The organism is Vibrio sp. S12_S33 (assembly GCF_963889785.1).
GTDB classification, from domain to species: domain Bacteria; phylum Pseudomonadota; class Gammaproteobacteria; order Enterobacterales; family Vibrionaceae; genus Vibrio; species Vibrio aestuarianus.
The window spans coordinates 115,343-168,814 of sequence record NZ_CAWPQZ010000004.1; the positions used below are offsets into that span (position 1 = coordinate 115,343).

The following is a 53,472-nucleotide window of genomic DNA, read 5'->3' on the forward strand; positions in this document are numbered from 1 at the left end:
AACAAGGCAAGATTTTTCGATAAGTAGTTATTCTACAATCAAAAATTCTAACGCAGTCATCGAGCATTTTAACCAGCTAGAATGAACAGTTATTTACTACGATTGGTATAATTTTTACCTCTAATTTGAATCACAAAAAAGCCGACGTTTATTGCGTCGGCTTTTTTACAACTTCCATTAATAAACAAAGTCATAGGACTGGGTATGCCTGTCAGAAGCTAACGGTTAGTGAGAGAATCCCCATGAGCATAGATAAACGATGTGATTGGGGTAAGCAAACGTAGCCAACACCGCTGTAACTTCAAGTAGAAAGGGTATATATAATATAAAACGATATTAACTAATTGGTATCGATTGAACTAAAATAACAACTATCGAATTAGGCAGTTTCTCTACTACTGATCTATCTATTGACAGGTGCGCCGTAAACGTAGCGCGTAGACATAGCCTAGCATACCGCCTGAAATATTCCCTAGCGCAATGCCGATAAATAACCCTTCAACATCATACCAATAAGAACCTAACCAAGCTGCGGGTAAAGTAAACACAAATAACCGCATAAAGCTCCATTGGAAGGCTCGTATCGGTTTATGCAGTGCGTTTAAAGCAGCAATCAGCATCATTACAATGCCTTGGAAGCCGTAGCTAAAGGGGACAACAAGTAAGTAATGCCATAGAAGATCGCGTACTGACTGTTCTTGTGAAAATAGTGCCGCTAAAGGGATGCTCAGTGGCACCATCATTGCGAAAATCATCAATTGGAAAACAACCGAGAAACGCATACTCACAAATAAACCTGCAAAGCTGCGTTGTGTATTTTTGGCTCCAATATTTTGTGCCATAAAAGGCGTAAGTGAAGACGTTAAAGACATCAACACCAAAATTAAAATCGACTCGATACGTTGCGCAGCACCATAGGCTGCCACGGCGGCTGTTCCATGGCTGGCAAGCATTATCATCAATAGTGCTCCCAACAACGGGTTCATCGCATTGGAAAGGGCTGCGGGGGTACCTACTTTTAATATCTGTTTCCAATCATGCCATAAAATTGGCAAATAAGGCCAAGCTAAGAGTCGATCTCTTGTGACTAATACGTAAAGTGAACCACATAAGGCACCTAGCCAGCTAAAGGCGCTTGCAATTGCCGCACCTTGAATACCTAACTCAGGAAATGGCCCGTAACCAAAAATCAGTAGTGGGTCGAGCACACCATTAATTAAGCCTGATAACATCATTATTTTAGCCGGTGTTTTGGTATCGCCTGTTGCGCGAATCGCACTGTTACCAGCCATTGGGATCACCAATAGAGGAATGGTCAGATACCATACTTGCATGTACTGCTTAATGAGAGGAATGAGCTCGTGCGTTGCTCCGAGTAGTAAAAATAGTGGTTCAATGGTAAGCAAACCGATCACGGAGGCGATCGTCACTAATATGACGGCCAGTAAGACCCCATGGCTAGAAAAACGTGCGGCATTTTGTGCATCGCCTTGTCCAAGTAAGCGTCCAATGCTGGTGGATAAACCAATACCAATGCCCATAGTGATGCAATTAATGGCAAAGGTGACCGGAAAGGTAAAGCTAATGGCGGCAAGAGATTGAGTACCAAGTAGTGAGATAAAAAAAGTATCGACCAAGTTAAACATCAAAATAGCAACTAAACCGAAAATCATCGGAATCGTCATTTGACGCAACACATCGGAAATGGGGGCTGTAAGTAGGCCGTGTTTATCGTTGCTTGCGGGTTGGTGCATAACTGACAGGCTTGGTAGGCAAAACGCTAGGATACAAGATTATGATCTTAGCGGCTAGGTTGGGAATGTTAGCCAATAAAAAAGGCCAGCAGAGCTGACCTTTCTCAATTAAAGAAATACGATAATCGTAATAATTATGCGTTTTTCGCTTCAGCTGCCGCTTTTGCGATAGCTGCAAAGCTTTTCGCGTCAAGCGCTGCGCCGCCAACTAGAGCACCATCGATGTCTGGTTGTGCAAAGTAAGCTGCTGCGTTTTCAGGTTTAACAGAACCGCCGTATTGGATAACAACGTTTTTCGCAACTTCTTCAGATTTCTCAGCAATGTGAGCACGGATTTGAGCGTGAATGCGTTGTGCATCGTCAGCTGTAGCCGCTTTACCAGTACCGATAGCCCAGATTGGTTCGTAAGCGATGATAGCGCCTTCAAGAGCTTCAACGCCTTGAGTGTTGATAACTGCGTCAAGTTGACGTGCACATACTGCCACTGTCTCGCCAGCTTCGTTTTGCGCTTCAGACTCACCAATACAAAGAACAGGCGTTAGGCCATTTTCTTTTAGGAATGCGAATTTTTTAGCAACAAACTCGTCTGATTCATTGTGGTATTCACGACGTTCAGAGTGACCGATGATGATGTGAGTTGCACCAAACTCTTTAAGCATAGCTGGAGACATGTCGCCAGTGAATGCACCGCTGTTGTGTAGGTCAGTGTTTTGAGCACCTAGGATGATCGCGCTACCAGCTTCAGTAAGCGTACGCTCAGCAAGGTCTACAAATAGTGCTGGTGGAGCAACTGCTACGTCTACGCCTGTAACGCCTTCAAGTTCAGCGTTAAGACCGTTTAGTAGTTCAACAACCATTTCTTTGCTGCCGTTTAGTTTCCAGTTACCCATAACTACAGGATGACGCATAGGAATATCTCCATTAATTATCAAATATTAAAGCCAATGAATGTAAAAAATAAACGTGATTGCGAAAGAATATAACAGATAAAACTCAGCAGATCATGATGCGAGTCATGACTTTATTGGATCTTCATCAATGGCCTGTGCAGCTTGTCAGTGATCCCATCGGCAGAATAGTAACCTATCACTCGGATTTTGCTCGATTAGTTGCTATACCCATAATCCGAAAGAATACTTATCATGCTAAACGGTTAACTCCGTATGACAGATCAGATAACCGATAAAAGGAATGCAAATGCCAAATCTTGTTATGGAATACTCAAACTCGGTAGATGAACGTGTTAATGTTCAAGGTTTGTTGGAAGATCTGCACCATGTGGCTCTGAAGTGCGGGTTATTTGATGCTGATTCGGTTAAATCTCGTGCGTTGCGCTGCCACCATTGGTTTATTGGTGAAGAGGGTGACAGTGTTGATTTTATTCATATTAGTTTTGAATTACTGTCAGGTAGAACGTCAGAACAAAAGCGTAGCTTATCTCGTCAGTTGATGGAAGTTTTGCAGCAGCAAGCTAGTCAAGTAAGAAGCTTGACCATCAATGTACGAGATATGGATAAAGACAGTTTCCAGAAGGTCGTAAATTAACCTCATCTCTAATCTGAGTTAAGGTTAAATAAATCATTGTTAGGTAATAAAATGTCGATTAAAGAACTGCTATTTTCATTTCAAGGCCGTATTGGTCGAAAAACTTTTTGGCTATGGAACGTCACTTATTATGCGTTGATTATCGGTTTCGCTACCGTCGCTAATAAGATATTTCCCAATATTGCTTACCTTATCTTGCCGGTATTTTTGTTGATTGTGCTCATTCCTGACTTGGCGATCACAGCAAAGCGTTGGCATGATCGAAACAAGTCAGTGTGGTGGTTAGTGCTCAATGTTCCGTTGGTTTTGGGACGTATGACGATGCCAATTGGCAATGCTGATGTGGCGGCTCAAGCCGGTATGATGGAAGCCTTGGTTTCTCTAGTGGCACTAGTGTGCGGAGTATGGATACTGGTTGAGTGTGGCTTTATGAAAGGTTCTGTAGGCAACAATGATTATGGGCCTGAAGCAGAATAAGCTTAAACTTGAATAAATTTAAGCTGGTACGGTGAGCCTGCTTAAGTTTATCGCCAGCCATTATCACGAGGAGTGAAAGGTATGATCTTGGCGCTAACCTTCTCTTTTTCAAATTCACCATCTAAGGCATTTTGGAATTTTATCATCTGCTGACTAAGCTCGCGCATTAAAGTCACGTTAGCGTGAACGGGGTTTTTGCACTGGCTTACGACTAAATCAATGTGGCTTTGTTGAGCCCAAAGCCTATCTTGCATATTGAACGAAGCAGAGAGAATCAACTCCTCACAAATGTCTTTTTTTAGTTGTGTAAAGGCTTCTGGGTTGTGCTGTGCAAGTTCAACCAGTTCATCAAAAGAGGGTAAAGCCTGTTTTTGAGGGGGCACCATATGTCACTCCTTTACATTTAGTTATGTTGATTATTTTATCAACATAACTAAAGCATAACTGAGGAACGAGCGCTGCGTTGGAACGAAATGCGCAATTCTTAAATATGAGACAATGCTAGCGAGTGGTAATTTTATAGGTGCAACGACGTTCACCTTGAATAATATGCTCACTCCGCTCAATGCAATGTTCGCTACCGAGCAGTGTTTGGAAGATATTCAGTTCGGATCTACAAAGGTTAGGGCAGCGGGTTGCGGCTTTGCAGATAGGACAATGGTTCTCGATTAACATGAAACCATCTTCCGTTGATTCCAATTCCGCCATATAGCCTTCTTGCTCACGTAGGATAACCAAGGTATTCAATTTATCTTCTAAATTTTTGCAGTTGATTAACGCTTGTTGATATTGCGCGAATGTTTGAGCCTCGCGTTCAGCGGCCACCTTGGCAAGCCCCTCTTTACCGAACAAATGTTCAACCGCATCAATCACTTGGATGGTGAGTTCTCCGTGACGATCTGCGAATTGATCATGGCCTTTTTGAGTCAATGACCAATGACGAGTAGGACGCCCGACTTTTACTTTCACATCGTGAAAAGTAAGAATGCCATCATCTTCCAAACTTTGTAGGTGCTGACGGGCTCCCATGGTGGTGATACCTAAGTCATCGGCTAATTGCTTTGCGGTTACTGCGCCATCACGTTTTAAGGTTTGGAGTATTCTATCAATGGTTTTCATCGTATTCCTCTCATAACTTTATCTATTATGAAGAAGCAGGTTAATAAAGCAAATTATTTACTATGCCGCATAGGTAAGTATTTAGTTTTGTGCGCATTAATGAGTTATTGACGACCAATTCGTTAATTTCGTCACAAAAAATTCTTATTTCCCCCTTGGGATTGCACTTACCACCCCCCACATATCTGTCACGAGCTGAGTAATCAGCCTTTCATAAACTTCACGGAAAATAAAATCAGGAGAGACGACCGATGAACATTCGTCCATTACACGACCGAGTTATCGTTGAACGCCAAGAAGTTGAATCTAAATCTGCTGGTGGCATTGTTCTAACTGGTTCAGCCGCAGAAAAATCAACACGCGGGACCATCGTAGCGGTAGGTAAAGGCCGCATTCTAGAGAACGGTTCGGTTCAACCACTGGATGTTAAAGTGGGTGATACTGTTATCTTCGCTGAAAGCTACGGCACTAAAACTGAAAAGATCGACGGTAAAGAAGTGCTCATTATGTCTGAAAGCGACATTATGGCGATTGTCGAGTAAGAGTGCGCATTGAGTAATTTTTGCTCTAATTCAAAAACGATTGATTAAAACAGAATTAAGAAAAGGAAATTAAAGATGGCTGCTAAAGACGTTAAATTTGGTAACGACGCACGAATTAAAATGCTAGAAGGTGTCAACGTTCTAGCTGACGCAGTAAAAGTAACGCTTGGTCCTAAAGGGCGTAATGTTGTTTTAGATAAATCTTTTGGTGCGCCTGTCATCACCAAAGATGGTGTTTCTGTAGCGCGTGAAATTGAGCTGGAAGACAAGTTCCAGAACATGGGCGCTCAAATGGTGAAAGAAGTTGCTTCGCAAGCGAATGATGCGGCGGGTGACGGTACAACGACGGCAACAGTGTTGGCGCAAGCGATCATTACTGAAGGCCTAAAAGCAGTTGCTGCGGGTATGAATCCGATGGATCTTAAGCGCGGGATCGATAAAGCGGTTATCGCAGCAGTTGAAGCATTGAAAGAGCTGTCTGTACCATGTGCTGACACTAAAGCGATTGCTCAAGTAGGTACAATTTCTGCCAACTCTGACACGAGTGTAGGTAACATCATTGCTGAAGCAATGGAAAAAGTAGGTCGTGATGGTGTAATCACCGTTGAAGAAGGTCAAGCACTACAAGACGAACTTGATGTTGTCGAAGGTATGCAATTTGACCGTGGTTACTTATCACCATACTTCATCAACAACCAAGAAGCGGGCAGTGTTGAACTAGAAAGCCCATTTATTTTACTGGTTGATAAGAAAATCTCGAACATTCGTGAGTTGTTACCAACATTAGAAGCTGTTGCAAAAGCTTCTCGTCCGCTGCTTATTATTGCTGAAGACGTGGAAGGCGAAGCTCTGGCTACGTTAGTTGTCAACAACATGCGCGGTATCGTAAAAGTTGCTGCAGTGAAGGCGCCTGGTTTTGGTGACCGTCGTAAAGCGATGCTACAAGATATCGCAACGCTAACAGGTGGTACGGTTATTTCTGAAGAGATCGGTCTAGAGCTTGAAAAAGTGACACTAGAAGACCTAGGTCAAGCGAAACGCATCTCTATCACGAAAGAGAACTCAACCATCATTGATGGCGCTGGTGATGAGGCGGCTATTCAAGGTCGTGTTGCTCAAATTCGTCAACAAATCGAAGACGCAACTTCAGACTACGACAAAGAAAAACTACAAGAGCGCGTTGCAAAACTTGCTGGTGGTGTTGCTGTGATCAAAGTCGGTGCTGCGACTGAAGTTGAAATGAAAGAGAAGAAAGACCGCGTAGAAGATGCGCTACATGCAACTCGCGCTGCAGTTGAAGAAGGCGTAGTCGCTGGTGGTGGTGTTGCGCTTATTCGTGCGGCATCTAAAGTAGCTGGTCTTGAAGGTGATAACGAAGAGCAAAATGTCGGTATCCGTGTAGCACTTCGTGCAATGGAAGCGCCAATTCGTCAAATCACGACCAATGCTGGTGATGAAGAGTCAGTGGTCGCAAACAACGTACGTGCAGGCGAAGGTAACTACGGTTATAACGCGGCAACGGGTGAGTATGGCGACATGATCGAAATGGGTATTTTGGACCCAACCAAAGTGACTCGTAGCGCATTGCAATTTGCCGCGTCAGTTGCTGGGCTTATGATCACAACAGAAGCGATGGTAACCGACTTACCACAGAAAGAATCTGCTGGCATGCCTGATATGGGCGGCATGGGTGGAATGGGTGGAATGATGTAAATTTTGCATCATCCCCATTAATGTAAAGAACCGGAGCTTGGCTCCGGTTTTTTTATAATTGTCTTAATTCTGACGTTTATTCGAAGGCGGTATTTTAGACTTCTGACTTTGACTTGTCATTTTTAGTGTTACCTCCTACATTGGAGGGGAAGGAAATTGGCTGAGTTGTTGATTCTTGATTAAGTGCTTGGCGAAAGCAGTTTCGTTCTGTGCTAGGCAATTACTTAACGGCTTTACTTAGTCAATAGTAAGGTTTTATCTATCAGTGGGGATATTTATGAAAAAAGAGCTATCAATGTTAGCGGTTACTGCGGCCTTATCATCTTCTGTTGCCATGGCTGGAACTCCAGTTATGTTTTCTTCTATCAACAATTTTAATGCACCAGATGAAAATGCTGTATCAGGTCTACGCGTTGCAGCGCTTTATGGCAAAGTCGATGAGGTAAAAGGTGTCGATTTGGCTATTATTGGACTTTCTGAAACTAATTCAACTACTGGTGTTAACCTTGGTTTTTTTGGTGCATCAAAAGTCAACCAAGACATGACGGGCGCATCACTGGGACTCTTTAACTGGAATACAGGAACAGCTTCGGGGGCAAACATCGGTGCTGTGAACGTAACGAATGATGTACGTGGTGCAAACGTGAGCTTTGTTAACTATTCTGAAGGCAATACCATGGTTGATGTTGGTGCTGCTAACTTCTCTGAAATTTCTACGGTTCAAGTTGGCGTATTCAATAAAACAACCAAAATTGAAGGTGTACAAATTGGTTTGATTAACTGCGCTGATAATGGCTTCTTTAAATGTTTTCCTATAATTAACTTTGCTAAATAACTATTTATTTTCTAAATTAATATAAAATAGTAAGCAATTTTTTTTGATGCTGCTAACGTTTTGTTAGCAGCATTTTTATTTCCCACTATCTTTATTGTGCCATTTTTCACATTGGTATCGTATTGTTTGTGATAAAACTATACTAGTTATGATTTTTAATGGTATTGGCGAGTGCTCTGTTTTATTGAAAGTTTTTTCTATTTAATGTGAGTTAATTTGAATTTAAACTGTTAATTAAAATTACATTTTTAGGAAATAAAATGAAACTATCTAGGTTAACTTTTTGCATTGCTTCGGCTTTATTTTGTACGAGTGCAATTTCTGCTGAGTCTATTACGCTAGAACAATATCAAGCATTATTGCCAACTAAGAGTGGTAACGTTGATTATAGTCTTAAATTGGCCGATCAAACTACAGTGAATTATCATTGTAATATTAAGGCTCAAGGCGATAAATTGATTTTAGACCCAGCGACATGTGATCAACGTGAAATTAACTGGAAAAAAAATTATCCAAATAAAGTCAGCTTGAATTTATTGAATTCCGATTCTAATCGGAAAATACTGGAGCATAAATTATGGGCAATGGCATTTGCTCACGCCTCTATGCAGAGTATGGTTCAAATTCAATATGGTCTAAAAAAAGAAAATGGTACTTTCAACTTAGATAAACCATTTGCGACCGGTGAATCATTTGGCGAATATTTCAAAAGAAATATGGGTCCAAACTATTATGTTTCGAAAGCACTACAAGAAAGCTCATTAGGCGATGATTTACCCTCTGCTGAAATGGGTGATGGTGATGATGATGGCGTTCTGCAGGTGGAATATCCTGGCAGTGCTTGGTCTGAGCTTCAAGGTGCCGCTGAAGGTGGGTTCCCTGCCGTATTTGCCGCTATGGATCCTGAAAATACCATTAGTTCTAATAACGGGCCTGCCCGTAATATTTTGGGTTCTGCAATTACCAGTGCCTATTATAATGCTTCTGCTGTTGCAATTAATACGGGAGCTTTTTCTTGGCAACAAAATGAAACAGCGCAAAATGAACCTGGTAACCGTATCCATGAATTCTTGCAAGGTGCAAAGGACCCTGATGCACTCTCCATGTTATTAAGTTTTATGTATAACCGTGGTCCTTACGCTGCGAAAGATCAGCCATTAAAAAATGAAGCGACTTTCCAACACTGCATGAACGTCACTCAGGATTTAGAAAATGACTGGACTTGCTTTACAAAGCAAAATGACTTTGGTTCTCGCTATATTCGTCAGATCCCAGATGTTTCTACACAACTTTCTGAATCTGGTAAAATTTATAATGCATCGTTAACATGGAATGATTTGCGCGGTTATATCCAGCTATTGAAAAATTATGGTTTTTATTCAAACCAAGAAATTCAAACAATAACCAGAGCTGTTCGCAACGTTTTTGAAAATGAGCAAGTTGATAACAAAATCAAATACGCGAAGCATTTTGGTAAAGTTCTTGAAGCGGTATTGACTAGCGTTCCTGTGCGGACTTTCGGTGAGCAAGGTGTTATTGACGCAACTAAGTTTATTCCCGTTTACGTGGATAAGTCTGTCTTGCCAGACTCAATGTACATGGTAGTTCGAAGTGCAGATGGTACGATTTTAGTTAATGGTTGGGCAACACCAAATGCGCATACAATGCTGCCATTGGATGCTTCAATAGTCACTTTATCGTATCAAAGTCAAGAGTGCTCGGCGGAATTTGGCTCTGTTTTTGCTGAAACTGTTGATAACTTTACTCCAAGTAATGAACCGACAATTCAAATTACCGTAGCACCAACGGAATCAGATTGTAATATTTATGAAACTGAATTTAGTGAGCCAGAAGAGCCAGAAGCGGCACTTGAAGGTGTTTGGAATAATTTTACGGCTTATCCTAACGCTGGAACTGTAGTGGTAGACCCATTTAATAACTTAGAGTATCGCAGTAAGTGGTGGATTAATGCTGGTGAAGCCGCACCACATGATAATCTCGGATGGGAATTGGTTAATTAAATAGTAACAAAGATGGTAAATTCTAGTTTTTGATCCTATAAAAATGCCAGAATGAAGGTTCTGGCATTTTCTATTTAATTCCCATTGTTTATTTTTATTGTTCTATCCGCTTTTTATTTAATAGATGCGATGATTTCCTATTTTGAAACTTTTGATGTACGCCGCGGCGCAAGCTTTTAAAGCTATTCTCAACTTTATCTACTCCGTAAAGTACGCTCAGTACTAAAACGGTGATAATCACGGATTGTTGTAAGTACCCAAGGCCAATCATCAAACCAAGCGAAGCGAGCACCCAAATAACGGCTGCAGAGGTCACACCATGAATCTTACCATCTTGAGTCATCATCACCCCTGCGCCCAAAAAGCCAACCCCTGTGATGATCTGTCCAAGGACCCGAGCCTGGTCGAGTGTATTCGGTGACAAAGATACCCCCATCGCTAAGAAAAAGTACGTACCAGAAATAATTAATATCGAGGTTCGAATGCCTACCGGTTTCCCCCTAGTTTGGCGTTCAATACCGATTAATAGTCCATTGAGTGCGCAGCAAAGCAGAGCTGGCCAACTAAAAGGTCCGAGATTGAGAAGTTGTTCGATGGGTTGCATGCTGACCTCCTAAAAAACGTCGAGTATGCAGAGAAAGTGAATCTTGATCGAACAAAAGCTTTTGTTTGTCTAGATAAGCAAAATTTATGGCGAGAGACAATGATTTGTCAGCGCGATTATTTATCTATTCTAAATGCAAATCGAGTGGTGTTTTACTTGAACGACCGCCAATTTCTCGTGTTAACTTAGGAACTAAGTAACCAGAAACTTGTTCGATAACACCGGCCATAATGTCTTTAGCTTGTTGATCTGAAACAAAAAAGTGTGCCGCGCCTTGAACTTTGTCTAATACGTGCAGGTAATAGGGCAGGATGCCAGCATCAAATAATGTTTCGCTTAATTGAACTTGAGCTTTGATGCTGTCATTGACTCCTTTAAGTAGTACACCTTGGTTTAGTAGGGTGACATTAATAGCACGTAGACGATTCATTTGCTGTTTAAGCTCAAGGCTGATTTCGTTAGCGTGGTTTATGTGCGTGACGAGAATGGCTTGCAAGCGAGTATCTTGCAGTAACTTACATAACGAGTCGGTAATACGCGCCGGTATCACGACAGGCAAGCGCGAGTGAATACGTAAGCGTTTGATGTGTGGAATTTGGCTAATCGCATCTATCAACCATTTAAGCTCGTGATCTTTTGCCATCAGTGGATCGCCACCAGATAGGATGACTTCATTCAATTCAGGATGTGCGGCAATGTAATCCAAGCTTTGCTGCCAAACCGTTTTACTGCCTTTATTCTCTTGGTAGGGAAAGTGACGACGGAAGCAGTATCGGCAATTCACTGCACATCCGCCTTTTACGATCATCAGTGCTCGGTTTTTGTATTTATGCAGCAAACCTGGAATCGCGTTATTTTGCTCTTCAAGTGGGTCAGTTGAATAGCCTTGATGCCATTCAAACTCTTCGCTGAGCGGAAGCACTTGGCGCAACAGTGGATCATAAGGGTTCCCTTTTTCCATACGTTCGACAAAACTTTGTGGGACTCGTAGGGCGAAAAGCTTGCGAGCTTCAAAGCCGTTTTGCCAAAGTGAAGGATCGATCTCCAGTATTTGTAATAAATCTGCAGGGTTTGAGATCGCATTCGTTAACTGTTGGAGCCAGTTTTGCTCAACAGATTCGACTTTTCGGGTTATTATGTGCGGCATTGAATTTAACTCGAAGAATGGTAAGAGGAAAAAATGGCTACTGTTAGCACGAATGAATTTAAAGGCGGTCTCAAAATTATGCTTGATAATGAGCCTTGTGTCATTCTCGAAAACGAGTATGTGAAACCAGGTAAAGGTCAAGCATTCAACCGTGTAAAAATCCGTAAACTGCTTTCTGGCAAAGTTCTGGAAAAAACATTTAAATCGGGTGACTCAGTTGAAGTGGCTGACGTTATGGATATCGACTTAGATTATCTATATAGCGACGGTGAATTCTACCACTTTATGAATGCAGAAACATTTGAGCAGATCGCTGCAGACTTAAAAGCGGTTGGTGATAGCGCTAAGTGGTTGGTAGAAAACAACACTTGTATGTTAACACTTTGGAACGGTAACCCAATTGCGGTTACACCACCAAACTTTGTTGAACTAGAAGTGGCAGAAACCGATCCTGGCCTAAAAGGTGACACTCAGGGTACGGGTGGTAAACCAGCAACATTGACTACTGGTGCTGTAGTTCGCGTTCCACTATTTATTACCATTGGTGAAGTGATCAAAGTTGATACTCGCTCTGGTGAGTATGTAGGTCGTGTTAAGTAAATCATTACTTACTTAACGCTAAGAAGGTCGCGGTTGCGGCCTTTTTTGTCGCTGAACTATTTGATATTTACAGTGAACGACAAACAAATAAAAAAGCTGATGATTTCTCATCAGCTTTTTTGTTTTTATCGCATAAGCGTTGGATTAAATCATGAAGATAAATACAACGGCTAGGGCTGAAATTAAACCAGCAAAAGCGTAACAAGCAATTTTACCAACGATACCAGTATGGAATTTCAAGTCATGCATACCGTGGTGAACACGGTGCATGGCATGCCACATTGGTAGCGCTAATGTGCCAATGATGAACAGTGCACCGATAATGCTAGTTGCAAAGCTTGCAACACGTTCATAGCTCATGGCTTGTTCGTCAATAATGCCTAGTGGCGCTAGGATACCCAACACTAAAATAGTGATTGGCGTGATCATAGCAAACCATGTACCACCGGCACCAAATAGTCCCCACCAAACAGGTTCGTCAGAACGTTTTGGGGTGCGATTTACCTTATAATTGTTATTCATTACTATAAGCTCCTTACACCACAATCAGAACGATGAGAGAAATAAACGCCACCGCAGCCCATTGAGTGAGTACGATGATTTTTTTGTCGACCAACTTACCTTTCAGGCGAATAGGCATTACTTGTGGCATCATGCTGAAGAAGGTTTGAGCATGCAGTAAGCTGCCCGCTAAAGCGACGATGTTGATGGCAACTACAATTGGGTTTGCCATAAAGTTTAGCCAGCCTTGCCACGCTTCAGGGCCTTTCACCAAACAACCCAAACCAAAAGTTAGGAATAGGGTAAATAGAATCAAAGGCAAAACAGTGGCTTCACGCATCATGTAGAAGCGGTAGAAAGGATGATCTTTCCACCAAGTACGCTTCATCTCACGTACGTAAGGTTTACGATTACTCATGATTACGCCTCCCCTGAATCTTTGTCTGAATGGCTAGTTGAACCGTCAGGCTTTAGCATCGCGATGACAAAATCCATCGAAGACTCTACTTTACCTTGGTTTACTGCTGCTGCAGGGTCTACGTGTTTCGGGCAGACCTCAGAGCAATAACCAACAAAGGTACAACCCCAAGCACCGTTATCACCATTGATAAGCTTCATACGTTCAGCTTTACCATTGTCGCGACTGTCTAAGTTATAGCGATGCGCAAGTGTTAATGCTGCTGGGCCAATGAACTCAGGGTTTAAACCGAACTGAGGGCAAGCTGCGTAGCAAAGACCACAGTTGATACATCCTGCGAACTGTTTGTATTTTGCCATTTGCTCTGGCGTTTGCAGGTTGGTGCCATCTTCAGGTTTACGGTCGTTACCGATAATGTAAGGTTTAATTGCTTCAAGACGTTCGATGAACGGTGTCATATCAACAATTAAATCTTTTTCGATAGGGAAGTTGGCTAATGGCTCAATCTTGACCCCATTCGGGTAGTCACGTAGGAAACTCTTACAAGCCAGTTTTGGTACACCATTCACCATCACACCACATGAACCACAAATCGCCATGCGGCAAGACCAACGGTAAGAGAGGTCTTTATCTAGGTGATCTTTGATGTAGCCAATGGCGTCGAGTACCGACATGGTCTCATCAAAGGGTACTTCAAAGGCTTGTAGATGCGGTTCAGCATCCGCTTCTGGGTCGTAGCGTAAGATATCTACTTTTTGAATACGATTTGCTGACATTATTTTTGCTCCTCTGCGCGTTTGTCTTCGGCGGCTTTTTCTGCCGCGGCCGCTTGTTCTGCGGCTTCACCATATAGACGCGCTTTCGGTTGTGACTTGGTGATTTTCACATCGCTGTAATCGATGGTTGGCGCTGCATCTGGTTGGTAGAAAGCCAAAGAGTGTTTCAGGAAGTTGACGTCATCACGTTCTGTACAACCTTCATCCAAACGTTGGTGAGCACCACGAGACTCTTTACGTAAAATCGCAGAGTGCGCCATCGCTTCGGCAACTTCTAAGCCGTAGCCAACTTCAATCGCGTAAAGCAAGTCAGTGTTGAATACTTTGCCTTTGTCTTTGATGCTGATGCGCTTGTAACGCTCTTTAAGCTCGGTGATTTTATCGATCGTCGCTTGCATTAAATCTTCTTGGCGGTAGATACCACAACCTGCTTCCATGGTGTGGCCCATTTCAGTACGGATAGTGGCCCAGTTTTCATCGCCTTCTTGGTTCATTAGGGCTGCAATACGCTCTTCAACCGCTTTCACTTGTTTAGCGATAGATTTATCGTTCCAACCTTTAAATTCAGCAGCGCGTTTCACTGCTTGTTCACCAGCAACGCGGCCAAATACTACGAATTCAGCAAGAGAGTTTGAACCTAAGCGGTTTGCACCATGAAGACCAACGGATGCACATTCGCCGACCGCAAATAGGCCTTTAATACGCGTTTCGCATTGACCATCGGTCTCAATACCACCCATGGTGTAGTGCACGGTAGGACGAATTGGGATCGGCTCTTTGGCTGGGTCGACATTGACGTAAGCTTTAGCTAGCTCACAAATGAACGGTAGACGTTCTTGTAAGTACTCTTCACCTAGGTGGCGAAGGTCAAGATGCACTACATCACCCAGTGGGTGTTTGATAGTGTTGCCTTTTTGCTGTTCATGCCAGAACGCTTGAGAAACTTTATCGCGAGGACCCAGTTCCATATATTTGTTTTTGGGCTGACCAACGGGAGTTTCAGGGCCCATGCCGTAATCTTGTAGATAACGGTAGCCATTTTTGTTGACGATAATACCGCCTTCACCACGACAACCTTCGGTCATCAAAATGCCAGTACCCGGTAAGCCTGTTGGGTGGTATTGAACAAATTCCATATCGCGGAGAGGAACACCGTGACGATAAGCCATCGCCATACCGTCACCAGTTACGATACCGCCATTGGTATTACAGTGGTAAACACGCCCTGCGCCACCGGTTGCCAATACAACAGATTTCGCTTTAATAGTAACCAATTCACCTTCAGACATGTGAATGGCGATAAGACCTTGTATTTCACCGTCTTCAACAAGCAGATCAACCACAAAGTACTCATCAAAGCGGTTGATTTGTGGATATTTCATTGAAGTTTGGAAGAGGGTGTGAAGCATGTGGAAGCCGGTTTTATCCGCCGCAAACCAAGTGCGTTCAACTTTCATACCACCAAAGCGGCGTACGTTGACTTCACCATTCTCTTTACGGCTCCATGGGCAGCCCCATTGCTCCATTTGCACCATTTCGCGCGTCGAATTGGCAACAAAGTATTCAACAACATCCTGTTCACATAGCCAGTCACCACCGCCAACGGTATCGTTGAAGTGGTTATCTAGACTATCTTCTTCCTTGATAACTGCCGCCGAGCCACCTTCTGCTGCGACCGTATGAGAACGCATTGGATAGACTTTTGAAATCAGAGCGACTTCTAAATCAGGGTTTGCTTCAGCTGCTGCAATTGCAGTACGAAGACCAGCGCCGCCTGCGCCGATGACTGCGATATCTGTGGTGATAATTTGCACAGTTATCCTCCAGTGAGTGATGCGGAAATTCCGCTTGTTATAATTAAAAGCTAATAAGCCATACTTTTGGTGCTGTTAGTGTAGAAGAGGTTAGTTAGGAAAAAATTGATTCTGTTAGGTTTTTACTGCGGAAGTGCAGGTATAAGCATAATTATTTTTCTTTGTGTGATAATAATCACGTACGGATTGGGAATTCACTCTTAGCAGGGTAGAATTTGTTTTATTTCAACTTGTGTATCAGTCAAAAAAATGAGTAAACAACACTGGATGCCAACTGCATCAATTCAACAACTGCGACAAAGAGCCCACCTAATCAAGAAAATTCGACAGTTCTTTGATGAGCGAGACGTACTGGAAGTTGACACTCCTGCGATGAGTCACGCTACGGTGACTGATATCCACCTGCAAACCTTTGAAACAGAGTTTATTGGCCCAGGTTACGCTGATGGGTGTCGATTGCATTTTATGACTAGTCCTGAGTTTCATATGAAGCGTTTGTTGGCGGCGGGGAGTGGCTCTATTTATCAAATCAATAAAGCATTTCGTAATGAAGAGAACGGCCGATACCACAACCCAGAATTTACCCTCTTGGAATGGTATCGCATTGGGTTTAACCACTATGATCTTATGGATGAAATGGATACGTTGTTGCAGCTTGTTCTGCAATGTGCGATGGCTGAACGCATGACTTATCAGCAAGCCTTTATTCAAGTGCTTGGTGTTTGTCCTTTAGAGGCTTCGATGACGGAGCTTAAACGCGTTGCTAGTACGCTTGGTCTGAACGATATTGCGCAGCCAGAAGAAGACCGAGATACGTTATTACAACTGCTATTTAGTATCGGCATCGAACCGAAAATTGGTCAACAAGCGCCCGCATTTGTTTATGATTTCCCCGCCTCTCAAGCGGCATTGGCAAAAATTAATGCGCAAGATCCTCGTGTTGCGGATCGCTTTGAGGTCTATTTTAAAGGGATTGAGCTTGCTAACGGTTTTCATGAGCTGGATAACCCACAAGAACAATTGACACGTTTTGAAGTGGATAACCAAAAACGTCACGCGATGGGACTTGCCGAGCAGCCTATTGACTATCATTTAATTGAAGCATTAAAAGCGGGCTTACCTGCATGTGCAGGTGTGGCTTTAGGGATTGATCGCTTGATTATGTTGGCGCTTGATCAAGATCACATCGATAAAGTGACGGCTTTCCCATTTCCAATTGCTTAATTTGAATCTCGGTATTTTTCTTCATTCACTCCTGATGAATGAGAAAAAATGCAACACTTGTTTATTCTGCCGTCTAAGCACTCGCGTCATGACTTCAACCTCGCTATACTCCTTGTTTGTTTTTAAGCCCACATTGCAAGAGCACAACATATGCAAGAGTACATCGAGTTTTTCCAACAAAATATGATTCTATCTTTGGCATGGGTAGGTATTCTCGTTGCCTTAATTATGAGCATCGTAAAATCGACCACTGCGGCATACAAAGAAATCACCGCAGCACAAACCACTTATCTGATGAATCATGACAATGGTGTGGTTGTTGATATTCGCTCTAAAGAAGAGTTCAAAAAAGGCCATATAACCGATGCGGTTCACATTTTACCGTCGGATATTAAAGCTGGTAACTTTGCTAGCCTTGAAAATCACAAGTCAGACCCAATAATTGTGGTATGTAAAACGGGTCAAACTGCGCAAGAGAGTGCAAACTTACTCGCTAAAGCTGGTTTTGAAAATGTGAATCTATTGAAAAGCGGTTTGGTTGCTTGGAATGAAGCGAACCTACCATTGGTTCGCGGCAAGAAGTAATTCACTGACAGTGGTTCTCTAGAATTGAACTTGCTTGAGTGAAAATTCATCATTTAACCTGAAGAGTTGTGATGTTTTCCACGTAATAGTGAGTTCATCTAGTCATTCAAAATTAGCTCGGTTAGTCTCAAGACAACACAGAATTTGTAAGTATTTAAGGATTAAACAATGGCTGAAGCAGCACAACAAGACGCACAACAAAATTTCGCAATTCAACGTATCTTCCTAAAAGATGTTTCTTTTGAAGCACCAAACTCACCAACGATGTTTCAAAAAGAGTGGAATCCAGATGTGAAGTTGGATCTAGACACTCAAAGCCGTGAGCTTGGTGAAGGTGTATACGAAGTTGTGCTGCGTCTAACGGTTACTGTAAAAAATGCTGAAGAAAACGCATTCCTATGCGAAGTTCAACAAGGTGGTATTTTCACTGCAGATAAAATGGAAGCAGGCCAATTGGCTCATTGTTTAGGTGCATTCTGCCCTAACATTCTATTCCCATACGCTCGTGAAACTATTTCTAGCTTGGTGGTTAAGGGTACATTCCCACAACTTAACCTTGCACCAGTTAACTTTGATGCATTGTTTATGAACTATCTACAACAGCAAGCGTCTCAAGGTGAACAAGCTGAGGCTTAATCGCTATCAGCGTTAGCATTTAAGGGGCGGTTTATTTTCACGGCTCTTAATGATTAAAAATGCACAAAGCATCTCAAAGACTGACGGTGCAATGTGCATTTTTTATTTGTCTCTGTTTAATCTTTATTACCAAGGCTTAGTTTGTTTGACTGCCCAAGGCTAATAAATGGTAAGCAGCATCAGCAGAATGATACCTAAGCCATTTTATAAATTGTTTAAGAGCAACACTGAAAATGGTTTAGGTATAAAATAAAGACACTAATAGTTAATGGGCGAAACAATGACAGATCCTAAAAGTATTTACGGCAAAGAGATTGCAATGACAGTGATTGGTGCTGGTTCCTACGGTACATCTCTGGCGATTTCTCTGGCGCGTAATGGCGCAAATGTTGTTCTTTGGGGACATGAAGTTGAGCATATGGCTCGCCTTGAGGCTGAGCGTGCTAACCATGAGTTTTTGCCCAATATTGATTTTCCACCGTCACTAATTATCGAGTCTGATTTACAAAAAGCGGTGCAAGCGAGCCGAGATCTATTGGTTGTGGTACCAAGTCATGTGTTTGGTATTGTCTTGAAGAGTCTCAAACCGCATTTGGGAGAGAGCTCTCGGATCTGCTGGGCAACCAAAGGGTTGGAGCCGGAAACTGGACGTTTATTGAAAGATGTAGCACACGATGTGATAGGCGATCATTATTCATTAGCGGTATTGTCTGGTCCAACGTTTGCCAAAGAGCTAGCGATGGGAATGCCTACTGCAATTTCCGTTGCGTCGCCTGATGAGCAGTTTGTGAAAGAGCTGCAAGAGAAAATCCACTGTAGCAAAACGTTTCGAGTTTATGCCAATAGTGATTTTATCGGCATGCAATTAGGTGGTGCGGTTAAGAATGTGATAGCAATTGGAGCAGGGATGTCTGATGGTATTGGTTTTGGTGCCAATGCCCGTACGGCTTTAATTACTCGCGGTTTGGCAGAAATGTGTCGCCTTGGTGCTGCGCTAGGAGCCCAGCCGGAAACCTTTATGGGCATGGCTGGGTTAGGCGATTTAGTACTGACTTGTACTGATAACCAATCACGCAACCGTCGTTTTGGTTTAGCATTGGGACAAGGCAAAGAGGTGGATACTGCTCAACAAGAAATTGGCCAAGTGGTTGAAGGTTACCGCAATACTAAAGAAGTATGGGTTCTAGCACAGCGAATGGGGGTTGAGATGCCAATAGTTGAACAAATCTACCAAGTGTTGTATCAAGGTAAAGATGCACGTATGGCGGCTCAAGATCTGCTAGCGCGTGATAAAAAAGCGGAACGATAATTCATTGCCCATAGTATCGGTGAGGAGACTCATCGCACGGCAATCTACATTGACGCTCTAGGGATTGAATTGGTAAGGGTAATGAACCAACGATGAAACATTGCGAAAAATTCAAAGTTTGGCAAGCGATAGTCAAAGAGGCACGTGAACAATCAGAACAAGAACCGATGCTGGCGAGTTTTTATCATGCTACCATCATCAAGCATGATAGCTTAAGTTCAGCATTGAGCTACATATTGGCTAATAAGCTGAACACTGCTTCTATGCCAGCCATGGCGGTACGTGAGGTTGTTGAAGAAGCCTTTGCCGCCGATTGCAGCATTACTGAAGCGGCAGCGTGTGATATTTGTGCGACGGTTAATCGTGACCCTGCGGTTTCTATGTATTCGATGCCTCTGCTTTACCTGAAAGGCTATCATGCACTGCAAGGGTATCGTGTTGCCAATTGGTTATGGAAACAAGGGCGTGTCGCTTTGGCAACTTATTTCCAAAACCAAATCTCAGTGACTTGTCAGGTCGATATTCACCCAGCCGCTCGAATTGGCCGCGGTATTATGTTGGATCACGCGACAGGTATCGTCATTGGTGAAACTGCTGTGGTGGAAAATGATGTGTCGATTTTGCAGGATGTGACACTTGGCGGTACAGGTAAAGAATGTGGTGATCGTCACCCGAAAATTCGTGAAGGTGTGATGATTGGTGCTGGTGCCAAAATTTTAGGCAATATTGAAGTGGGTGAGGGGGCTAAAATTGGTTCTTGCTCTGTGGTACTGCAAGCGGTTCCTCCACATACCACGGTAGCTGGCGTTCCGGCTAAAATTGTCGGTCGTCCGCAAACCGATAAGCCTTCTTTAGATATGGATCAGCAGTTTAATGGTCGCTCGCAAAGCTTTATCGGCGGTGATGGTATTTAAATAAAAAAGGTGATGCAAAAGCATCACCTTTTTTGATCGCAGGCATTAAGCCATGGCGTCAAGTTCAACAAGCACTTCTTCAGCCCATTCCACCCAAGCTTGACGAAGCAAAAGGTTGCGACGCAGTGTCAGGCGTTCAAGACGTTGTTGCTTATCTAAGGTCGCAGGCGTTGCATAGTACGCAGATTCAATCTCTTGGTAATGAGCAACTAATTTCTTTGACTCTTCGATTAACTCACCCAGTTGAACTCGGTAAGGCGTTGCTGGCTGTACAGCACAAGCGATAAGCTTAGCACTGAATTCGTCACGAACTGTCGGGTGTGCAGTCGGTTGATCAAACCACTCACCTAATGCTCGACGACCTGAATCCGTGATGGAGTAAACTTTACGATCAGGTTTACCTTCTTGAGGCTCTAATACGCAAGTAACAAGGCCATTTTGACCCATTTTATTTAATTCACGGTAAACTTGCTGGTGGCTGGCTTTCCAAAAGTAGCCAATGCTAGCTGAGAACTCTTTCGTGATGTCGTAACCTGTGGCATCGCGAGTGCTCAGAACGGTTAAGATAACGTGTGGTAATGACATGTCTTCAATCCAAATGGTTAATAAACGATGAAACCAATCGCGTAAACTCTTGTTGTGCTTCTGATGGCATCAATCTTGGTTGAGTTTAAGCAACACCAACTTATCGTATGTTGGTTGTGTCACCTTAAAAGCCGTTTATCACCTAGGGGGTAGTACGCATTGCGCATACCAATCTGCGATTTGTTGTATTTATATGGTTTCGCAGAGGAGTGGTATTATATCTAAATAATAAGCATAAAGTGGAATACTTTGGGCGTGAATGCTTAAAAAACTGATAATATTCTCAATAATCTTACTCAATCAAAATAAAAGGCCGCGCGATGTGGCCTTTTATTATTTTTATGGAATAAAAAACTACTATTTAACCTGTGTTACGCATTCCTGCTGCTATGCCTGCAATCGTTACCATTAGTGCTTCTTCTAATTCTACCGATGGTGTCTCTGTTTGACGGGTGCGATAGAGCAACTCTGCTTGCAGCATATTCAATGGCTCAACATAGATATTACGCAGACGAATTGATTCAAGACCCCAAGGGTCGCTTTGCATCAAATTCTCGTTGTTTTCCACATTAAGTACCGCTTTGATGTCTTTCTGTAGTTGAGTGCGTAGGCGATCACCTAGTGGACGCAGCGATTCATCGACTAAGCGTTCATCGTAGTAGCGTGAAATTTCGATGTTGCACTTAGAATACACCATCTCCAGCATGCCCAAGCGTGTGGAGAAGAACGGCCATTCACGACACATATCTTCAAGTAGTGCTTGGTGTCCTTTATCTATCGAGTATTGAATCGCTTCACCAGCCCCTAGCCATGCAGGAAGTACTAGGCGGTTTTGGCTCCAAGAGAAAATCCAAGGAATAGCACGTAAGCTTTCAACCCCACCATTTGGATTACGTTTGGCGGGACGAGAACCGAGAGGTAATTTACCCAGTTCTAGTTCAGGGGTTGCTTGACGGAAATAAGGCACAAAGTCTGGTTCGCCGCGCACAATGTTGCGGTATGACTCACAAGATACTTCTGATAAAACATCCATCAAATCACGCCAATCTTGTTTTGGCTCTGGCGGTGGAAGTAGGTTGGCTTCCAAAATTGCACTAGCGTACATATTGAAGCTGTTAATGGCCACTTCTGGCAAACCAAGTTTAAAACGAATCATTTCGCCTTGTTCGGTTACGCGTAGGCCACCTTTCAAGCTTTTTGGTGGTTGGGAAAGTAGCGCTGCGTGCGCTGGCGCACCACCACGACCAATCGTACCGCCACGGCCATGAAATAGTGTCAGTTCAATGCCCGCTTCTTCGCTGACTTTAACTAGAGCATCCATTGCGCGATATTGTGCCCAACCAGCCGACATCACGCCTGCATCTTTAGCTGAATCAGAATAGCCGATCATCACCATCTGATGGTTTTGAATAAAGCCGCGGTAGAGATCAATACTCATCAATTGGTTGATGACCGCTTCAGCATTGTTTAAGTCGTCCAATGTTTCAAACAGTGGGCAGACATCCATGCGATAAGGGCAGCCAGATTCTTGCAGTAATAAGTGCACTGCGAGTACATCTGACGCGGTACGAGCCATGGAAATGACGTATGCCCCAAAGGCTTCACGAGGCTGTGCGGCAATAATCTTACAGGTATCGAGTACTTCTTGAACTGGCTCTGATGGTTGCCAGTCACGTGGCAATAGAGGGCGCTTTGAGCTGAGTTCATTAGTTAGGAAAGCAATTTTGTCTTGCTCGTTCCACTGGTCGTAATCACCAATGCCTAGATAGCGTGTCAGCTCAGACAGCACATCGGAATGACGAGTACTTTCTTGGCGGATATCCAAACGTACTAAATGCACGCCAAAAGCTTTGATACGGCGTAGTGTGTCAAGTAGCGAACCATCAGCGATGACACCCATGCCACATTCATGCAGTGATTGATAACACGCCAGCAGCGGCTGCCATAATTGGTCGATATGCTGAAGCGGCGCTTTGCATGCTAATTGTTGACCATTGATTTTCGCTTCAAGCACTTCCGTGGTTTCAGTTAATAGCGTACGTAAACGCTTTAGAATCGCACGGTAAGGTTCGTGTTCATCTTCACCAGCAAGCGCTCGCAATGCATCACTGCATTTAGTCATTGATAGTTCACTGACTAATTCATTGATGTCGCCAAGGTACAGGTCAGCCGCTTTCCAACGAGAAAGTAACAGCACTTCACGGGTAATAGTGTGAGTAACGAATGGGTTACCGTCACGGTCTCCACCCATCCAAGATGAGATATGCACTGGGCGCGCATCAATTGGTAGCCCTTCGCCTAAGTAACTATCTAGGCGCTCATCGAATTCACGTAAGAACTCTGGTATAGCTTGCCACAATGAGTTTTCTACTACCGCAAACCCCCATTTTGCTTCGTCAAGAGGGGTTGGGCGCAGCTTACGAATAACATCTGAATGCCAACTTTGGGCGATTAATTGCTCTAAACGGCGCTCGGTTTTTTGACGCTCTTTGAAAGAGAGATCATTCAATTCAAGTTTCGATAGACATTCATTGATCTTAACCAATTTGTTGATCATGGTACGGCGTGTGATTTCTGTTGGGTGAGCGGTGAGAACGAGCTCGATATTCAGATCACGTACCGCTTGAGCGGCATCCAGTTTGCTAATTTTATTTTGATTGAGTTTAGCAAACAGAGAGCTGATGGCATCTGGTTCACAAACGTGTTCTTCGCAGTGACGAGAAATCGTATGGTATTGCTCAGCCATGTTGGTTAAGTTTAGAAATTGATTAAAAGCGCGTGCAACGGGAGTGAGCTGTTCATTGGGGAGATTTTTAATTTCCTCTACCAAGCTGTCTCGGTCGGCTTGATTACCGTTACGTGCTGATTTGGAAAGTTTTCGGATGGTTTCCACTTTCTCTAAGATAACGTCACCATGGGCATCTTGTATGGTATTGCCTAGCAATCGGCCAAGCATGCTCACGTTACTTTTGAGCGCAGCGTATTTTTCGTTCATTGTCATCCTGCCTTGTAAAAAAATTACATCCTATGTTCCTTGCTAGATGGACAATCTAGCGAAAAGATCCCTTCCGAGTCAAATAAAGCAGACTAAGTTTCCATTTATTACTTATGTTACGGCTTCTGATATTTTTATGAATAATTGGCATTAATTACTGAAATTTTATTACAAAAAAAGCCTTGAAGGTGGACCCTTTAAGGCGTTGTATATTTTTCTCTTCGAGAATGTCGTTCTTAGAAGCAGTATTTGTACATCGCTTTTGACAGTACATTGATAGTTGGATCAATAAATTCGAAGGCCAAGAACTCATCAGGTTGATGGGCTTGGTCTATGGAACCTGGTCCAAGTACTAACGTTGGACATAACTGCTGTAAAAACGGCGCTTCGGTACAATAATTAACTGTCTCAGCAGGTGTGTTACAGATCTCTTCAACCCCTCCGATAAAGGGGTGGTCATGCTGACATTCATAACCTGGGATTGCTTCATGCAATGCGGTAATTTCAATCCTGCCTGGCCATTTAGCCGAAACTTCGTTGAGTGCGCCACGCAGCATGTTATCTAATCCATCCAAGCTGATGCCTGGTAGCGGGCGAACATCATAATGCAGCTCACAGCAACCACAGATACGGTTCGGACTATCGCCACCATGGATATGGCCCAAATTTAAGGTTGGATTAGGGATGGCAAACCCCGGGTGATGATACTCTTTGACCAGTTTGTCACGCAGTTGCATTAATGCATACATCACTTCGTGCATAATCTCTATCGCATTTACCCCCAAAGCTGGGTCTGATGAGTGGCCAGATTTACCCGTCACTCGAATGGCATTCGCTACGTGTCCTTTATGACCACGAATAGGCACCAAACTGGTGGGCTCACCGATAATGCAGTAATCCGGTTGGAAGGGGGCATTCTCAGTAAAATGACGAGCACCAAGCATGGTGGTTTCTTCATCGCACGTTGCCAGTACATACAGAGGCTTACTCTGTTTACTCCAATCGACCTTCTTCACAGCTTCATAAATGAATGCAAAAAATCCTTTCATATCGGCCGTTCCTAATCCATAGAAACGATCATTGGCTTGAGTTAGTGCATGAGGTTCAAAGCTCCAACGTCCTTGATCAAAAGGGACGGTGTCGCTGTGCCCCGCAAGCAGCAATCCACCTTCACCGCTGCCTTTTTTCGCGATTAGGTTGTATTTGCCAGGAGCAACGGCAATGGTTTCAACCGTAAAATCTAAGCTGGCAAACCACCCCGACATTTTATCAATCACATTTTCATTGCCTTCATCCCAGATCGAGTCAGTGGAGCTAATGGAAGAGGTCGAAATCAGGCCTTCATAGACCTCAAGAAAACTGGGTAATTGCATATTATCTTTGCTCCTAGTATTGACAGAGTAATCGCGAGAAGGTAAAACACATATTAAATCACTTTACATGAATAAAAAACCGAAATAAGCGGTATTTTATGAAATTTATAGTCATTTTTGAATTGTCTTTTTTACTTTGAAACTGGATGTCACAAGATGTTAAAAACCACAATTATCGGAGCTAGCGGTTATACCGGAGCTGAGTTGGCTTACATGGTGCAAAAGCACCCACAACTCACGCTATCAGGTTTATATGTTTCCGCCAATAGTCTAGATGCAGGAAAGCCAATGGCAGAGCTGCATGGCAAGCTTGCTGGTGTTGTGGATATGTCGATTCAACCATTGGTTGATCCAGTCAAAGCAGCCAGTGAATGTGATGTGGTGTTTTTAGCAACCGCTCATGAGGTTAGCCATGATTTGGCGCCGATTTTCCTTGAGCAAGGTTGTCAGGTTTTCGACCTTTCTGGTGCTTTTCGAGTTCAAGGTGATGATTTCTACACAAATTACTACGGCTTTGAACACAAACATGCGCAGTGGCTAGAACAAGCTGTTTACGGTTTAGCTGAATGGAATGCTGAGGCGATCAAACAAAGCCAACTGATTGCTGTTGCAGGTTGTTACCCAACGGCATCGCAACTCGCGATTAAACCATTGGTGGAAGCTGGGCTACTTGATAGTAACCAGTGGCCAGTTATTAACGCAATCAGTGGTGTGACTGGTGCAGGCAGAAAAGCGACCTTAACCAATAGCTTTTGCGAAGTTAGCTTACAGCCATACGGTGTATTTACGCATCGTCATCAACCAGAAATTGCGACACATCTTGGTTGTGAGGTGATTTTTACTCCTCATCTTGGCAATTTTAAGCGTGGCATTTTAGCGACTATCACCATGAAACTGGCTCACGGTGTCTCTGAGCAGCAAGTGATTGAAGCATTTGAGCTGGCTTATGCCAATAAACCAGCGGTCAGAATTAAGCAAACATTACCAAGAATTCAAGATGTCGAGTTTACGCCATTTTGTGACCTCGGCTGGCGAGTACAAGGTGAGCATATTATCGTCGTCTCGGCGATAGACAATTTATTAAAAGGTGCATCAAGCCAAGCGATGCAGTGTTTAAACATTCATTACGGTTTTTCTGAGCTAACAGCTTTGGTGTAAGCCACCAAGCGTAAGGGTTAAATATGACAGATACAAAGCAAAATCCATTAGTGATTAAGTTAGGCGGCGCTGCGCTGTCTTGTTCGGACACGCTAAGCAAATTGTTTGGCGCAATCGCACAGTATCAAGCCCAAGCTCAGCGACGAATTGTCATCGTTCACGGTGGGGGCTACCTAGTGGACGAGCTAATGGCGAAACTACAACTGAAAACTGTGAAAAAAGACGGTTTACGGGTAACGCCTTACGAGCAAATTCCGTTGATTGTTGGTGCGTTAGCAGGAACTGCTAACAAGATGCTACAGGGTCAGGCGATTAAAGATGGTTTGAACGCGGTTGGATTATCTCTGGCTGACGGTGGGTTGTGTAAAGTGGAAGAGTTGGATCCAGAACTCGGCGCGGTGGGGAAAGCATCACCTGGGGATTCACAAATTCTGCAAGCCATTCTTGCTGCTGGTGGTTTGCCAATCATTAGTTCGATTGGTCTGACTGCTGAAGGTCAGATGATGAATATTAATGCGGATCAAGCTGCGGTTGCGGTGGCAGGCGCATTAGATGCTGAGCTGGTGCTACTTTCAGACGTCAGTGGCGTATTGGATGGTAAGGGGCACCTTCTTGCTAGCCTCAATGAGCAACAGGCTAATGCACTTATTGCAGGTAAAGTGATTACCGACGGCATGATCGTCAAAGTCAAAGCGGCATTAGAAGCCGCCAATGATTTAGGTCGTCCTATTCAAGTCGCTACATGGCGCTACTCGGATAAGCTAAGCAAATTATTTGCCGGCGAGAGGATTGGTACACAATTCTTGCCTCAGTTATAAATTAAAAATTTTAGTAAGTTGTTGTTTGATAATAACTTTCAATAAGAAGTAACCCAGAGCACTGACCGCCAAGCGCAGCGCCGGGAAAATCGGAGAAGTAAAATGAGCAAAGTTCAAGTTAATAAAGTAGTTGTCGCATACTCTGGCGGTCTAGATACATCAGTGATCATTCCGTGGTTAAAAGAGAATTATGATTGTGAAGTAGTGGCTTTTGTCGCTGATGTTGGCCAAGGTGAAGAAGAATTAGTCGGCATTGAAGAGAAAGCTAAAGCGTCAGGCGCTTCAGAATGCTACGTAGTGGATCTAAAAGAAGAGATGGTTGCAGAATACATCTATCCAACACTAAAAACAGGCGCTTACTACGAAGGTAAATACTTACTTGGTACGTCAATGGCTCGTCCAATCATTGCCAAAGCGCAAGTTGAAATTGCGCGTAAAGTGGGCGCGGATGCACTGTGCCACGGCTGTACGGGTAAAGGTAATGACCAAGTGCGTTTTGAAGGCGCGTTCGCCGCGTTAGCACCGGATTTACAGGTTATTGCGCCATGGCGTGAATGGGATCTTGTTAGCCGTGAAGAGTGTCTGGATTACCTAGCAGAGCGTAACATTCCGTGTGCTGCTTCTTTAACTAAGATCTACTCACGTGATGCCAACGCATGGCATATCTCAACTGAAGGTGGTGTACTTGAAAATACATGGAATGCACCAAACGAAGACTGCTGGGTATGGACGGTTGATCCAGAACAAGCACCTAACGAAGCAGAATACGTGACTTTGCAAGTAGCTCAAGGTGAAGTAGTGGGGGTTGATGGAGAGCTGATGACGCCATACAACGCACTGGTTTATCTCAATGAGAAGGGCTCAAAACATGGTGTTGGTCGTATCGATATCGTTGAAAACCGTTTGGTCGGTATGAAGTCTCGTGGTTGTTACGAAACTCCAGGGGGCACCATCATGATGGAAGCGCTGCGTGCCGTTGAACAATTAGTGTTGGATAAAGCGTCTTTTGAATTCCGTGAAGAATTAGGCGTTAAAGCATCACACCTTGTTTATGATGGTCGTTGGTTTACTCCACTATGTAAATCGATCATGGCAGCGGCTGACCAGTTAGCCCAAGACGTCAACGGTGAAGTGGTGGTTAAGCTGTATAAAGGCCAAGCGACAGTGAGTCAAAAACGTTCTGAAAACAGCTTGTATTCTGAAGAGTTTGCTACTTTCGGTGAAGATGAAGTGTATGACCAAAGTCATGCAGGTGGTTTCATTCGCCTTTACTCACTAGCAAGCAGAATCAGAGCACTTAACGAAGCAAAGAAAAACAAATAACCTTCGTTGATTAGCGTATTATGAAGCCCATTTGCTTAGCAAATGGGCTTTGTTATTACAGTAACCTTGAATGATAAATTAAAATTTAAAATTCATGAATAATTATGTGAAATAAGTGAATTTTTACTTTGTTTTTCCTTCAGGCTGCGGTAAGTTATCACCATACAAAAAAGACACTGAGTTCAATCAGATTCCATCGTTGCACACACAGTGAATAGCGAGCATTTAGGAGAGACACAATGGCACTATGGGGCGGCAGATTTACCCAAGCAGCAGACACTAGGTTCAAAGAGTTTAACGATTCACTTCGCTTTGACTACCGATTGGCTGAGCAAGACATTGTGGGTTCTATAGCATGGTCTAAAGCCCTGTTGTCGGTGAACGTATTAAGCGAAGAAGAGCAACAAAAGCTAGAACTTGCGCTCAATGAGTTAAAACTGGAAGTGATGGAAGACCCAGAGCAGATCCTACGCTCTGATGCTGAAGATATTCACTCGTGGGTAGAGCAGCAATTGATCGGCAAAGTCGGTGATTTGGGTAAAAAATTGCATACGGGACGTTCTCGTAATGACCAAGTCGCGACGGATTTAAAATTGTGGTGTCGCCAGCAAGGGCAGCAGCTACTGCTTGGCTTAGACCGTTTACAAACACAATTGGTCTCAGTAGCGGATCAACATCAAGCAACAGTATTACCAGGTTATACTCACTTACAACGCGCTCAACCTGTGACCTTTGCTCACTGGTGTTTAGCCTATGTAGAAATGTTTGAGCGTGATTATTCTCGTCTTCATGATGCAATTAGGCGTTTAGACACCTGCCCATTAGGCTCTGGTGCACTAGCAGGAACGGCATACCCTATTGATCGTCAGCAGTTAGCCCATAACTTAGGTTTTCGTCGTGCTACGCGTAACTCACTAGATTCCGTGTCGGATCGGGATCATGTGATGGAATTGATGTCGATTGCGTCGATCTCTATGCTGCATTTATCGCGTTTGGCTGAAGATATGATCTTCTACAACTCTGGTGAGTCTGGCTTTATTGAACTGGCGGATACCGTGACCTCTGGATCTTCCTTGATGCCACAAAAGAAAAACCCAGACGCGTTAGAGCTTATTCGGGGTAAAACGGGTCGGGTTTATGGGTCGTTGGCTGGCATGATGATGACCGTTAAAGCGCTACCATTGGCGTATAACAAAGATATGCAAGAAGACAAAGAAGGGCTGTTTGATGCGCTCGACACTTGGAATGATTGCATGGAAATGGCGGCCTTGTGTTTTGATGGTATCAAAGTGAATGGTGAACGCACACTTGAAGCCGCTAAGCAAGGTTATGCCAACGCAACAGAACTCGCTGATTACTTGGTCGCTAAAGGGATTCCTTTCCGTGAAGCTCATCATATTGTGGGTGTGGTGGTGGTCGGTGCTATCGCTAAAGGTTGTGCATTAGAAGAATTATCGATTGCTGAACTGCAAGAATTTTCGGCAGTAATTGAAGATGACGTGTACGCTATTTTGACCATTGAATCGTGTTTGGAAAAACGTAGCGCGTTGGGTGGTGTCTCGCCGACTCAAGTGGCTTATGCGGTTGAGCAAGCACAAGCACGGCTAGATAAACGCGACACCACGGCGGTGAAAGTTCGTCCTGCGCGTTTGACTGATATCGAAACGTTAGAAAGCATGGTGACTTACTGGGCGAATATGGGTGAAAACTTACCTCGTTCACGCAATGAACTAGTGCGAGATATTGGTTCGTTTGCGGTTGCAGAGCACCATGGTGAAGTTACCGGTTGCGCATCGTTATATGTCTATGATTCGGGTTTAGCGGAAATTCGCTCATTAGGAGTGGAAGCTGGCTGGCAAGGTCAAGGACAAGGACGAGCTATTGTCTCGTATTTAGTTAACAAAGCTCGTCAAATGGCGATTAAAAAAGTCTTTGTATTAACGCGTACGCCAGAGTTCTTTATGAAGCATGACTTTATCCCGACCTCAAAAACATTATTGCCAGAAAAAGTGCTGAAAGATTGTGAGCTGTGCCCTCGTCAGCATGCGTGTGATGAAGTAGCCCTAGAAATTAATTTGGTCGAACAAGTTATCGCTAAGGTTAAGGTTGCATAACACAATGAATCTTAGAGGTTAAATGTATTTTCTTGAAAAGATCAAAAAAAGATCGATTTTTTGGGGAACAAATAAGGAAAAGCCCGGTCTATACAAATACCACTGCTTTTTCTTAGAAGAACCTAAGAAGGCCCCGAACCTGATATTGGTTTTGGGGCTTTTTTCTTTTGGTCGGAAAGAGAAGAAGTGTTGGCAGGGCGATCAATGGTTGTCTTTGCTACCATTACGTTTACGCCAGGGAAGAATCACAAACTTCATCCATAGATGTAAAAATAAAAGCCCATTAAAAGTAAATCCTGCCATTAGTAATGCTATTGATTCGATGCTTTTCGGATTGTCCTTGCATAGCCACCACCACACGACCCAGCACAGTACAGACAGCGTTGTGAGTTGGTCCATACAACGTTGACAGCGGCCTATTTTTTCCCAAAACCAATTTGTTTTTTTACAGTTATTACAAGTCATGTGGTGGCTTATTTTGTAACATACGTGGTACTAGAATATATTAACTGACCTAGAAAGTGAGAAAAATGATAGAACGACAGCAAACAAAACAACGAATGAGCCGTATTGTTAAGCACAACGGAGTGATCTATTTATGTGGTCAGGTGTGTGCTGATGCAACGAAAGGCATTACTGAGCAGACACAGACAATGTTGGATAAAGTGGAAGAGCTTCTATTGGAAGCGGGTAGTGATAAAGAGCATATGTTGTCAGCGACCATCTATCTCAAAGATATGAAAGATTTCCAAGCAATGAATGAAGTATGGGATACTTGGGTACCTGAAGGTCACGCGCCAGCAAGGGCATGTATTACTGGTGATATGGCTCGTGAAGCTTTATTAGTTGAAATATCAGTGATTGCGGCTGAAAAATAATTACTGACAGACAATATTAAAATAGAAAACGAGCCTTCATGGCTCGTTTTTGTTTTTATCAATCACTTAATAATGCAGTTCCTGCTTGCTTACGGTGATTGATATTGGCCCTAATATAATCGAACTTAACAGCCTGGACCGCAATCCAAACAGTGTTTGATCATCTCTGGCCCCAAATGCAGTTTGGCATTTAAGTCACGCAGTGCGGTGCGAACGCCCTCTTCAATGACTGGGTGGTAAAATGGCATATCCAACATTTGTGAAATCGTCATTTGGTTTTGATGTGCCCAAGCGAGCAAATGTGCTAAGTGTTCAGCGTTTGGCCCCATCATCTCTGCGCCCAAGAAGCGGCCTGTGCCTTGCTCGCCATAAACATGCAATAGCCCTTTATTACGTAGCATCACACGTGAACGACCTTGCCCTTCGAATGATACTTCACCTGTTGCAAAACAGCCGCAATTGCCCAAACGTGTCGTTAACTGTTTATAGGTTTCGCCAACCATCGCAATCTGTGGGTCAGAAAATACTGCGGAAATCACTGAGCGTCTATGCCCCGCGCGAATATCAGGATAGCGCCCGGCGTTATCACCAGCAATACGACCTTGATCTGCCGCTTCATGCAGTAGCGGGATTTGATTACTTGCATCACCAGCGATAAAAATATTATCGACAGAGGTTTGCAGCGTGTAATGATCCGCACTTGGTACGCCACGTTCGTCTAGGGCTATATCGGTATTGTCAATTGCTAGCTTATCAACGTTTGGACGACGTCCCGTTGCAGCCAATACATAATCAACAATGAAAATTTCAAGCTGCCCCTCATGGTTGATAAATTGAATCTCAACCTTATCTTCACCTTGCCTATCAGGTGAGGTGATGCGTTTCATGCTTTCCACTTTAACATCTGCATCTAAATAGAATTCTTCTTTAAATGCTTTATCAGCATAAGCCATGATTTCAGGGTCAGTTAATGGACCAACCTGACCGCCTAAACCAAACAGTTTTACTTTAACACCTAAGCGGTGTAGAGCTTGACCTAGTTCTAAACCAATAACGCCCGGTCCGAATACGGCAACCGCTTGTGGTAAGTCATCCCATTCAAATACATCATCGTTAATAACAAGACGATCACCCAATTCATTCCAGATAGCAGGATAAGCGGGGCGCGATCCTGTGGCGATCACGATGCGTTTGGCATTAATTTGAGTGTGATTATCGACGGTCAATGTATGGTTATCGACAAACTGAGCATAGCCAGAGATCTTATCTTCAGCAGGGATCTCATCCACCCCTTCAAGTACAAATCCAACAAAGCGGTCACGCTCGCGTTTAACGCGATCCATCACTTCGCGGCCATTAATTACAATTTCACCTTGTGGGTGCACACCAAATGCTGGCGCTTTTTCAATGTTGTGCACACTTTCAGCGGCGGCAATGAGTAACTTAGAGGGCATACAGCCAACTCGAGCGCAAGTTGTACCGTACGGGCCGCCTTCAATCATAACTACGCTTGAGGTATGTGCTTTTGCTGCACGGTAAGCACCAAGCCCTGCGGTACCTCCACCAATTACGGCAACATCAACGTTTAATTGTTTCATGATGATCTTCTCTTTATTCTGGATATGTCATTGTTTTCGTTGGGGGAGGTCCTAGGGAGTACTCCCTAGGACTGAGGGTGATTAACCTAAGTAAGCTTCTAGTTCTTCGCTACCACCGATGTGTTTACCACCGATAAATACTTGAGGAACCGTCGTACGACCTGTGATAGCTCGTAAGCTTACAGTCGTTGCATCTTTACCGAGAATCACCTCTTCATATTGCAGACCGTGGTCAATCAGGTTTTGTTTCGCTTTGGCACAGAAAGGACAGCCAGGCTTGGTAAATACAGTGATCGATTCTTGTGTTTTATACTCTGGTGCTACGTGTTTTAGCATAGTGTCTGCATCAGAAACTTTGAACGGGTCGCCCGGTTCGTTTGGCTCGATGAACATTTTTTCTACCACACCATCTTTCACTAGCATGCTGTAACGCCATGAACGTTTGCCAAAACCTAGGTCATTTTTGTCAACCAGCATACCCATACCATCGGTAAATTCACCGTTACCATCTGGAATGAAGGTGATGTTGTCAGCTTCTTGGTCATCTTTCCAAGCGTTCATGACAAAGGTATCATTGACTGATACACATAGGATTTCATCAACACCATGCTCTTTAAATACTGGGAACAATTCGTTATAGCGTGGTAAATGGCTTGATGAACAAGTTGGTGTAAATGCACCTGGCAAGCTAAATACGATCACTGTTTTACCTTTGAAAAGTTCATCAGTAGTAACATTGACCCAAGCATCACCTTGACGAGTTGGAAAAGTAACTTGTGGAACAGCTTGACCTTCTTTTGATGCGAACATAGTCGTTTCCTTTTAATTTGTGAGTAATTATTGTTGAGCGTGGTAGTTTTATTCTCAACCGTGCTCTGTTCTGTTGAAGCTATTATTAAAGAAATCCTTTGATAGCTCTAATCGTTTAATGCTATGGTTTTGATAGGTTAATTCTATTGAGGCTAAAAATGAACATCCGTGATTTTGAATATTTAGTATCATTAGCTGAGCATAAACATTTCCGCAAAGCGGCAGAGGCATGCTTTGTGAGTCAGCCCACGTTGAGTGGCCAAATTCGTAAATTGGAAGATGAATTAGGGACGGTATTGCTGGAACGCAGTAGTCGCCGAGTATTGTTTACCGATTCAGGTTTGCAGTTGGTTGAGCAGGCAAAACGTATTCTTAGTGAAGTCAAAATGTTCAAAGATATGGCCAGTGGTCAAGGGGGGTCAATGAGTGGACCCATTCATATCGGCTTTATTCCTACGGTGGGACCTTATCTTTTGCCGCGTATTGTTCCTTATCTAAAAGAGCAGTTTCCTGATCTAGAGCTGTATTTACATGAAGCTCAAACTCAGCAGTTAGTTCGTCAATTAGAAGAAGGAAAACTCGATTGTTTGATTCTCGCTTCTGTTGCTGAAACCGCACCATTTAAAGAGATAGAGATTTATAACGAGCTACTGAGCATTGCTGTGCCTACTGGTCATGAATGGGCGCAGAAAGATGAATTGGACATGCTTGAGCTAAATGGTCGCACAGTATTGGCATTAGGTGATGGCCACTGCTTGCGAGATCAGGCGCTAGGCTTTTGCTTTGCCGCTGGTGCAAAAGATGACGAACGCTTTAAAGCGACCAGTTTAGAAACGTTGCGTAATATGGTGGCGGCGGGGGCGGGTATTACTCTATTACCAGAGCTATCCTTACCAGCCGAAAAAGAAAAAGATGGAGTCTGCTACGTGAAAGCAGTCAACCCAGTTCCATCGCGCAGTTTGGTTTTATCTTATCGTCCGGGCTCTCCATTGAGACAGCGCTTTGAACAACTTGCCAATGCGATCACATTGAAATTAAAAGCAAAATAAAAAAAGAGGCTGATAGGAATATCAGCCTCTTTGCTAACCGTTATTGGCTACATTGGTATTAAAACAGTTCTTCACCAGCAGAAGATGAGTACACGCTGTCGGTTACTCTATCTGCAACGTATTCTGTCGGTTCAGTGCCTTGGGCGAAGTATTCGAACATGGAACTTGAATCAAATTTGTTGGTTAATAAACCAGTTTCTCTATCAATACGTACCCGTACGATGTTGGCAGGCACAGGTTTACTTTGCGCAGGAACATCGACCAATGATTGACGCATGAACTCGATCCAGGCGGGTTGCGCAGTTTTTGCTCCGGCTTCAGCCCCAGAAACACCATCATCATCGACGTTACTATTTTCTGTGGTTCTACCTAAATTACGATTGTGATCATCAAATCCGACCCATGCAATGGCAACGACACCTGGTGCATAACCGTTGTACCAAGCATCTTTAGAATCATTGGTGGTACCAGTTTTTCCGCCAATGTCTCTGCGTTTGAGTTGTTGTGCACGCCAACCTGTACCATTCCAGCCAGTGCCTTCACGCCAGTTACCGCCCCCCCAAATGTTGCTGTACATCATCTCGCGAACCAAGAAGGCATTTTGCTCTGAAATCACTTGTGGAGCATAGTTGTTTTCAACATCTTGTTCTGCAAATTCGTTTTCTACCACCGTCGTACATTGTTGGTGGCAGACCACTTTGGGCGTAGCTTGGTATTCTAAATCACCAAATGGACCTTCGACTTTGCTGATGTAATACGGTTCAACATAATAACCACCGTTAGCAAAGACCGAGTAACCCTGTGCCATTTTAACTGGCGTTAAACTCCCAGCACCTAATGCTATGGTTTCTGAGCGTGGTACTTGATTAATGTCGAAGCCAAATCGAGTCAGGTACTCTCGCGTTTCATCAAGACCGACAGCACGCAGTACTCGCACGGCCATAACGTTTTTCGACTGTGCTAAACCAATGCGTAAACGTGTTGGGCCAATATAAGTTGGTGGCGAGTTTTTTGGACGCCATGCCGTGCCTTGGCTCTTATCCCATTGATTGATTGGTGCATCATTAATTAAAGTCGCTAAAGTCATCCCTTTATCAATCGCTGCTGAATAAATAAATGGCTTAATACTGGAACCAACTTGACGGACTGATTGAGTGGCACGGTTAAATTTATTGTGAACAAAGTTAAAACCACCGACCAAGGCCAATACTGCGCCATTTTCAGGATCCATGGCGACAAAAGCGGTGTTAGCATTAGGTACTTGGCTTAGATGCCATTGGGGATCTAAGTTTTGCATCTCGTTTTCAGTGTCGGTATTCGCATCGCTGTTGGTTTTGGCTACGTTACGTACCCAAATTTGTTCGCCAACCGCTAAAATATCACTCGCTTTGTTGGGAACAGGTCCTTGACGTTCATCGCTCAAGAAGCGGCGTGCCCAGTTCATGCCATCCCACTGAATATCTTGTTGTCCTTGTCCTTTAACCCATACGTTTGCTGATTTATTACTCACCGCCGTCACAATGGCTGGGGACAAATCACCATAAGTTGGTTCATTTTTCAAATGGTCGTCCATTTGTTGTTGGCTAAGAGCGGCTTGGCCTTCTTTCCAAACGATTTTTTCTGCACCGCGATAACCATGGCGTTCATCATACGCAAGTAGGTTATTGATCGCCGCATTGTTGGCGGCTTGTTGCTGCTTAGAGTCGACGGTGGTGGTCACAATCATACCTGATGTGTAAGCCTCTTCACCGTAGCGCTCAACCATCCACGCACGGGCAATTTCAGCCACATAAGGTGCGTTTAGCTCGATTTCTGCACCGTGATATTTCGACATCAAAGGTTCATTACGCGCTTGCTCATATTGTGTTTGGGTGATGTATCGTTCATCGAGCATTCTCTGTAGTACAACGTTGCGGCGGTTGGTGGCTCGCTCAACAGAGTAAATAGGGTTCATGGTAGATGGGGCTTTTGGTAGACCTGCAATTAGTGCAATTTCACTCAGCGTCAAATCCTTCACTTCTTTACCAAAGTAAACCTGCGCAGCCGCGCCAATTCCATATGAACGGTAACCAAGGTAAATTTTATTAAGATAAAGCTCTAAAATTTCTTGTTTGCTCAGCAATTGCTCAATATGAATGGCAATAAAAATCTCTTTAATTTTTCGCATAATCTTCTTCTCATTTGAGAGATAGAAGTTGCGCGCAAGTTGTTGAGTAATCGTACTTGCCCCTTGCTTAGCACTGCCTGATGCGACAACGGCAATTGCGGCACGGGTGATACCTATTGGGTCGAAACCATAGTGTTCATAGAAACGACTATCTTCGGTGGCAATGATTGCTTCGATAAGTTCGGGTGGCATATCTTCAAGGCGCAGTGGAATGCGACGTTTTTCACCAAACTGAGATATGAGCTTGCCGTCTTGGCTATAGACTTGCATTGGAGTCTGTAATTGAACATCGCGCAAAGTCGCGACATCAGGAAGATCTGGCTTCACGTAAAAATAGAAGCCAAATATTGTAGTGACTCCAAGAATAATGCAAATCAATGACAGTATGAACAAACGCTTTATGAACTTCACCGGATAATCCCTGTTTAGTAGAGGTTGCCCTAATGCAAACCCTTGTACTCTAGGCTAAAAACTTAGCTCTAAAAATAAATTATTGCTTATTTAACCTCAAAATAAGCGCGTCGAGCTGAACACAGTCACTGGAGCTAAGCCGCATGGGTAAATCATTAGTTACGGGTATAGATATTGGCCACCATAGTATTAAAGCGGTGGTCTTAAAGCCAGTGAGTGGGTCGTATGTACTGGTTGGGTACAACGAATTACCTATTACTGAAGACATTTTCTTCGATAACCACACACTGAATTATCAGAAAATTGTAAAGAAACTCAAAGAACTAAGAAAGGGGTTACCGTTATTTAGTCATAAAGTCGCTGTTTCAGTACCGGACAATGCAGTAATTAGCAAAGTATTACAAATAGATAGCTCTCTTGATGTCCGTGAAAAAGAGTTTGCCATTTATCAGGCATTTTCTCATCAATCTCCTTTTCCAATGCAAGAGTTAAGTCTCGATTTTGTCAAAGTAGCCGAAAAAAAACATTCTCGGGGTCCAACAGAGCATTATCAAGTATATGCCATCCGCAAAGAAGTGGTGGATTGTCGAGTTTTAGCTGTGCAAAAAGCGGGCTTTACACCCATCAATATTGACATGCAAGCACACAGTTTATTACACATTTGGCAGTTAGCCAGCCAAACCAATAAGTGCAACGATTGGCTACTCATGGACGTGGGCTATACACAGACAACGTTGTGTATCGACTTTAGTGATAAGGCTTCCTTTCATAAAATCATTGCACTTGGTTGTCAGTGGTTGGAACAAAAATCGGATGCGCATGGTGCTAACGCTAAACCAGTGGATAACGCAGAGCGATTTATTGAACAGTTAATTGAGCGCTTACAAAGGCAGATTCAACTGTTTACGTCAATGAATGGCGCGGGTCGACTATCGGGGGTTTGGCTTTGCGGTGGAGGAGCAAGCACTCCAAAATTAGCCGCTGAAATTACTTACCGTTTGAATCTTCAATGTGAAATTTTAAACCCCTTTTCTTTGTTTGATCTGCAAGCTTCTCCGAAAAAGGGAATGCTAACTGAAGGGGCGCATTTTAGTACAGCAGCTGGCATGGCACTGCGAGGCATTGAGTGGTGGGAGAATCGGCATGTTGCAGCGTATTAACTTATTGCCTTGGCGTGAACAACAAAGAGCTGCACATCAACGCCGCTTTATTGGACTGACGATGCTAGGAGTTATATGCGCGCTAGGTATTCAGTGGGGGATTGGTCTTTATTTTACGGATCAAGCGCTGTATCAGCAGTCGCGTTTAGATTACCTCAATCACTATATTCAAAAGCTCGATACACAAATTAATGCTTTAAAACTGACCGAACAAGAACACAAGGCATTATTGACTCGCTTGTCTGTGGTCGAGTCTTTACAGCGGCAGCGCAATACAACCACTCAGTTGATGAACCTGATGCCGCAGTTGATACCTGAAGGCGTTTATATCGATAAGCTCAAAATGCAGGGGCAAAAAATTGAAGTGATGGGTATTGGTGATAGCACGGCGTGCTTGGCCACCATGTTAGACAATTTAGAAAAATCACCGTTATTAGCTGAAGTAGAGATGCATTCGATAGTGCATGGTAAGCAACGATTTGGTAAAGCATTCCAGACATTTAGTCTTTCTTTTATGTTTCATGCTCCTACGCCGAATAGTCGCCCTTCAATGGAGAGCACCAGTGAGGGAGGTCTGCGTGGTTAGTTTTCAAGATTTGGATTTAGATGAGATAACAGAATGGCCTTTGTTACCTCAGTTACTTGTGATTGCATTGTTGATACTGGTTCTCCAAGGTATCGGTGCTTGGTTTTATTTGATGCCTAAAAATGATCAACTACAGCTTTTAAAGCAGCAAGAGTCGCTGCTAAAAACAACACTAAAGATAAAAGCAAGCAAAGCGGCAACCCTACCGCACTTGCAAGCTCAGCTTGATGAATTGTCTCTACGCTATGATTTTTTACTACGCCAGTTACCCGTGCAACAGGAATTAGCCAGTATGTTGGCTGCGGTTAATCAATTAGGGTTAGAAAGCTCACTGACATTTACTCGCATTGATTGGGGGGAAAAGCAAAATCAAGATTTCTTATACCGCTTGCCTTTGAATATCGAGTTGACTGGTGACTATCACGATATTGGTGAATTTTCACAAGCAATTGCCAAGTTGCCGCGCATCATCAATTTTGATGATGCTGATTGGCAGCGGGTTAGTCAGGAAAGTAGCACACTGCATTTTAGGGTACGTGCCTATACCTATCAGTTTAAGCTTGAGGTTGACGATGGAATTCAATAGGTTTTGGGTGGTGTTTTTTCTCATGTTCAGTGGGTTGGTTGGCTGTAAAGCCAACCAAGATTCGCTGAGTGATTATGTCTCGCAAGTGGAAGGTCAAGCGTTAAAAGAGACGGCAGAACTAAAACCATTGATTCCATTGAACGTGGCACGTTATGAGCAGCGTGCTGGCCGCGAACCTTTTCTATTGCCTCCTGAGGCTACAGTGGCGAACCACCCAACGGCGAAAGCTGATTGTTGGCAACCGCCAAGCCGTTCAAGAAGTGGTCTGCTTGAGCGCTACACTTTGAGCGAACTGAGGTTAAAAGGATTGATGAGCCGCGATGGTTCGGTGTCCGCTTTGATACAGACCCCACAAGGCAATGTGGTCATAATTAAAGCCGGGCAATATGTAGGTGAAAATCACGGCAAGGTGACCCGTGTCGACGCCAATTACTTACTCATTAATGAAATCGTGCCGGACGGTTTGGGCTGTTGGAATAAACGCAATGTCAAATTGGCTCTGCAATAGACAGTGAATCAAATCAATTAAAAATAAAGGATTATATACAGATGGTCATGGTTTTTCGGGGGCTTTTATGCGGCCTGCTTTTGAGTATGGTTAGCCTAAGTATTGCTGCACAGCCTCAGTTGCATAATGAACTCAAGCATATCGATTTTCGAGTCAATAAAAACCAAGAGGCGGTATTGATTATTGAACTTGTCTCGCCATCGGTAGCGGTTAATGTGCAAAAAGCGACAAAAGGCCTAAGTATTGAATTACTCGAAACCAAGGTGCAAGACGAAAAGCTATCTGTATTGGATGTGCAAGATTTTGCAACGTTAGTTGAAAGCATAGAAGTCTTTCGTAAAGAATCGAACACACAGTTATTGGTTACCATCAATGGTCAATACCAGTACGATTACAGTTTAAAGGGAAAGTATCTTGAGGTGGTCATGAGTCCACTCACTCAAGAAGAACCGCCACAAAATAAACAACTATTGGCAGCCGAAGGCAAATTAATTTCGATTAACTTCCAAGACATTCCTGTGCGTAGTGTGTTGCAACTTATCGCAGACTATAACGAGTTCAATTTAGTGGTGTCTGACTCGGTTGTTGGCAACCTGACACTGCGCCTTGATGCTGTACCATGGCAGCAAGTCCTTGATATTATTTTACAAGTTAAAGGGTTAGATAAGCGCGTTGAGGGCAATGTGATTGTAGTGGCTCCTAAGCAGGAGTTAGACAGTAGAGAAAAGCAGCAATTAGAGAAAGCACGTTTGGCTGAAGAGTTAGGGGATCTTCACTCTGAGATTATTAATATTAACTTTGCTAAAGCATCGGATATTGCCGAAATGATCGGTGGCGAAGGTCCCCTGAGCATGCTTTCTCAGCGCGGTTCAATTAGCGTTGATGAACGAACAAACTCGCTACTAATCCGCGAGCTTCCCGATAATATTAGTGTAATTCGGCACATTATCGCAGCACTTGATATTCCGGTGAAACAAGTGCAAATCGAAGCAAGAATTGTGGCCGTCAATGAAGGTAACTTAGATGAACTCGGCGTGCGTTGGGGTTTTACATCGACCAATGGTGACAACACGGTAGGAGGAAGTATTGAAAGTAATTTGTTCCAAGCCGGTTTGTTAAATGAAAGTACATTGCCAGTGGATGATTTTTTGAATGTAAACCTTGCCGCAACATCAACTAATGCCTCAAGTATCGCTTTTCAGGTGGCGAAGCTCGGGTCTGATTTGTTGTTGGATTTAGAGCTTTCAGCCCTACAGCGCGAATCGAAAGCAGAAATTATTTCGAGTCCTCGTTTGATCACTACCAATAAAAAACCGGCCTATATCGAACAAGGGACAGAAATTCCTTATCTCGAATCTTCCTCTAGCGGGGCAACCAGCGTTTCTTTTAAAAAAGCAGTGCTGAGCCTAAAAGTCACACCACAAATCACTCCAGACAATCGTTTAGTGTTGGATTTGAGTGTAACTCAAGATAGACCAGGGGAGGTGGTTAAAACGGGTACAGGAGAAGCGGTAGCCATCAATACACAGCGTATTGGAACACAAGTACTGGTTAATAATGGTGAAACCGTTGTTTTGGGTGGGATTTTTCAGCACAGCATTAGTAATACGGTTGATAAAGTACCGCTGTTGGGGGACTTGCCTTTACTCGGTGTTTTATTCCGTCGTTCTTATGAACAAGTGGGCAAAAGTGAGCTACTTATTTTTGTGACTCCCAAGGTTGTCATTCAATAACTTACTGACGATATTGCCCTTGATTAAAAAATAAAGTTGCATTAGTGCCACCATATCTAGATAATTTCGGGTCTTATCACGAATTATCTGTGAGGAATAGGTGCCACAGACATAGTAACGGTTAGTATAATACTGGCCTATCTTGTGGCGATGTCATTGAATTAACGTTGTAAATTACTGCTAAACATGGCTGAGAAACGCAATATTTTCCTTGTTGGCCCGATGGGTGCCGGCAAAAGTACAATTGGTAGACACCTTGCTCAACAACTGCATATGGAGTTTTTAGACTCTGATACAGTCATTGAAGAGCGTACAGGCGCAGATATCGCTTGGGTATTTGACGTCGAAGGTGAAGAGGGCTTCCGTAAACGTGAGGAAGCTGTAATTAATGACCTAACCGAGAAACAAGGTATTGTACTCGCAACAGGCGGTGGCTCTGTTAAGAGTAAAGAGAACCGTAATCGTTTATCTGCTCGTGGTATTGTGGTCTACCTTGAAACGACGATTGAAAAACAACTTGCACGTACAAACCGTGACAAAAAACGTCCATTGCTTCAAACAGACAATCCACGCGAAGTCTTAGAATCTTTGGCCGGTGAGCGTAATGACCTTTACGACGAAGTCGCAGATTTCACTGTTCGTACCGACGATCAAAGTGCAAAAGTGGTAGCCAACGAGATCGTAAAAATGCTAGAAGAACGTTCTTAAGTTCTTTATTTTGGAGTGCAAACCATGGAACGGATTACGGTCAGTTTAGATGAGCGTAGCTACCCAATCTCAATTGGCGCCGGATTATTTAATGATCCGGCCCTCCTTTCTTTCCTCTCTGCAAAACAAAAAATAGTCGTGATCAGCAATGTTACGGTTGCCCCTTTATATGCAGCAAAAATTTTAGCGCTTCTTGAGCATCATGGTTGCCAGGCTTCTTTGCTTGAACTGCCAGATGGTGAGCAGTACAAAACCTTAGATACCTTTAACATTGTAATGAGTTACCTTTTAGAGGGTAATTACAGCCGAGATGTTGTGATTATTGCGCTCGGTGGTGGAGTTATTGGTGACTTAGTCGGTTTTGCTTCCTCATGTTACCAACGCGGCGTTGATTTCATTCAGGTTCCAACCACGTTACTTTCTCAAGTTGATTCTTCTGTCGGTGGAAAAACCGCAGTTAATCATCCCTTGGGCAAGAATATGATTGGTGCTTTTTATCAACCTAAAGCGGTGATTATCGATACACAATGCTTATCCACTTTGCCTGAACGCGAATTTTCTGCGGGCATGGCTGAGGTGATCAAGTATGGCATTATTTATGATTATGATTTCTTTGTTTGGTTAGAAGAAAACCTAGACAAATTATACGCTTTAGATGAAAAAGCACTGGCGTATGCGATTGCTCGTTGTTGCCAAATTAAAGCGGATGTTGTGGCTCAAGATGAAAAAGAGTCAGGAATTCGTGCATTATTGAACCTGGGTCATACATTTGGTCATGCGATCGAGGCTGAGCTGGGTTATGGTAATTGGCTACATGGTGAAGCAGTATCTTCAGGTACGGTAATGGCAGCAAAAACGGCTCAACTGCAAGGTTTGATTGATGAGCAGCAAGTTGAGCGAATTATTTCTATACTCAAGAAAGCGAAGTTACCAGTGCATACACCGCAAAGTATGTCTTTTGCTGACTTTATGCGTCATATGATGCGTGATAAAAAAGTGCTTTCAGGTGAATTGCGTTTGGTGTTGCCGACGAGTATTGGTACTTCAGAAGTCGTGAAAGGTGTACCGGAAGCCATTATTGAACAAGCGATAGACTTCTGCCGCACGCTATAGATCTTCATTGATACAAATTTGATCATTGTTTGTCAGTAGGATGGCCTAATGAGTTTGGCGCATGAGTTACGAGTATTAGAATTAGATTCTCAAGTAGAGCTGCTAGAACGTTTGCAGCTTTTAACTAATTTTGGTTCTAATGTTATTACGGTTGGTGGTGGCCAAGGCTATGGTAAATCATGGCTTGCTCAGCGATACCTTGAAGCGTGGGCGGAAGATAAAAACCAATCACTGTTATCGTGCCATCCTAATCAAGATGAACAGCAGCGTCGCGCGACCATTCTCACTCAGATCGTCTCCGGTCCCTTATTTAATCCTCATGATTCACTTGCTGAGAGCCTGACTCATCTACTGGATGGTAGCGGCTGTGATGTGGTGATTGTTGTTGACGATGCTCATTTATTGTCGGAAGCGCTTATTTCTGAATTGTGGATGTTAGTGTTAGAAGCACAATCTAATCCGCTATGGACGATTAACGTGGTCTTATTTGCACAAGCCAATAGCCTTGATGCACTTTTAACGCGTCTGAGCTATGAACCTGTCGAGCTTGAAATTGAACCGCTGACCAATGAAGAAGCGGATCGCCTATTCGAAAATTTGGTCATGCGCTACGTTGAAGACAATATGGAACGTCGTATTCGTAATGCTTACAAGAAAATAAAACGAGTACCGGGGGAAATTATGGCATTAGGAGAACAGAAAATGGAAAGAAGGATTATTATCCGCTCTATTATTGGCTCTCCAGCCAAAATTGCCGCCTTGGTTGTGTTGCTGTTACTTGTGATTGGCGGTGGTTATTGGTGGCTATTAAATCAGCCGACTCCGGGGGACGAAGTGTTGCAAACTGCCAATAACGTTGAACAAACGGTGATCCCAACCTTAGCCATTCCTGCTACCGATACCAACAATAAACTCGTAACCGAGCCAGCAGAGACAGCCTCGGGCAGTTCTGATACTTCTACCGATCCCAGCTATGCAGGCGCAATCGATGATTCAAGTGCACTACCACCAGATGTAGTGGACAGTATCGCGAGTGTTGGTGTAACAGAAGAAGATCAACAACGTGTAGTTATTGAATCGGATGTTGTCGATGCTTTACTCGAAGGTAATCAAGCTAAGATCGATAATGCGCTTGCCGATGCGCAGCGTCAAAATGAACAAGAGAACACAACACCGTCAGAACAGATTACACAAAATGTTGCTCCGGTTAAGATTACATTTTCTTTTGCAAGAGACGAACTAAAAGCATTTTCTCCTCGCAGTTATACTTTACAATTAGCGGCTGTTAATTCATTAGAAGAGGCGCAGAAGTTTATTGACCAGTACCAATTGAAAGAAAATATACGCATTTACCCAACATTACGTAATGACGTGGAATGGTACATCATTACTTACGATAACTACCCAACGATCCAGTTTGCTCGTGATGCGGTGGCCACGTTACCTAGGGCGCTGCAATCGGTAGGTCCTTGGGCTAAATCGCTAAGTCAAGTACACCGAGAGATTGAACGTGCGAAATAACGCTGAGCTTGGCGCAAAAATATGTTACATTCCGCAGCCTTATTTTGTGGTTGAAAGATAGAGCAGTAAATGAAGAAGCAGCGTGCCTTTCTTAAATGGGCTGGTGGTAAATATGGCCTAGTAGAAGATATTCAGCGTCACCTGCCGCCTGCTCGTAAATTGGTCGAGCCATTTGTCGGTGCGGGTTCTATCTTCCTTAACACTGATTTCGAACAGTATTTGTTGGCTGATATCAACCCAGATCTGATCAACTTGTATAACCTCCTCAAAGAGCAGCCTGATCTTTATATTACTGAATCGAAACGTTGGTTTACGGCTGAAAATAATCGCAAAGAAGCCTACCTCGATGTACGTAAAGAGTTTAATCAGAGCGATGATATGCTGTATCGATCTTTGGCATTTTTATACATGAACCGCTTTGGTTTTAATGGCCTATGTCGTTATAACAAAAAAGGCGGGTTTAATGTCCCATTTGGTTCTTACAAAAAACCCTATTTCCCAGAAGCGGAATTGGAGTTTTTTGCAGAAAAAGCCAAAAAAGCCACCTTTATTTGTGAAGGGTACGAAGAGACTTTTCGCCGAACTCGTAAAGGGTGTGTGGTGTATTGTGATCCTCCGTATGCTCCGCTTTCTAGCACCGCCAACTTTACCTCTTATGCTGGTAATGGATTTTCATTAGACGATCAAGCCGCATTGGCTGATGTTGCAGAAAAAGCCGCAGTACGTGGTGTGCCAGTACTCATTTCTAACCATGACACCAAGCTAACTCGTCGCTTGTATCACGGCGCTGAGCTTAACGTGGTCAAAGTCAAACGTACCATTAGCCGCAATGGGGCTGGGCGTAATAAAGTGGATGAACTGTTGGCATTATTTAATGCAAATGATAGCCATGACTAACATTTACATCCTAAATCATCCATCAGGCTAGGATCTCCCCGTCAGCTTAGGTAGAATTGCGGGCGAATTTTGCTCATCACGCATTTTGCTCTCACTAGCCTAAGAGGTCAGGTATGAAAGATTTCCTTATTGCCCCATCTATTCTCTCTGCAGATTTTGCTCGTCTTGGTGAAGACGTTGAAAAAGTGCTCGCAGCTGGGGCTGACGTAGTTCACTTTGATGTTATGGATAACCACTACGTGCCTAACCTGACATTTGGTGCGCCAATTTGTAAAGCACTGCGTGACTACGGCATTACGGCACCGATTGATGTGCATTTGATGGTAAAACCGGTTGATCGCATCATCCCCGATTTCGCAAAAGCGGGCGCTTCGATGATTACTTTCCATGTTGAAGCATCTGATCATGTCGATCGCACTTTACAATTGATTAAAGAACACGGCTGTAAAGCGGGTGTGGTACTAAACCCAGCAACACCGCTTTCTCATCTCGAATTTATCATGGATAAAGTGGACATGATTTTGCTGATGTCGGTTAACCCTGGCTTTGGTGGTCAATCGTTTATTCCACATACATTGGATAAACTGCGCGCAGTTCGTCAGTTGATTGAACAGTCTGGCCGAGATATTCGTCTTGAAATCGATGGTGGCGTGAAGGTAGATAACATCAAAGAAATCGCTGAAGCTGGGGCTGATATGTTTGTCGCGGGTTCAGCCATTTTCGGTGAGCCTGATTACAAAGCCGTGATTGATGAGATGCGTGCAGAGCTAGCTAACGTAGGTTAAATTACACAATAATAACCGTATTCAAAGGGGCTTTATGCCCCTTATCTATTACTGCCCTTGGCCTATTTTCGGAAATGACGATGTCTTTAAGCTCAATAAAATTAATTGCCTTTGATTTAGACGGCACGCTGCTTGATAGCGTGCCAGATTTAGCCGTTGCTGCTGATCAAGCGGTGCAATCGTTAGGTTACCCGGCGGTGTCCGAGCTGCAAGTTCGTGACTACGTTGGCAATGGTGCTGATGTGCTGATTGCTCGCTCATTAAGCCAAAGCTTAACCATCGATCCAGAATTGAGTGAAGAAGTTAAAGCGACCGCTCGTGAGCGTTTTGATGATTTCTATGAACAAACAGGTCACAAGCTTAGCCATTTGTATCCACAAGTGAAAGAGACCTTAGCCGCGCTACATAAAGCTGGTTTTACGCTGGCTTTGGTGACGAATAAACCGTCAAAGTTTGTCCCTGAGGTATTAGCGCAGCATGGTATTGCGGATTTTTTTGCCGATGTTATTGGTGGTGATACGTTCCCAATCAAAAAACCCGACCCAATGGCGCTTAACTGGTTGTTAGATAAACACCAAATGACAGCAAGCGATATGCTGATGGTGGGTGATTCTAAAAACGATATCTTGGCGGCGAAAAATACAGGTTGTTTCTCGTTTGGTCTAACTTATGGTTACAACCACGGTGAGCCTATTTCTGACTCAAAGCCGGATTATGTCGCTGATCGTATTGATCAGTTGCTCGATTTAGTACCAGTTTCTGCATAAAAGTTAGCACAAGACGCTAGTAAAATACTCGTCAATGAGTACACTGCAATAACCGCGCAATTCTTTGATTGAATTGGCGCGGTTTTTTAACAGACTTTTTCAGTCCTATCTCATTTTAAGTAACAAGGAAATCATCCCATGAGCAAACCCATTGTATTGAGTGGTGTTCAACCGTCTGGTGAACTAAGTATCGGTAACTACTTGGGTGCTCTACGTCAATGGCAACAGATGCAAGATGACTATGATTGCCAATATTGCGTGGTTGACCTACATGCTGTCACGGTTCGTCAAGACCCGAAAGCATTGCATGAAGCAACCTTAGACGCATTATCAATTTGTCTTGCCGTTGGTGTTGACCCTAAGAAGAGCACGCTATTTGTTCAGTCACATGTACCAGAGCATGCTCAATTGGGTTGGCTTCTTAACTGTTACACGCAAATGGGGGAACTGAGCCGTATGACTCAGTTTAAAGACAAATCAGCACGTTACGCGAACGATGTGAATGCGGGGCTATTTGGTTATCCAGTGCTGATGGCAGCAGATATCTTGCTGTATGGAGCGCATCAAGTGCCAGTAGGTAGTGACCAAAAGCAACACCTTGAGCTAGCACGCGATATCGCGACACGCTTTAATAATATCTACAGCCCAGAAAATCCAATTTTCACCATTCCTGAGCCATACATTCCACAAGTGAATGCACGCGTAATGAGCCTTCAAGACGCGACGAAGAAGATGTCGAAGTCGGATGATAACCGTAAGAACGTCATTACTCTGCTTGAAGATCCAAAATCGATCATTAAGAAGATCAATAAAGCGCAGACTGACACCGAAACACCGCCACGTATTGCTTTTGATACTGAAAGTAAAGCTGGTATTTCGAACTTAATGAGCTTGTACTCGGCGGCAACAGGTAAAACCTTTGCTGAAATTGAAGCGCAATATCAAGGCGTAGAAATGTACGGACCATTTAAGAAAGATGTGGGTGAAGCTTTGGTTGCGATGCTTGAACCAGTACAAGCTGAGTACGCGCGTATTCGTGAAGATCGCGCTTACCTAGATTCAGTAATGAAAGCGGGCGCAGAAAAAGCATCAGCTCGTGCTGCGGTGACGTTGAAGAAAGCTTACCAAGCGGTAGGTTTTGTGACTCGCCCTTAAACGCAGTTTACCTCTTTTTAAGCCTCTAGTTTTCTAGGGGCTTTTTTGTTAGTTGCAACTTCTTTTTCCTCTCAAAAATCAGCCAAATATTATATTAATTAATCTGTAATGATTCTGTAGGCAAATCTATTTACCTTCTCTGTTGAAAGTTTGCACTCGGTTCAAGTATTTAATCTAACTATGAGATTTTGATCTCGATATGAATTGTGAATGTTTTGTCATTTCATACAAAACAACAACACTGTACGCGCAAATTTATTAATCAAAACTTATAAACGTGATTTAAAACACCTTGCTTAATACTTTGGTTACATGGCAGGGAATAAAGAGGTGAACAATGGAATTGAAACGTACAGCCCCCTTGAGCCGCACTTTGCTAGCGTTGGCTATAGGGTCAACTTTCGTCGCTTCTGCTCATGCAGAAATCATTATTTCTCAATATGTTGAGGGTGGAAGCTTCAATAAAGCGATTGAGATAGCCAATACTGGCGATGCCGCGGTGAGCTTAGATAATTACATTCTGGCTAAGTCGAGTAATGGCGGTGGTAGCTGGGATACACAATTGCCACTGACTGGCCGAGTTATTGCTGCTAACGATGTATTAGTGATTTCACATGAAAGTGCCAGCAGCGCTATTCAAGCGGTGAGCGATGAAAATAACGGTACGGTAGTTAATTTCAACGGAGATGACCCAGTAGCACTACTTAATACTGATGGTAGTGTGCACGACATGTTGGGTGAAATGGGCGATGTTGATTGGGGTAAAGATAAAACCCTCGTTCGTAATGCTGATAGCTTGATGCCTTCTTCTACTTATCAAACTTCTCAGTGGACATCACTGGCTAAAGATAATATCGACGGTTTAGGCGCATTAAATGCGGTTGAACCACCGGCAGCATTTGCCTGTACGCAAGACGGTGCAGACCCCGTATTTACTACTATCCAAGAAATCCAAGGTGAAGGGGCAACGTCGCCTTTCATCAATGGTTATCCATACATTACAGAGCAAGACTACTTTGTGAAAGGTGTGGTCAGTGCGATAACGACAGGTTTAACCAAGGGCTTCTACCTACAAGCGCTAGACGATGACTACAACGCAAATACTTCGGAAGGCCTATTTGTGCACACCAACCAATCAAGCTCAGATTTAAAGCCGGGCGATGTAGTGTGTGTCAAAGGTAAAGTGCAAGAGTACTACAACCTTACTCAGCTTAAAGCTGAAAATAATCAATGGGTAAAGCAAGATCAACAAGCAGCTCCTCAAGCGACCGCAATAGAAATTCTGCCAAGTGACGCTAATTTTGAGCAAACTTTAGAGCGCTATGAGGGGATGTTAGTCAAAACGGATCGAGCGTTAGATATGCGCGTGACGCGCACATTTGGCTATGACTATGCTGGTCGTCGTAACAATATGGTGTTAGCTCAAGGGCGCATTAACATGCAGCCAAACCAACTATTTGCAGCTGGTTCAGAGCAAGCTAAACAACAAAGTATCGAAAATGCTCAACGTCGTCTGTTCGTTGAATCAGACCAAAAAGCAGCAGATGGAAAAATCCCATATTATTCAGAGTTTGGTCGTAGTGATATTGATCAAAATGGCTCAACAGAAGATTACATTCGTATTGATGACACCATTGTCGGCTTAGAAGGTGTGTTGTCATACAGTTACAACGAATATCGCCTGTTGGTCACCAACCAAATCAATCAAGATAACTTCGTACGTAATGACCCACGCACAGATAAGCCTGATATGGATGAAGGTGATCTCCGTATCGCAACATTCAACGTGCTTAACTATTTCAATTCGCCATTTGGTGGTGACGCGAATTTACACGGCGATAATCGTGGTGCGAATAATCTAGCTGAGTTTGAGATCCAACAAGAGAAAATCGTCAATGCTATTTTGCGTCTCGATGCTGATATCGTCGGTTTGATGGAAATTGAAAATAACGGTTTTGGTGAAGGTGCTGCAATTCGCCAGTTGGTTGAGCAATTAAACCAACGCATTACGGATAAGAAGAAACGCTACACTTTTGTCGCGGTTGACTCAAATAATGATGGGGTGACTGATGAGCTTGATTCTATTGGTACGGATGTGATCACTACTGGCGTGATATACCGTGAGAAAGTCGTGAAACTGCAGCAGAGCCGAGTTATCCCAATGCCTAGCCAACAAGCGCCACAAGTGTTGGATGATAAAGGGAAAGTGCTTGAAGATGGTAAAAACTACCAACGCGATACGCTTGCACCAACTTTCAAAGTGAAAGGGGGTCATGAGAAAATCACTGTTGCTGTTAACCACTTGAAATCAAAAGGTTCTAAATGTTGGGAAGATGCAGCACCGCTTGAACAAGGCGGACAAGGTGGCAACGATGCAGACTTCCAAGGTGCGTGTGAAAACTTCCGTGTCGCGGCAGCGGTTGCACTTGGTGAAGCACTTGAGAAAATCAACGGGCATAAAGTCATTTTGGGTGATATGAACTCTTACGGCATGGAAGACCCTATGTTGGTTCTGACCGATTACAGTCCAGAGAAATATGGTAAAGAGATCAAAGCCGCTCGTAATACTTACATTGCTGGTGTTGCGCAGTTTGGTGATGACGGTGCTGTGATCACTAAGAGCTACGATTACATCAATGCTGTTGCGATGAAGCATCCAGACAGTTGGAGTTATTCATTTAATGATGAAGTTGGCGCACTGGATCACTTATTGGTAAGTAAAAGCCTGAAAGGTAAAGTGGTAGACGCTACCGATTGGCACATCAATGGCGGTGAATCAACACTGTTTGATTACAACGATGAGTTCAAAGGTGACTTACCTAAATACAGTGATCACTTCCGTGCATCAGATCATGATCCTGCCGTGTTAGAACTGAACATCTATGGCGGTTCATTCGGCCTAGGAGCACTCTTCTCATTACTCGGCTTTGGTATGTGGCGACGTCGTCGTTAAGGCTTAAAGTGCGCCCCGTTAACTGACGGGGCGTTTTTGTTTTGCTCAAGCTCGGATTTTTTCAATTAAATAATCAATAAATAGCCTTACTCGTGGCGCAAGGTGGTGACGGCTCGGGTAAAGAATGTTCATGGTGTTATCTGATAGATAATAATCTGGAAAAAGCCTGACGAGGTTAGGATCATTGATTTCGTCAGCGAGAAAATTGGCAATCAAGCCGATCCCATGCCTTGTTGTACCATTGACATCGCACCAAGCGGCGCATTGCAGATATGTTTAGGGCGGGTTTTGATGTCGCATCTCACTCCCTTTGGATTGATTAGCGTGACTTTATCTTGAGGAAGATTCAATAAAGTTAACGCAACCCATGGGTGCTGCTCTAAATCTCGTAGTTTCCTTAATAAAGGTGCACTAGCTAAGTATTTTTTACTGGCGTATATCCCCATTTTAAAAGGCATTAATTCGCGGCCAACCATTGAGCAAGATGTCAGTTCACCCATTCTGATCAGCACATCTAATTGTGTGGCTACTGGATCTTGTAAACCATCTTCGAGTTGAATATCAAACAGCACATTGGGGTAACTCTCAGAAAATGTTGAAATCAGCGGACTTAAAATATAGCTGCCGACATCAATGGTTGTACCGATCCTAATCACGCCTGCCACATCGGTAGAAAAATGCTGGACGGCCCGTAGAGCGTCTTCTGCCAGCGGTAAGAGGCCATTGGTATGTTGATAAAATGCGTGCCCTTCAGTCGTTAGGCTAACTTTACGGGTAGAGCGATGCAGTAAACGTACGTTAAGATGTGATTCTAGCAAGCTAACTTGCTCGCTCACTTTCGATTTTGCTATGCCTAACGATTCACCAGCCGAGGTAAACGAACCGTATTCAACCACTTTATTAAAAATGGCAATACGTTTTAACTCACTCAACATAATTGTTCCCTTATTGGTAACCTTTCGTTCTTGTTTTGTTATCAGGGCGGGATCGCACTTTGTTAACAGATGTGATCTAATAACCTCAAACCCTTTGCTATGTGCCCATTTTGAACTTAATTGAACATTTGTCAGTCGTTGAAGATACCCGTTCTGACATTAATCAAAAACATGACCTTATTGACGTTATGTTCCTTGTTATTAGCGCTATCGCATCTGGGTGCGAAGGCTGGCAAGACATTGAATTTTATG

Annotated in this window: 49 protein-coding genes and 1 pseudogene; 32 read left to right on the top strand and 18 right to left on the bottom strand. The window is 43.5% G+C overall.

All coding sequences use genetic code 11. The features are described from left to right. Positions 1 to 407 precede the first annotated feature (407 nt). Together AACW06_RS03345 and tpiA are read right to left on the bottom strand one after the other, a co-directional pair. Positions 408 to 1,754, bottom strand: coding sequence for an MATE family efflux transporter (locus AACW06_RS03345; RefSeq protein ID WP_192073980.1), 1,347 nt, complete (start codon positions 1,752 to 1,754; stop codon positions 408 to 410). 134 nt (positions 1,755 to 1,888) lie between these two features. Further along, positions 1,889 to 2,662 carry a triose-phosphate isomerase gene (tpiA, locus tag AACW06_RS03350; protein WP_053309601.1) on the bottom strand — a complete coding sequence of 258 codons (774 nt, stop codon included), beginning with the start codon at positions 2,660 to 2,662 and terminating at the stop codon, positions 1,889 to 1,891. Positions 2,663 to 2,951: 289 nt separating this feature from the next. Here tpiA and AACW06_RS03355 point away from each other — a divergent pair, with 289 nt between their 5' ends. Next, a complete protein-coding gene (locus AACW06_RS03355) occupies positions 2,952 to 3,299 on the top strand; it encodes a 5-carboxymethyl-2-hydroxymuconate Delta-isomerase (protein ID WP_192073981.1) in 348 nt (115 codons plus the stop codon). Positions 3,300 to 3,350: 51 nt separating this feature from the next. Then, positions 3,351 to 3,776, top strand: a complete 426-nt coding sequence (locus tag AACW06_RS03360) for a DUF805 domain-containing protein (protein ID WP_192073982.1) — start codon at positions 3,351 to 3,353, stop codon at positions 3,774 to 3,776. A 47-nt stretch (positions 3,777 to 3,823) separates the two neighbouring features. Here AACW06_RS03360 and AACW06_RS03365 read toward each other — a convergent pair whose 3' ends face one another. Both AACW06_RS03365 and AACW06_RS03370 read right to left on the bottom strand, forming a co-directional pair. Further along, positions 3,824 to 4,162 (bottom strand): DUF3135 domain-containing protein, encoded by a 339-nt coding sequence (locus AACW06_RS03365; protein ID WP_192073983.1) that lies wholly within the window; start codon positions 4,160 to 4,162, stop codon positions 3,824 to 3,826. A 115-nt stretch (positions 4,163 to 4,277) separates the two neighbouring features. Beyond that, positions 4,278 to 4,895, bottom strand: a complete 618-nt coding sequence (locus AACW06_RS03370) for a helix-turn-helix transcriptional regulator (RefSeq protein WP_192073984.1) — start codon at positions 4,893 to 4,895, stop codon at positions 4,278 to 4,280. A gap of 251 nt (positions 4,896 to 5,146) precedes the next feature. Here AACW06_RS03370 and AACW06_RS03375 point away from each other — a divergent pair, with 251 nt between their 5' ends. The 4 genes from AACW06_RS03375 (at position 5,147) to AACW06_RS03390 (ending at position 10,006) form a co-directional block, all read left to right on the top strand. Beyond that, complete coding sequence (locus AACW06_RS03375; protein WP_053309596.1) at positions 5,147 to 5,437, top strand: co-chaperone GroES; 291 nt, start codon at positions 5,147 to 5,149, stop codon at positions 5,435 to 5,437. A gap of 75 nt (positions 5,438 to 5,512) precedes the next feature. Next, the gene (gene groL / locus AACW06_RS03380) at positions 5,513 to 7,150 is read left to right on the top strand and encodes a chaperonin GroEL (protein ID WP_053309595.1); all 1,638 of its coding nucleotides are present in this window, start codon (positions 5,513 to 5,515) and stop codon (positions 7,148 to 7,150) included. Positions 7,151 to 7,427: 277 nt separating this feature from the next. Beyond that, positions 7,428 to 7,985 (top strand): VC2662 family protein, encoded by a 558-nt coding sequence (locus AACW06_RS03385; RefSeq protein ID WP_192073985.1) that lies wholly within the window; start codon positions 7,428 to 7,430, stop codon positions 7,983 to 7,985. Between the two features lie 260 nt (positions 7,986 to 8,245). Next, entirely contained in the window at positions 8,246 to 10,006 is a 1,761-nt protein-coding gene (locus tag AACW06_RS03390) for a hypothetical protein (protein WP_192073986.1), read from the top strand. A 94-nt stretch (positions 10,007 to 10,100) separates the two neighbouring features. On the opposite strand, the gene AACW06_RS03395 is transcribed toward AACW06_RS03390, so the two are convergent. Together AACW06_RS03395 and epmB are read right to left on the bottom strand one after the other, a co-directional pair. Next, positions 10,101 to 10,610 (bottom strand): MgtC/SapB family protein, encoded by a 510-nt coding sequence (locus AACW06_RS03395; RefSeq protein ID WP_192073987.1) that lies wholly within the window; start codon positions 10,608 to 10,610, stop codon positions 10,101 to 10,103. Positions 10,611 to 10,734: 124 nt separating this feature from the next. Beyond that, on the bottom strand, positions 10,735 to 11,757 hold the full coding sequence (epmB, locus tag AACW06_RS03400) for an EF-P beta-lysylation protein EpmB (RefSeq protein ID WP_192073988.1): 1,023 nt from the start codon (positions 11,755 to 11,757) through the stop codon (positions 10,735 to 10,737). Between the two features lie 33 nt (positions 11,758 to 11,790). Between epmB and efp the strand changes: the two genes are divergently transcribed. Next, a complete protein-coding gene (efp, locus tag AACW06_RS03405; RefSeq protein WP_053309590.1) occupies positions 11,791 to 12,357 on the top strand; it encodes an elongation factor P in 567 nt (188 codons plus the stop codon). A 144-nt stretch (positions 12,358 to 12,501) separates the two neighbouring features. Here efp and frdD read toward each other — a convergent pair whose 3' ends face one another. The 4 genes from frdD to frdA are packed head-to-tail and all read right to left on the bottom strand — an operon-like array spanning position 12,502 to position 15,866. Next, complete coding sequence (frdD, locus tag AACW06_RS03410) at positions 12,502 to 12,879, bottom strand: fumarate reductase subunit FrdD (protein ID WP_053309589.1); 378 nt, start codon at positions 12,877 to 12,879, stop codon at positions 12,502 to 12,504. A 13-nt stretch (positions 12,880 to 12,892) separates the two neighbouring features. After that, entirely contained in the window at positions 12,893 to 13,276 is a 384-nt protein-coding gene (frdC, locus tag AACW06_RS03415) for a fumarate reductase subunit FrdC (RefSeq protein WP_192073989.1), read from the bottom strand. A 2-nt stretch (positions 13,277 to 13,278) separates the two neighbouring features. Next, positions 13,279 to 14,052 (bottom strand): succinate dehydrogenase/fumarate reductase iron-sulfur subunit, encoded by a 774-nt coding sequence (locus AACW06_RS03420; protein ID WP_053309587.1) that lies wholly within the window; start codon positions 14,050 to 14,052, stop codon positions 13,279 to 13,281. Beyond that, positions 14,052 to 15,866, bottom strand: a complete 1,815-nt coding sequence (frdA, locus tag AACW06_RS03425) for a fumarate reductase (quinol) flavoprotein subunit (RefSeq protein WP_192073990.1) — start codon at positions 15,864 to 15,866, stop codon at positions 14,052 to 14,054. Before frdA ends, AACW06_RS03420 begins: the two co-directional genes overlap by 1 nt. Before the next feature lie 249 nt (positions 15,867 to 16,115). On the opposite strand from frdA, the gene epmA reads away from it, so the two are divergent. The 5 genes from epmA to cysE all read left to right on the top strand — a co-directional run bounded on the left by epmA (position 16,116) and on the right by cysE (position 20,534). Continuing rightward, positions 16,116 to 17,090 (top strand): elongation factor P--(R)-beta-lysine ligase, encoded by a 975-nt coding sequence (gene epmA / locus AACW06_RS03430; RefSeq protein WP_192073991.1) that lies wholly within the window; start codon positions 16,116 to 16,118, stop codon positions 17,088 to 17,090. A gap of 150 nt (positions 17,091 to 17,240) precedes the next feature. Beyond that, a complete protein-coding gene (locus AACW06_RS03435) occupies positions 17,241 to 17,675 on the top strand; it encodes a rhodanese-like domain-containing protein (RefSeq protein ID WP_192073992.1) in 435 nt (144 codons plus the stop codon). A gap of 168 nt (positions 17,676 to 17,843) precedes the next feature. After that, entirely contained in the window at positions 17,844 to 18,311 is a 468-nt protein-coding gene (gene secB, locus AACW06_RS03440) for a protein-export chaperone SecB (protein WP_053309583.1), read from the top strand. 280 nt (positions 18,312 to 18,591) lie between these two features. Continuing rightward, the gene (gpsA, locus tag AACW06_RS03445) at positions 18,592 to 19,620 is read left to right on the top strand and encodes an NAD(P)H-dependent glycerol-3-phosphate dehydrogenase (RefSeq protein ID WP_238336621.1); all 1,029 of its coding nucleotides are present in this window, start codon (positions 18,592 to 18,594) and stop codon (positions 19,618 to 19,620) included. 92 nt (positions 19,621 to 19,712) lie between these two features. Further along, the gene (cysE, locus tag AACW06_RS03450) at positions 19,713 to 20,534 is read left to right on the top strand and encodes a serine O-acetyltransferase (RefSeq protein ID WP_192073994.1); all 822 of its coding nucleotides are present in this window, start codon (positions 19,713 to 19,715) and stop codon (positions 20,532 to 20,534) included. 45 nt (positions 20,535 to 20,579) lie between these two features. Here cysE and AACW06_RS03455 read toward each other — a convergent pair whose 3' ends face one another. The 3 genes from AACW06_RS03455 to argE all read right to left on the bottom strand — a co-directional run bounded on the left by AACW06_RS03455 (position 20,580) and on the right by argE (position 25,487). After that, complete coding sequence (locus AACW06_RS03455) at positions 20,580 to 21,119, bottom strand: PadR family transcriptional regulator (RefSeq protein WP_192073995.1); 540 nt, start codon at positions 21,117 to 21,119, stop codon at positions 20,580 to 20,582. 361 nt (positions 21,120 to 21,480) lie between these two features. Next, entirely contained in the window at positions 21,481 to 24,114 is a 2,634-nt protein-coding gene (ppc, locus tag AACW06_RS03460; RefSeq protein WP_192073996.1) for a phosphoenolpyruvate carboxylase, read from the bottom strand. A 236-nt stretch (positions 24,115 to 24,350) separates the two neighbouring features. After that, positions 24,351 to 25,487, bottom strand: a complete 1,137-nt coding sequence (argE, locus tag AACW06_RS03465; protein WP_192073997.1) for an acetylornithine deacetylase — start codon at positions 25,485 to 25,487, stop codon at positions 24,351 to 24,353. A 156-nt stretch (positions 25,488 to 25,643) separates the two neighbouring features. On the opposite strand from argE, the gene argC reads away from it, so the two are divergent. The 4 genes from argC to argH all read left to right on the top strand — a co-directional run bounded on the left by argC (position 25,644) and on the right by argH (position 30,900). Next, positions 25,644 to 26,645, top strand: coding sequence for an N-acetyl-gamma-glutamyl-phosphate reductase (argC, locus tag AACW06_RS03470; protein WP_192073998.1), 1,002 nt, complete (start codon positions 25,644 to 25,646; stop codon positions 26,643 to 26,645). 23 nt (positions 26,646 to 26,668) lie between these two features. Beyond that, the gene (gene argB, locus AACW06_RS03475; protein ID WP_192073999.1) at positions 26,669 to 27,463 is read left to right on the top strand and encodes an acetylglutamate kinase; all 795 of its coding nucleotides are present in this window, start codon (positions 26,669 to 26,671) and stop codon (positions 27,461 to 27,463) included. Between the two features lie 102 nt (positions 27,464 to 27,565). Then, positions 27,566 to 28,786 (top strand): argininosuccinate synthase, encoded by a 1,221-nt coding sequence (locus tag AACW06_RS03480; RefSeq protein ID WP_192074000.1) that lies wholly within the window; start codon positions 27,566 to 27,568, stop codon positions 28,784 to 28,786. A gap of 239 nt (positions 28,787 to 29,025) precedes the next feature. Beyond that, positions 29,026 to 30,900, top strand: a complete 1,875-nt coding sequence (argH, locus tag AACW06_RS03485) for an argininosuccinate lyase (protein WP_192074001.1) — start codon at positions 29,026 to 29,028, stop codon at positions 30,898 to 30,900. 201 nt (positions 30,901 to 31,101) lie between these two features. On the opposite strand, the gene AACW06_RS03490 is transcribed toward argH, so the two are convergent. Then, complete coding sequence (locus tag AACW06_RS03490) at positions 31,102 to 31,365, bottom strand: DUF3624 domain-containing protein (RefSeq protein ID WP_192074002.1); 264 nt, start codon at positions 31,363 to 31,365, stop codon at positions 31,102 to 31,104. A gap of 65 nt (positions 31,366 to 31,430) precedes the next feature. Here AACW06_RS03490 and AACW06_RS03495 point away from each other — a divergent pair, with 65 nt between their 5' ends. Then, on the top strand, positions 31,431 to 31,778 hold the full coding sequence (locus tag AACW06_RS03495) for a RidA family protein (RefSeq protein WP_192074003.1): 348 nt from the start codon (positions 31,431 to 31,433) through the stop codon (positions 31,776 to 31,778). 125 nt (positions 31,779 to 31,903) lie between these two features. Here AACW06_RS03495 and AACW06_RS03500 read toward each other — a convergent pair whose 3' ends face one another. Then, the gene (locus AACW06_RS03500; protein WP_192074004.1) at positions 31,904 to 33,376 is read right to left on the bottom strand and encodes a dihydrolipoyl dehydrogenase; all 1,473 of its coding nucleotides are present in this window, start codon (positions 33,374 to 33,376) and stop codon (positions 31,904 to 31,906) included. Between the two features lie 81 nt (positions 33,377 to 33,457). Further along, positions 33,458 to 34,186 (bottom strand): redoxin family protein, encoded by a 729-nt coding sequence (locus tag AACW06_RS03505; RefSeq protein WP_053309571.1) that lies wholly within the window; start codon positions 34,184 to 34,186, stop codon positions 33,458 to 33,460. Between the two features lie 158 nt (positions 34,187 to 34,344). On the opposite strand from AACW06_RS03505, the gene oxyR reads away from it, so the two are divergent. Beyond that, positions 34,345 to 35,235: a DNA-binding transcriptional regulator OxyR gene (gene oxyR, locus AACW06_RS03510; RefSeq protein WP_192074005.1), complete on the top strand. Its 891-nt coding sequence runs from the start codon at positions 34,345 to 34,347 to the stop codon at positions 35,233 to 35,235. Positions 35,236 to 35,293: 58 nt separating this feature from the next. Here oxyR and AACW06_RS03515 read toward each other — a convergent pair whose 3' ends face one another. Then, on the bottom strand, positions 35,294 to 37,813 hold the full coding sequence (locus AACW06_RS03515) for a PBP1A family penicillin-binding protein (protein ID WP_192074006.1): 2,520 nt from the start codon (positions 37,811 to 37,813) through the stop codon (positions 35,294 to 35,296). Positions 37,814 to 37,956: 143 nt separating this feature from the next. Here AACW06_RS03515 and pilM point away from each other — a divergent pair, with 143 nt between their 5' ends. From pilM to AACW06_RS03580, 13 genes are all read left to right on the top strand, one after another. After that, positions 37,957 to 38,973 (top strand): type IV pilus assembly protein PilM, encoded by a 1,017-nt coding sequence (pilM, locus tag AACW06_RS03520; RefSeq protein WP_192074007.1) that lies wholly within the window; start codon positions 37,957 to 37,959, stop codon positions 38,971 to 38,973. Further along, complete coding sequence (locus tag AACW06_RS03525; RefSeq protein WP_192074008.1) at positions 38,957 to 39,559, top strand: PilN domain-containing protein; 603 nt, start codon at positions 38,957 to 38,959, stop codon at positions 39,557 to 39,559. Before pilM ends, AACW06_RS03525 begins: the two co-directional genes overlap by 17 nt. Then, on the top strand, positions 39,552 to 40,145 hold the full coding sequence (locus AACW06_RS03530; protein WP_192074009.1) for a type 4a pilus biogenesis protein PilO: 594 nt from the start codon (positions 39,552 to 39,554) through the stop codon (positions 40,143 to 40,145). Before AACW06_RS03525 ends, AACW06_RS03530 begins: the two co-directional genes overlap by 8 nt. Beyond that, positions 40,132 to 40,653 (top strand): pilus assembly protein PilP, encoded by a 522-nt coding sequence (locus AACW06_RS03535; RefSeq protein WP_192074010.1) that lies wholly within the window; start codon positions 40,132 to 40,134, stop codon positions 40,651 to 40,653. Before AACW06_RS03530 ends, AACW06_RS03535 begins: the two co-directional genes overlap by 14 nt. Before the next feature lie 41 nt (positions 40,654 to 40,694). Continuing rightward, a complete protein-coding gene (locus AACW06_RS03540) occupies positions 40,695 to 42,386 on the top strand; it encodes a type IV pilus secretin PilQ (RefSeq protein ID WP_192074011.1) in 1,692 nt (563 codons plus the stop codon). A 186-nt stretch (positions 42,387 to 42,572) separates the two neighbouring features. Next, complete coding sequence (aroK, locus tag AACW06_RS03545; RefSeq protein ID WP_053309563.1) at positions 42,573 to 43,094, top strand: shikimate kinase AroK; 522 nt, start codon at positions 42,573 to 42,575, stop codon at positions 43,092 to 43,094. Between the two features lie 24 nt (positions 43,095 to 43,118). Then, positions 43,119 to 44,207, top strand: a complete 1,089-nt coding sequence (gene aroB, locus AACW06_RS03550) for a 3-dehydroquinate synthase (RefSeq protein WP_192074012.1) — start codon at positions 43,119 to 43,121, stop codon at positions 44,205 to 44,207. Between the two features lie 48 nt (positions 44,208 to 44,255). Continuing rightward, complete coding sequence (locus AACW06_RS03555; RefSeq protein ID WP_192074013.1) at positions 44,256 to 45,728, top strand: SPOR domain-containing protein; 1,473 nt, start codon at positions 44,256 to 44,258, stop codon at positions 45,726 to 45,728. 69 nt (positions 45,729 to 45,797) lie between these two features. Then, positions 45,798 to 46,625, top strand: a complete 828-nt coding sequence (locus AACW06_RS03560; protein WP_192074014.1) for a Dam family site-specific DNA-(adenine-N6)-methyltransferase — start codon at positions 45,798 to 45,800, stop codon at positions 46,623 to 46,625. A 113-nt stretch (positions 46,626 to 46,738) separates the two neighbouring features. Beyond that, complete coding sequence (rpe, locus tag AACW06_RS03565; protein ID WP_192074015.1) at positions 46,739 to 47,410, top strand: ribulose-phosphate 3-epimerase; 672 nt, start codon at positions 46,739 to 46,741, stop codon at positions 47,408 to 47,410. A gap of 80 nt (positions 47,411 to 47,490) precedes the next feature. Continuing rightward, on the top strand, positions 47,491 to 48,177 hold the full coding sequence (locus AACW06_RS03570; RefSeq protein WP_192074016.1) for a phosphoglycolate phosphatase: 687 nt from the start codon (positions 47,491 to 47,493) through the stop codon (positions 48,175 to 48,177). Positions 48,178 to 48,315: 138 nt separating this feature from the next. Next, positions 48,316 to 49,332 (top strand): tryptophan--tRNA ligase, encoded by a 1,017-nt coding sequence (gene trpS, locus AACW06_RS03575; protein ID WP_053309557.1) that lies wholly within the window; start codon positions 48,316 to 48,318, stop codon positions 49,330 to 49,332. Between the two features lie 337 nt (positions 49,333 to 49,669). Further along, positions 49,670 to 52,285: an ExeM/NucH family extracellular endonuclease gene (locus AACW06_RS03580; RefSeq protein ID WP_192074017.1), complete on the top strand. Its 2,616-nt coding sequence runs from the start codon at positions 49,670 to 49,672 to the stop codon at positions 52,283 to 52,285. Positions 52,286 to 52,330: 45 nt separating this feature from the next. Here AACW06_RS03580 and AACW06_RS03585 read toward each other — a convergent pair. After that, positions 52,331 to 53,220, bottom strand: a pseudogene (locus AACW06_RS03585) (LysR family transcriptional regulator). A 110-nt stretch (positions 53,221 to 53,330) separates the two neighbouring features. Between AACW06_RS03585 and AACW06_RS03590 the strand changes: the two are divergent. Then, positions 53,331 to 53,472: transposase family protein (locus AACW06_RS03590; protein WP_192074018.1), on the top strand; the 142-nt coding region annotated here is incomplete at its 3' end.

Coding starts and splice junctions, on each gene's coding strand:
- frdD (WP_053309589.1), bottom strand. CDS start 12,879: ATGAATAACAATTATAAGGTAAATCGCACCCCAAAACGTTCTGACGAA.
- gpsA (WP_238336621.1), top strand. CDS start 18,592: ATGACAGATCCTAAAAGTATTTACGGCAAAGAGATTGCAATGACAGTG.
- AACW06_RS03555 (WP_192074013.1), top strand. CDS start 44,256: ATGAGTTTGGCGCATGAGTTACGAGTATTAGAATTAGATTCTCAAGTA.
- AACW06_RS03455 (WP_192073995.1), bottom strand. CDS start 21,119: ATGTCATTACCACACGTTATCTTAACCGTTCTGAGCACTCGCGATGCC.
- AACW06_RS03365 (WP_192073983.1), bottom strand. CDS start 4,162: ATGGTGCCCCCTCAAAAACAGGCTTTACCCTCTTTTGATGAACTGGTT.
- secB (WP_053309583.1), top strand. CDS start 17,844: ATGGCTGAAGCAGCACAACAAGACGCACAACAAAATTTCGCAATTCAA.
- AACW06_RS03390 (WP_192073986.1), top strand. CDS start 8,246: ATGAAACTATCTAGGTTAACTTTTTGCATTGCTTCGGCTTTATTTTGT.
- AACW06_RS03345 (WP_192073980.1), bottom strand. CDS start 1,754: ATGCACCAACCCGCAAGCAACGATAAACACGGCCTACTTACAGCCCCC.
- AACW06_RS03570 (WP_192074016.1), top strand. CDS start 47,491: ATGTCTTTAAGCTCAATAAAATTAATTGCCTTTGATTTAGACGGCACG.
- frdC (WP_192073989.1), bottom strand. CDS start 13,276: ATGAGTAATCGTAAACCTTACGTACGTGAGATGAAGCGTACTTGGTGG.
- AACW06_RS03505 (WP_053309571.1), bottom strand. CDS start 34,186: ATGTTCGCATCAAAAGAAGGTCAAGCTGTTCCACAAGTTACTTTTCCA.
- argB (WP_192073999.1), top strand. CDS start 26,669: ATGACAGATACAAAGCAAAATCCATTAGTGATTAAGTTAGGCGGCGCT.
- efp (WP_053309590.1), top strand. CDS start 11,791: ATGGCTACTGTTAGCACGAATGAATTTAAAGGCGGTCTCAAAATTATG.
- ppc (WP_192073996.1), bottom strand. CDS start 24,114: ATGAACGAAAAATACGCTGCGCTCAAAAGTAACGTGAGCATGCTTGGC.
- AACW06_RS03500 (WP_192074004.1), bottom strand. CDS start 33,376: ATGAAACAATTAAACGTTGATGTTGCCGTAATTGGTGGAGGTACCGCA.
- argH (WP_192074001.1), top strand. CDS start 29,026: ATGGCACTATGGGGCGGCAGATTTACCCAAGCAGCAGACACTAGGTTC.
- cysE (WP_192073994.1), top strand. CDS start 19,713: ATGAAACATTGCGAAAAATTCAAAGTTTGGCAAGCGATAGTCAAAGAG.
- aroB (WP_192074012.1), top strand. CDS start 43,119: ATGGAACGGATTACGGTCAGTTTAGATGAGCGTAGCTACCCAATCTCA.
- AACW06_RS03420 (WP_053309587.1), bottom strand. CDS start 14,052: ATGTCAGCAAATCGTATTCAAAAAGTAGATATCTTACGCTACGACCCA.
- AACW06_RS03480 (WP_192074000.1), top strand. CDS start 27,566: ATGAGCAAAGTTCAAGTTAATAAAGTAGTTGTCGCATACTCTGGCGGT.
- AACW06_RS03395 (WP_192073987.1), bottom strand. CDS start 10,610: ATGCAACCCATCGAACAACTTCTCAATCTCGGACCTTTTAGTTGGCCA.
- AACW06_RS03360 (WP_192073982.1), top strand. CDS start 3,351: ATGTCGATTAAAGAACTGCTATTTTCATTTCAAGGCCGTATTGGTCGA.
- oxyR (WP_192074005.1), top strand. CDS start 34,345: ATGAACATCCGTGATTTTGAATATTTAGTATCATTAGCTGAGCATAAA.
- AACW06_RS03525 (WP_192074008.1), top strand. CDS start 38,957: ATGTTGCAGCGTATTAACTTATTGCCTTGGCGTGAACAACAAAGAGCT.
- AACW06_RS03535 (WP_192074010.1), top strand. CDS start 40,132: ATGGAATTCAATAGGTTTTGGGTGGTGTTTTTTCTCATGTTCAGTGGG.
- AACW06_RS03375 (WP_053309596.1), top strand. CDS start 5,147: ATGAACATTCGTCCATTACACGACCGAGTTATCGTTGAACGCCAAGAA.
- AACW06_RS03560 (WP_192074014.1), top strand. CDS start 45,798: ATGAAGAAGCAGCGTGCCTTTCTTAAATGGGCTGGTGGTAAATATGGC.
- AACW06_RS03540 (WP_192074011.1), top strand. CDS start 40,695: ATGGTCATGGTTTTTCGGGGGCTTTTATGCGGCCTGCTTTTGAGTATG.
- trpS (WP_053309557.1), top strand. CDS start 48,316: ATGAGCAAACCCATTGTATTGAGTGGTGTTCAACCGTCTGGTGAACTA.
- argC (WP_192073998.1), top strand. CDS start 25,644: ATGTTAAAAACCACAATTATCGGAGCTAGCGGTTATACCGGAGCTGAG.
- AACW06_RS03490 (WP_192074002.1), bottom strand. CDS start 31,365: ATGACTTGTAATAACTGTAAAAAAACAAATTGGTTTTGGGAAAAAATA.
- tpiA (WP_053309601.1), bottom strand. CDS start 2,662: ATGCGTCATCCTGTAGTTATGGGTAACTGGAAACTAAACGGCAGCAAA.
- AACW06_RS03435 (WP_192073992.1), top strand. CDS start 17,241: ATGCAAGAGTACATCGAGTTTTTCCAACAAAATATGATTCTATCTTTG.
- AACW06_RS03580 (WP_192074017.1), top strand. CDS start 49,670: ATGGAATTGAAACGTACAGCCCCCTTGAGCCGCACTTTGCTAGCGTTG.
- rpe (WP_192074015.1), top strand. CDS start 46,739: ATGAAAGATTTCCTTATTGCCCCATCTATTCTCTCTGCAGATTTTGCT.
- AACW06_RS03385 (WP_192073985.1), top strand. CDS start 7,428: ATGAAAAAAGAGCTATCAATGTTAGCGGTTACTGCGGCCTTATCATCT.
- AACW06_RS03495 (WP_192074003.1), top strand. CDS start 31,431: ATGATAGAACGACAGCAAACAAAACAACGAATGAGCCGTATTGTTAAG.
- argE (WP_192073997.1), bottom strand. CDS start 25,487: ATGCAATTACCCAGTTTTCTTGAGGTCTATGAAGGCCTGATTTCGACC.
- pilM (WP_192074007.1), top strand. CDS start 37,957: ATGGGTAAATCATTAGTTACGGGTATAGATATTGGCCACCATAGTATT.
- aroK (WP_053309563.1), top strand. CDS start 42,573: ATGGCTGAGAAACGCAATATTTTCCTTGTTGGCCCGATGGGTGCCGGC.
- epmB (WP_192073988.1), bottom strand. CDS start 11,757: ATGCCGCACATAATAACCCGAAAAGTCGAATCTGTTGAGCAAAACTGG.
- AACW06_RS03370 (WP_192073984.1), bottom strand. CDS start 4,895: ATGAAAACCATTGATAGAATACTCCAAACCTTAAAACGTGATGGCGCA.
- AACW06_RS03355 (WP_192073981.1), top strand. CDS start 2,952: ATGCCAAATCTTGTTATGGAATACTCAAACTCGGTAGATGAACGTGTT.
- groL (WP_053309595.1), top strand. CDS start 5,513: ATGGCTGCTAAAGACGTTAAATTTGGTAACGACGCACGAATTAAAATG.
- epmA (WP_192073991.1), top strand. CDS start 16,116: ATGAGTAAACAACACTGGATGCCAACTGCATCAATTCAACAACTGCGA.